The 57,671-nt window shown below is 30.0% G+C and carries 40 protein-coding genes and 2 rRNA genes (2 of these 42 running past the window's edge); 14 read left to right on the top strand and 28 right to left on the bottom strand.

Annotated features, from left to right (window positions below; all coding sequences use genetic code 11):
* The 3 genes from JOP69_RS14900 to JOP69_RS14890 form a co-directional block, all read right to left on the bottom strand.
* Positions 1-484, bottom strand: partial view of an alginate lyase family protein gene (locus JOP69_RS14900; RefSeq protein WP_203391701.1) — the 5' end (the start) only. 1,784 nt of this gene lie to the left of the window's left edge; only the first 484 of its 2,268 coding nucleotides appear in the window; the start codon lies at positions 482-484; the stop codon falls past the left edge of the window.
* 420 nt (positions 485-904) lie between these two features.
* On the bottom strand, positions 905-3,118 hold the full coding sequence (locus JOP69_RS14895) for a heparinase II/III family protein (RefSeq protein WP_252191126.1): 2,214 nt from the start codon (positions 3,116-3,118) through the stop codon (positions 905-907).
* Positions 3,119-3,203: 85 nt separating this feature from the next.
* Positions 3,204-5,516, bottom strand: a complete 2,313-nt coding sequence (locus JOP69_RS14890; protein WP_203391700.1) for a chondroitinase-B domain-containing protein — start codon at positions 5,514-5,516, stop codon at positions 3,204-3,206.
* A gap of 299 nt (positions 5,517-5,815) precedes the next feature.
* Between JOP69_RS14890 and JOP69_RS14885 the strand changes: the two genes are divergently transcribed.
* Positions 5,816-6,781: a Gfo/Idh/MocA family protein gene (locus tag JOP69_RS14885; protein WP_203391699.1), complete on the top strand. Its 966-nt coding sequence runs from the start codon at positions 5,816-5,818 to the stop codon at positions 6,779-6,781.
* A gap of 8 nt (positions 6,782-6,789) precedes the next feature.
* On the opposite strand, the gene JOP69_RS14880 is transcribed toward JOP69_RS14885, so the two are convergent.
* Positions 6,790-7,866 carry a T9SS type A sorting domain-containing protein gene (locus JOP69_RS14880; RefSeq protein WP_252191125.1) on the bottom strand — a complete coding sequence of 359 codons (1,077 nt, stop codon included), beginning with the start codon at positions 7,864-7,866 and terminating at the stop codon, positions 6,790-6,792.
* Positions 7,867-7,878: 12 nt separating this feature from the next.
* A complete protein-coding gene (locus JOP69_RS14875; RefSeq protein WP_203391698.1) occupies positions 7,879-10,257 on the bottom strand; it encodes a polysaccharide lyase 6 family protein in 2,379 nt (792 codons plus the stop codon).
* Positions 10,258-10,819: 562 nt separating this feature from the next.
* On the opposite strand from JOP69_RS14875, the gene JOP69_RS14870 reads away from it, so the two are divergent.
* Positions 10,820-13,372: a T9SS type A sorting domain-containing protein gene (locus JOP69_RS14870; protein ID WP_203391697.1), complete on the top strand. Its 2,553-nt coding sequence runs from the start codon at positions 10,820-10,822 to the stop codon at positions 13,370-13,372.
* Between the two features lie 234 nt (positions 13,373-13,606).
* Here the strand turns inward: JOP69_RS14870 and JOP69_RS14865 are convergent, their stop codons facing one another.
* The 10 genes from JOP69_RS14865 to JOP69_RS14820 form a co-directional block, all read right to left on the bottom strand.
* Positions 13,607-15,073, bottom strand: coding sequence for an aminotransferase class V-fold PLP-dependent enzyme (locus tag JOP69_RS14865; protein WP_203391696.1), 1,467 nt, complete (start codon positions 15,071-15,073; stop codon positions 13,607-13,609).
* Between the two features lie 86 nt (positions 15,074-15,159).
* On the bottom strand, positions 15,160-17,124 hold the full coding sequence (locus tag JOP69_RS14860; RefSeq protein WP_203391695.1) for a cytochrome c biogenesis protein CcdA: 1,965 nt from the start codon (positions 17,122-17,124) through the stop codon (positions 15,160-15,162).
* Between the two features lie 6 nt (positions 17,125-17,130).
* Positions 17,131-17,577, bottom strand: a complete 447-nt coding sequence (locus tag JOP69_RS14855; protein WP_203391694.1) for a protein-disulfide reductase DsbD domain-containing protein — start codon at positions 17,575-17,577, stop codon at positions 17,131-17,133.
* Positions 17,578-17,716: 139 nt separating this feature from the next.
* Complete coding sequence (locus tag JOP69_RS14850; protein ID WP_203391693.1) at positions 17,717-20,521, bottom strand: pitrilysin family protein; 2,805 nt, start codon at positions 20,519-20,521, stop codon at positions 17,717-17,719.
* A 282-nt stretch (positions 20,522-20,803) separates the two neighbouring features.
* Positions 20,804-22,009 carry a thioredoxin family protein gene (locus tag JOP69_RS14845; RefSeq protein WP_203391692.1) on the bottom strand — a complete coding sequence of 402 codons (1,206 nt, stop codon included), beginning with the start codon at positions 22,007-22,009 and terminating at the stop codon, positions 20,804-20,806.
* A gap of 136 nt (positions 22,010-22,145) precedes the next feature.
* Positions 22,146-23,555 carry a TlpA disulfide reductase family protein gene (locus JOP69_RS14840; protein ID WP_203391691.1) on the bottom strand — a complete coding sequence of 470 codons (1,410 nt, stop codon included), beginning with the start codon at positions 23,553-23,555 and terminating at the stop codon, positions 22,146-22,148.
* 8 nt (positions 23,556-23,563) lie between these two features.
* Positions 23,564-24,637, bottom strand: coding sequence for a TlpA disulfide reductase family protein (locus JOP69_RS14835; RefSeq protein ID WP_203391690.1), 1,074 nt, complete (start codon positions 24,635-24,637; stop codon positions 23,564-23,566).
* 114 nt (positions 24,638-24,751) lie between these two features.
* Positions 24,752-26,167 carry a RagB/SusD family nutrient uptake outer membrane protein gene (locus tag JOP69_RS14830; RefSeq protein ID WP_203391689.1) on the bottom strand — a complete coding sequence of 472 codons (1,416 nt, stop codon included), beginning with the start codon at positions 26,165-26,167 and terminating at the stop codon, positions 24,752-24,754.
* 10 nt (positions 26,168-26,177) lie between these two features.
* Positions 26,178-29,687: a SusC/RagA family TonB-linked outer membrane protein gene (locus JOP69_RS14825; protein ID WP_203391688.1), complete on the bottom strand. Its 3,510-nt coding sequence runs from the start codon at positions 29,685-29,687 to the stop codon at positions 26,178-26,180.
* A 113-nt stretch (positions 29,688-29,800) separates the two neighbouring features.
* The gene (locus JOP69_RS14820; RefSeq protein ID WP_203391687.1) at positions 29,801-30,943 is read right to left on the bottom strand and encodes a FecR family protein; all 1,143 of its coding nucleotides are present in this window, start codon (positions 30,941-30,943) and stop codon (positions 29,801-29,803) included.
* 119 nt (positions 30,944-31,062) lie between these two features.
* Here JOP69_RS14820 and JOP69_RS14815 point away from each other — a divergent pair, with 119 nt between their 5' ends.
* Positions 31,063-31,668 carry an RNA polymerase sigma factor gene (locus JOP69_RS14815; RefSeq protein WP_203391686.1) on the top strand — a complete coding sequence of 202 codons (606 nt, stop codon included), beginning with the start codon at positions 31,063-31,065 and terminating at the stop codon, positions 31,666-31,668.
* Positions 31,669-31,859: 191 nt separating this feature from the next.
* On the opposite strand, the gene JOP69_RS14810 is transcribed toward JOP69_RS14815, so the two are convergent.
* The 3 genes from JOP69_RS14810 to JOP69_RS14800 all read right to left on the bottom strand — a co-directional run bounded on the left by JOP69_RS14810 (position 31,860) and on the right by JOP69_RS14800 (position 33,703).
* Positions 31,860-32,861 carry a TlpA disulfide reductase family protein gene (locus tag JOP69_RS14810; RefSeq protein ID WP_203391685.1) on the bottom strand — a complete coding sequence of 334 codons (1,002 nt, stop codon included), beginning with the start codon at positions 32,859-32,861 and terminating at the stop codon, positions 31,860-31,862.
* 293 nt (positions 32,862-33,154) lie between these two features.
* Positions 33,155-33,331 carry a sigma factor-like helix-turn-helix DNA-binding protein gene (locus tag JOP69_RS18850; RefSeq protein WP_368378389.1) on the bottom strand — a complete coding sequence of 59 codons (177 nt, stop codon included), beginning with the start codon at positions 33,329-33,331 and terminating at the stop codon, positions 33,155-33,157.
* A gap of 3 nt (positions 33,332-33,334) precedes the next feature.
* Positions 33,335-33,703, bottom strand: coding sequence for an RNA polymerase sigma factor (locus JOP69_RS14800; RefSeq protein ID WP_203391683.1), 369 nt, complete (start codon positions 33,701-33,703; stop codon positions 33,335-33,337).
* Positions 33,704-34,011: 308 nt separating this feature from the next.
* Here JOP69_RS14800 and JOP69_RS14795 point away from each other — a divergent pair, with 308 nt between their 5' ends.
* The 9 genes from JOP69_RS14795 (at position 34,012) to JOP69_RS14755 (ending at position 45,638) form a co-directional block, all read left to right on the top strand.
* Positions 34,012-34,917: a FecR family protein gene (locus tag JOP69_RS14795; protein WP_203391682.1), complete on the top strand. Its 906-nt coding sequence runs from the start codon at positions 34,012-34,014 to the stop codon at positions 34,915-34,917.
* A 190-nt stretch (positions 34,918-35,107) separates the two neighbouring features.
* A complete protein-coding gene (locus JOP69_RS14790; protein WP_203391681.1) occupies positions 35,108-36,310 on the top strand; it encodes a carboxypeptidase-like regulatory domain-containing protein in 1,203 nt (400 codons plus the stop codon).
* A 28-nt stretch (positions 36,311-36,338) separates the two neighbouring features.
* Entirely contained in the window at positions 36,339-37,490 is a 1,152-nt protein-coding gene (locus JOP69_RS14785; RefSeq protein WP_203391680.1) for a hypothetical protein, read from the top strand.
* Between the two features lie 243 nt (positions 37,491-37,733).
* A complete protein-coding gene (locus JOP69_RS14780; protein ID WP_368377992.1) occupies positions 37,734-38,498 on the top strand; it encodes a hypothetical protein in 765 nt (254 codons plus the stop codon).
* Between the two features lie 152 nt (positions 38,499-38,650).
* Positions 38,651-39,991: a RagB/SusD family nutrient uptake outer membrane protein gene (locus JOP69_RS14775; protein WP_302850208.1), complete on the top strand. Its 1,341-nt coding sequence runs from the start codon at positions 38,651-38,653 to the stop codon at positions 39,989-39,991.
* A 140-nt stretch (positions 39,992-40,131) separates the two neighbouring features.
* Positions 40,132-41,349: a thioredoxin family protein gene (locus JOP69_RS14770; protein WP_203391678.1), complete on the top strand. Its 1,218-nt coding sequence runs from the start codon at positions 40,132-40,134 to the stop codon at positions 41,347-41,349.
* 575 nt (positions 41,350-41,924) lie between these two features.
* Positions 41,925-43,148 carry a thioredoxin fold domain-containing protein gene (locus JOP69_RS14765; protein WP_203391677.1) on the top strand — a complete coding sequence of 408 codons (1,224 nt, stop codon included), beginning with the start codon at positions 41,925-41,927 and terminating at the stop codon, positions 43,146-43,148.
* A 444-nt stretch (positions 43,149-43,592) separates the two neighbouring features.
* Positions 43,593-43,943, top strand: coding sequence for a transposase (locus JOP69_RS14760; RefSeq protein WP_203391676.1), 351 nt, complete (start codon positions 43,593-43,595; stop codon positions 43,941-43,943).
* A gap of 144 nt (positions 43,944-44,087) precedes the next feature.
* The gene (locus tag JOP69_RS14755; RefSeq protein WP_203393654.1) at positions 44,088-45,638 is read left to right on the top strand and encodes a hypothetical protein; all 1,551 of its coding nucleotides are present in this window, start codon (positions 44,088-44,090) and stop codon (positions 45,636-45,638) included.
* Between the two features lie 68 nt (positions 45,639-45,706).
* On the opposite strand, the gene JOP69_RS14750 is transcribed toward JOP69_RS14755, so the two are convergent.
* The 3 genes from JOP69_RS14750 to JOP69_RS14740 form a co-directional block, all read right to left on the bottom strand.
* Positions 45,707-46,840 carry a cysteine desulfurase family protein gene (locus JOP69_RS14750; protein WP_203393655.1) on the bottom strand — a complete coding sequence of 378 codons (1,134 nt, stop codon included), beginning with the start codon at positions 46,838-46,840 and terminating at the stop codon, positions 45,707-45,709.
* 15 nt (positions 46,841-46,855) lie between these two features.
* Positions 46,856-47,401 carry a Smr/MutS family protein gene (locus tag JOP69_RS14745; protein WP_203393656.1) on the bottom strand — a complete coding sequence of 182 codons (546 nt, stop codon included), beginning with the start codon at positions 47,399-47,401 and terminating at the stop codon, positions 46,856-46,858.
* A gap of 148 nt (positions 47,402-47,549) precedes the next feature.
* The gene (locus JOP69_RS14740; protein WP_203393657.1) at positions 47,550-48,206 is read right to left on the bottom strand and encodes a rhomboid family intramembrane serine protease; all 657 of its coding nucleotides are present in this window, start codon (positions 48,204-48,206) and stop codon (positions 47,550-47,552) included.
* 84 nt (positions 48,207-48,290) lie between these two features.
* On the opposite strand from JOP69_RS14740, the gene JOP69_RS14735 reads away from it, so the two are divergent.
* On the top strand, positions 48,291-49,184 hold the full coding sequence (locus JOP69_RS14735) for a lysophospholipid acyltransferase family protein (RefSeq protein ID WP_203393658.1): 894 nt from the start codon (positions 48,291-48,293) through the stop codon (positions 49,182-49,184).
* 26 nt (positions 49,185-49,210) lie between these two features.
* Here JOP69_RS14735 and JOP69_RS14730 read toward each other — a convergent pair whose 3' ends face one another.
* The 3 genes from JOP69_RS14730 to rpsA form a co-directional block, all read right to left on the bottom strand.
* Entirely contained in the window at positions 49,211-50,068 is an 858-nt protein-coding gene (locus JOP69_RS14730) for a hypothetical protein (RefSeq protein ID WP_252191123.1), read from the bottom strand.
* Between the two features lie 4 nt (positions 50,069-50,072).
* Positions 50,073-51,464, bottom strand: a complete 1,392-nt coding sequence (gene glmM / locus JOP69_RS14725) for a phosphoglucosamine mutase (RefSeq protein ID WP_215602611.1) — start codon at positions 51,462-51,464, stop codon at positions 50,073-50,075.
* Between the two features lie 512 nt (positions 51,465-51,976).
* Positions 51,977-53,788: a 30S ribosomal protein S1 gene (gene rpsA, locus JOP69_RS14720; protein ID WP_203393660.1), complete on the bottom strand. Its 1,812-nt coding sequence runs from the start codon at positions 53,786-53,788 to the stop codon at positions 51,977-51,979.
* A 244-nt stretch (positions 53,789-54,032) separates the two neighbouring features.
* Here rpsA and JOP69_RS14715 point away from each other — a divergent pair, with 244 nt between their 5' ends.
* Positions 54,033-54,662, top strand: coding sequence for a 7-carboxy-7-deazaguanine synthase QueE (locus JOP69_RS14715; protein WP_203393661.1), 630 nt, complete (start codon positions 54,033-54,035; stop codon positions 54,660-54,662).
* Between the two features lie 133 nt (positions 54,663-54,795).
* Here the strand turns inward: JOP69_RS14715 and cmk are convergent, their stop codons facing one another.
* From cmk to JOP69_RS14695, 4 genes are all read right to left on the bottom strand, one after another.
* A complete protein-coding gene (gene cmk / locus JOP69_RS14710; protein ID WP_203393662.1) occupies positions 54,796-55,488 on the bottom strand; it encodes a (d)CMP kinase in 693 nt (230 codons plus the stop codon).
* Position 55,489: 1 nt separating this feature from the next.
* A complete protein-coding gene (gene porQ, locus JOP69_RS14705) occupies positions 55,490-56,518 on the bottom strand; it encodes a type IX secretion system protein PorQ (protein ID WP_203393663.1) in 1,029 nt (342 codons plus the stop codon).
* Positions 56,519-56,663: 145 nt separating this feature from the next.
* Positions 56,664-56,773: ribosomal RNA gene (rrf, locus tag JOP69_RS14700) — 5S ribosomal RNA — on the bottom strand.
* 171 nt (positions 56,774-56,944) lie between these two features.
* Positions 56,945-57,671 (bottom strand): 23S ribosomal RNA (locus JOP69_RS14695); it runs 2,158 nt beyond the window's last position.

The raw sequence follows: 57,671 nt of genomic DNA, 5'->3' as shown, positions 1-57,671 counted from the left end.
ACCAATTAGAATCGTTTAAACATTGCCAAAATAATTTACCTCTAGCATAAGATCTGGTTTGTGGATGTACCGGTAATGTTGGGTATAATTTGGCATAAGCAAACAACATATCTTTAACATAGTTTGCATATTTTTCATCATTTAAAATCTGAAATAAAACTCCTGCTTTTTGAAGCATTATAAAGTTTTTTTTATGACGCTCATGCGTGTAACCGCCAGATAAATCTTTAGGAATAGGAACTAAAATACCTAACTCTATTTCTGCATCTACCTCTGCTTTTGTATCCGCTAAAGTTTTATCAAAAACAGGCACATTGCCTAAATTTTGTCTTATTTTATCTACACCTTTTTTTGTTAAAATTAATTTAGGGTGTGAACCTTCCGTTTTTGTGTTATTCTTTTCGCTTTCTACAGAATTGTTACAAGAGACAGCAATAAAACTAATAAAAAAAATAGCTATTAATTGAATGTAAGATTTCTTCATATTTTAAATTAAACACTGGTTAACCAGATTGGTCTACCAAATATATGGTTATTTAGGATTTTAACAAAATAATAGCATATAAAATAGTAATTTTAACACAACTACTTTATTAAAAACAGTATTTTTTATACAAATCGCATTAATTACAGTGTTTTTTTAACAAGAAAAAACCCATTTAAAAAGAAAATGGGTTTTTAAAGTAATAATTCAAAAAACTACTCAATAATTATTTTACTAGAACCTAATTGTTCTTAATTTTAAAGTTATACCATCCTTTAGATAAATCAAAAACATCTAATTTTTAAAACTAAAAAAAAATTGGTTTACCAAACTGGTAAACCAAAAATACAATAAAATTTTAATACTAAAAAATTACTAGACCTGTTTTTTAAGTATTTGGTTATTAATTTATTCAAAAAACTATTTTTCAATGTAAAACCCTAATGGTTTTATTAATATTTGTTCTGAATTACTAGAGGTATTAATGTAAAATAATTTGTAAAACAAGGATTGTATGGTAAATTTACCTTCATTTTTAGTAACTACAACATCAACTTTCTCAGAAAAATTAATTACTGTTTTGTGAAGAGTTATTTCTTTTACACCGAATAACAAATGTTTATCTTTTTTAGACAATACACTTTCTGCATCCGATTTTATTATTGTTTCCGTAGACCAACCTTTAAAACTTGGATTTTCTTTTTCTTCATCAATTCTAGCATCATATGTAGAAAAAGGGAAAAGAATAGTTATAAAATTAAAGTTTTTTTCATTTATTTTAGAAGCAACACTCCATTGTTTTCCTCTTGCCCCATCTGTGGTTATTTCATCTATATTTTTAAGTTGATAAATATCTAATCCAGATCCATTTTGAAAACTAGAACGCAATAAGTTTGGCGAATTCTCTAAACTATAATGTCCTTGCCAAACTTGTTTATAAATATGATTTTTATCTGATGAAAAATTATCTTTCACTATCCAAAAATCGTTTTCTACATTTATAACCTGACGCGCATATTTTACACCAATATTTTCGAAACCGTCATGAGAACCTATAAAAACTTCTAAATCTTTATTTAGTTGATAACCTATTACGGTAGGTTTGGCTATTTTTTTAAACTTACCAAAGCCACTACCTCCTTTATTAGAACTGTATTTTTTTCCGAGTAACTCATTATCTACTAAAGCAACATTTTTAGTCATTGAGTTTTTAAATAATTCTAAGTCTTTTAAAGAATACCTAACTTGATAATTAGGTAGTATTACATTTTCATTTGCAAAAATCTGAATTCCTAATATATCTCCATGTTGGTGGTCTGGTTTTTTTGCATCTAATCCTGCAGATATCGCCAATACTTTATCTTTACGCTCCCAACCTTCTCTCATTAAATAATATCCTGTTTCAGGAAAAAAGACAGAATTAAAAGTAGGCTGTTCTTCTTTTATGTTTTGCAACTTTTTAAGCTGGTTTTCGCTAACATACCAATACATTTTAACGCTTAATTTAGTATTTGCAAAATAACCAAAACTAGGGTTTTCAAATAATAAATACCCTAAAGTTAAAGCATCAGAAATATCATTTTTTTCTGCCCAAGGCGTATCTGTATCATCAGAAAAAACAGGAGCAGATTTGTCCGGAAAAGCCGTTTTTGTTAACGTTGTAAATAAAGATTCCAACTTATTCTTCCAAAAATCATCAACCCTTAAATTGCTATTTTTAGCTAATTGATATACATAAAAATAATTACCAATATCACTTTTATGATAATGTATTGTTCTTTCAAACTGAAAACCATCATTATTAATTTCTTTACTTAAATGTTCTGCCAACAATTTCATAGCATGCGTATACCAAACATCTGTATCTACAAAATCTCGTAACATAATAGAAACCATTGCTAAAGCGGATAAACCTCTTGTTTGATGATTACCTGATGCAAATTTTTGATTAACCTCATATAAGTAAGAAGCATGTTGCAATAATGTAGCTATTGTGTTTAACTGATCTTTATCTGAATATGCTTCTTCTCCTAAAAAAAGGTTATGAATTTGCATCCAATTTAAAATTCTATATCCAGATCTAAAAGATTCATAAACACCATTTCCATCTTCAATAGTTTCGAACTTATTTTGTTCTAAAGCAGTGTTTAATGATTGCATCTGCGCCGTAAAATAATCGATATACCTAGCGTCTTTTTCTTTATAAAAATAGTACAAAGCAATATCTACCATTTTATGCTGACGTGCCAAATGTCTTAAAGCATAGGCATTAACTGGATTTCCGTTTTGGTAATTAAAAGGAAGTTTCCATGATGGTTTTGAAGAAAACTTGGCTAAATGATCTAAACTTCTTTCAGTATGACTTTCTGCGGCTTTCGGATATAAATTAGCATATTCTATAAAGCGATTATCAACAGTTTTATAATTATAAAAATAACGTTCAGAAAATTTTTCTCTAAAATAACTAGCCAACTTTTTTACTGTTATTTTTCCATCTTTAGATAAATATTTTTTTACATCATCATTTAACAAATTGGCCAATTCAGTTATTTTAATACTCTTTTTTGAAGGTATTTTTTGTCCGTAAACGGATATTGAAAAAAACACTAAAAATAAAATTTTGAATAGTTTCATTTTAAAAATAAATTTGATTTATACAAAAAAATCCTACAAAGTTTTTAAGCCTTATAGGATTTGTCTTTTATCAGAATAAATTTGATTAATACATCAATTTCATAACTAAGTTCTCTTCAGTTTTTATTTTTCCTGAATTACTTAAAGTATTGTTAGATTCAACATTATTTTTTGCTCCCCATAAAATAGCAACAAACTGAACTTTATTGTTTTTAAATACATTTTTGGTAATGTTTACGTTTACAATACCTCTATGATTTAACAACATTCTGTTTTTTTCTTTGCTTCCACAGTTTGTAAAAGTACTATTCGCTACTAATAAGTTTCCACCAATAGTAGACTCATCATAACCACCTCTATAGTAATCTATCACATTTTGATTTACGTTTGTAAACTGACAGTTATCTACCGTTAAATATTCTGTGTTATAATCGCCTCTATCATTTGTTTCTTCAGATAATTCTATTCCATTTTCACAGTCTGTAAACGTGCTATTTTTAAAATTTATTTCTTCTGAAAAGGTTTCCTTGTAAGCTTTTAGCACATAATTAAAATTATTAATATCACAACCAGAAACGTTTAGTCCAAAATGATTAGACATGTTTTCTTTTAAACTTGCAAAAGCTTGATTTTTTCCATTACCAGAAAGAATAATGTTCTTTATGTTTAAAATACCATAAGGATTCAATTCAAAAACAGGTGTATTGTCTGATCCTGCAAAAATAATTTCTGCTTTTTCAGTGTCCTTAGATTTAATTGTAATTGTTTTATTAATTACAATAGATGTAGAAACATTGTATTTCCCAGCACTTAAAGCAATAATATCTCCTGCATTTGCCGCTGCTATTTTTGCTTCTAAATCTCCTTTAGTATTAGTAACCGTAAAAATAGTAGGCTCTTTTGCTTCTACTACATTAGAATACCAATCTGCACCATATTTGGTTTTATCTAAAATAGATGGATCTTTTAAGTTAACTCCTTGTACGGTTGCCCCAATAGAATTAGAGTTTACTCTAGAATTTCCAAAAAGATCTTCTTTTATCGTTTCGAATCCAAAACCAGGATAGACTTCAAAATTATTTGTTAATTTAGGAATAAAAATATTGTCACTTACTTTTGTTAATTCAAATGAATTTGCTGCAATTCTATCACTATTATCAAATGCGACTCCTTGGTTGTTAATAATGTTATCTTTAAACGTTACACCATCTGCTTTATCATGTTCAATAATAGGATTTTTATCTCCAACTTTATTATAAATTACATTGTTAGCTACTATAGTTCTTAAAGCTCTTGCAGAACGTATTTCTGATTTAGGCAATACAGCCGCCTGCGCAATATTTGTACCAACACCAAATTGCCATGGCGATTTACAATTTACATACGTATTAAATGCCACTACCACATCGGTTACCTGATTGTATCTATTTAATGGAGATTTAGGAATTCCGTTCATCATTGCTAAAGGACTTCTAAAATTTTCTCCTATAATATTATAGAAATAGTTATTAATAATCCAATGTCCTGTATTTACAATTCTAATTCCTCCAAATTGTTTATTTACACCATCACCAATAAAATAATTACCATCTATTGTTGCGTAGTTTCCGTGACGTGTAACTACAGATCCTTCACTTTTATAAAACACATTATTTTTAATAATATTAAAATTAGTTTTACTTGATATAATTTCTACTTCTCCATTACATTCTTCAAATAAGTTATTTGCAATGGTTGTATTACTTGGTGTCATAGAAGTAAAACTACTTCCTAACTGAATCGTTTCTCCTCTTGCACCACCTTTTCTAGGTCTTGGTCCAAAATGATTATTTATAATTTTATGATAATTTCTAATACTTTGGTTTCCTTTTAAGTCTACCCTAACGGTTGGTCCACCATTTGTTTTACCAGCAATGTAACAATTACTTAACTCATTATGTGTACCATAAAATTGCACCCAAAGATTATCTTGGTCACGTTGTAAATTATTAAAATCTAAAATTACACAATTGGTAACTTTAGAATAATTTGCAACTTCTTTTTCGCTAATTCTAAATCCTATAACATTTGTAGCTGGTGAATGTCCGTTTCTAAAAAACAAACCATTGACTTCTAAATAATTACCGCCAATTTTTAAACTAGAAACACCTTCTATAAAAACTTTACCAGGGTTTTCTGCCTTTAATGTAATTGGATTTTCTTTTGTCCCTTCACCTTTAAAAATAATTTCTACATCTTTATAAGTTCCATCTTTAATAACAATATTATCTCCTGGTTGCGCATTTTTTGCTGCATCTATTAATTCTAATGAATTTGTTACTAATATACTCTCAGAAACTTTTTCTTGGCAAGAAACTATTAGTAATAATAGGCTGATAATTAAAAGTGATTTTTTCATTTTTTTTAGTTAATATGTTTTTGATAAAGTATTATAAAATTTTTAGAGTCTGCTTACCCTAAAAAAATATGTTGTTTTTAAAATAGTACAAAGTTTATTTAGCAAAACACTAATTGGTAAACCAATTTGGTTTACCAAATATATACACTTATTTTGGATTGAAAAAATTTTAAAGCTAAAACCTTATTCCAAGGTACTTTAATAACCAATCTATTTTGCACAAAAAAACAAACATGACCCTAAACTACAAAAAAACTTCAATTAGTTCTATCTTTATATCGTAGAAATAAAACTAAAAAATGAATACAATTAACTGGGGAATTATTGGTTGCGGAGATGTTGCTGAAGTAAAAAGTGGTCCTGCATTTCAGAAAATAAAAAACTCGAAATTAATTGCCGTAATGAGAAGAAATGCTGTAAAAGCAGAAGATTTTGCTACTAGACACAACGTTCCTTTTTGGTATAATTCTGTTGATGAATTATTACAAAACCCAGAAATAAATGCCATTTATATTGCAACACCTCCTTCTACACATATAGAAATGGTTAAAAAATGTGTAAACGCAAAAAAGTTTATATATTTAGAAAAACCTATAACTCTAAACCTTTCTGAAGCCCAAGAATTGAATAAATTAATCACTAAAAATGATAAATTAGTTGTAGCACATTACAGAAGAAAACTGCCCGTTTTTCTAAAAGTAAAAGAATTAATTGAAGCAAATAGGATTGGAAAAATAATGTTTGCTGATATTCAAATTCATCAATCCAAACAAAATAATATCATCGCTAAAACGGAAGATAATTGGCGTTTACAGCCTCAAATTTCTGGTGGTGGCTATTTCCATGATATTGCTCCGCATCAATTAGATTTAATGTATTCTTTCTTTGGTGAAATAAAACACGAAAAAGGTTTTTCTACTTCCACCTTAAATAACAATGTTGATGATATTGTAAATGGTATTATTGAGTTTAAAAACGGAATTCAATTTAGAGGTATTTGGAATTTTAACACTTCAGAAAAAGAAGTAAAAGATGAATGTAAAATATATGGTGAGAATGGTAGTATTACATTTTCTTTTTATGGTGAAGAAGTAATTTTATCAACCAATACAAAAGAAGAAGTTTTCCATTTTAAAAATCCGATGCACGTTCAACAACCTATGATAGAAAGTACCGTAAATTATTTCTTAGGTAAAGAAAAAAACCCTTGCCCTATAGAAAATGGTGTAATTATTATGCAAATAATGGACTCTTTTACAAAATAAAACGCTATTTATTTTACATAACATTTTAAAACTTTAACAATTATGGCATCTTTTTTAAAGACGATGAAATACAGTCCTTTAGAAAAACCAGAAACATTTAATTTATCGTTGTGTAGTTTTTTATCAGTAGAAATTTTTCTTCCAGAATAATCATACACTTCAATAAGGTCATAAGTATCTAATTTCACATTTTTAAATTCAACATCTTCAGAAGCAGGATTGGGAAACAACAAAATAGCAGATGCCTTTTCTTTTAAAGTTTCTACAGAAAGAGAACTTGTAATTTCTTGAATACTAAAATCTGCAAATTTTACAATTTCGTCTTGTAAATCTTCTTTATTATTTAAGCTTCTATAAATACCCCATTTTGGTCTCGCAAATTCAGCTCCATCTTGCCAAGTGTCTAAAGGACTATTAGCATAATTAAAAATCACTTTATTGTTAGAAACCGTTTTTATCTCAACAGAATAACTACCTACATCATCAAATTTAACATACTCAGTTACTTCCAACCATTTTCCTTTTAAAAGATTTAAATCGACAGTTTTTAAAGTATTTTGATCCTTAGTTGCCGTATACCTTAACTCTAACTTATCTGGTTTTCCTTTTCTTAAAGTAAAAGAAATCATAGGTATAGATGCATAAGGTCCGCCAACAACCTTTAATTGATGGATATGTGTAAAACTAGATGATGGTTTAAAACTATTGCTTAATTTAAATTTCCATTTATATGCTACAGTTTCACCTTTAGTCGCTTTTAAATTTTCGGGAGAATCAGCATACGTTTTTATTTCATTACGCTGTCTGTCAAATTTTTTACAACGATCATTATCTAGAGAAACATGAATATGAAAACGGAAAACATTTTTATTTAATTCCGTATCAAAAACTTCATCAATATGATTTCCAAAATCTGTGTGACTGCAATCTGGAGTTTCCACAACACTTCTATTTGGATTAGCTAAAACAGCATTTATCAACTCATACGTATTTCCAAGACCATCGGCACTTAATAAAACCTGACTAAAAATTGTTTGTGATATTAAAATTAAGAAAGTTACTAAGCAAAGAAAATTTTTCATCATCAGAAAATATATTTATTGCTTTAAACCAATGTTACCAATATCATTATTTACTTTTAATAATGGCGATTTATCACTTGGTATAAACAGCACTTTATCTTCCCACTTAGGATTTTTATATAGTAAATTTTCCTTTTTAGCCGTACCACTTGTTTTAACAAAACCACTATTATGTATTAAACAATTAGAAATACTATTATTAGATCCTTTTAAAGAAACGGGTGTGGTTACTTTAAAACTATCTTCAATTACAGAATTTGTGATTGATACACTACCAATTCCGTCTGTTCTAATAACTTTCCCTTTTTCTTCATTATAAACATTACTAAAGACAGAATTTGTAATAATTAAATTACCACCCGGAATTTCTGGAGACAATGTTTTTCTATAATAATTAATTGCTGCTTCTTCAATATTTTTAAAAATAGTGTTGTCTATAATAATCGTATTTGCATTGTATTGCTCCATAATATCTTTATCATAAGATAAATTTAGTCCTCTATAATTGTTTTCGAATCTAGAATTCTTAAAACTTAAGGTATCTGCTTTTGTACCGTTGTAAGCCTTAAAAACACTTCCACCATCTTTATTTGTAAAATTTTGAAACGTAATATTATCAACAAATAAATTATAGATACCCGCTTCTTGCTTATCTGGAGAAACAATAGCATATTTTAAATCTGAATTTACACCATCTAAAATTGCATTACTAATATGTAGGGTTACGCCTTCATTTACTCTAAAAAGATAGTCAATAGGTTTTTCTAGATCTTTTTTAGCCATAATAATTGATGCTCCACCTTTGTCTCCTATTATAGTTATATTCTTGGCTACCTTAATTTTCTTTTCTAAAATATACGCTCCTGTTTTTAAATTTAAAACAGCTCCTGGCGACGCCTTATCAATCGCTTTTCTTAAAGTTTCTAATCCTGGTTCTACCGTAATTTCTTCGGCTTTAACAATTGGTGCGACTATATTAGGTGTCCAACCCGGACCCGCTCTTAATTTTAAAGCTTTTGGTAAAGTACTAGCATCTAGATTAAAAGCACCTGCATTAAAAGTTTCTCTTATACTATTATTAATATCTTTTTGTAGACTTGTATTATTTTTAGTCACTAATAAATCTTTATTAGTGGCTGTTGGAATTGGAAACGAACCTATTTCTTTCCAATCTATTTTTGTTGCTTTAAAACCATTAATAACCTGCGGTGTTAAAGCATCTATATAATTATTATTGAAAGAGATTCCTGACACATCATCAAGAAATAAAATATTTTTGCCAGGTTTATCATTAAAAATTAAATTGTTTGAAAAATTAGTATGTACAGCTGCTAGCGTTTTCTCATCATCTTTACCTTCTCCGAAGGAAATTGGCCCAGAATTGATAATCGTATTATTCTGAATATCTACATTCTTTACTTGCTCGTATCTATTTAAAGGAGAATTTGGTACGCCATTCATAATTACAATTGGTCCTCTAAAACCATCTCCTAACAAGCCAACAAATAAATTATTTCTAATGATATGATTAGAGTTGATAATACGAACTCCACCAGTTTTACTAACACCGTTTCCTAAAAAAACATTTCTTTCTACCAAAGCATGATCTCCATGTCTTAACGTTAAAGTCCCTTGACTCCCAACAAATAAGTTATCCCTATAAACATTATCACAAGACTTGTTAGATATAATTTCTATTTCTCCATCACAATTTGCAAAAATATTTCTTTCAACTAACGTTTTAGACGATTTTTTAGAGTTCGTACTGGTACCAATTCTAATGGTTTCACCTCCATTTTTACCTAAATCTGGTCTTGTACCAAAAAAGTTATTATCTATTCTATGATTATTTTCTACATGCTCCTCTCCTTTTAGCCAAACTACCAAGGTAGTACCTTCACTGGTTTTCCCTGTAAAATTATTATGATCTACTCTGTTATTTTTCCCCCATAAATCTACCCAATGGTCTTTTAAGTTTTCCTTAGATTTATAATAAGAAATAGTACAATTTGTAAGTCGACAATTATTTGCAAAAGTTTTAGAATCTTTTTTAAATTGAACCACAGATTTATATTCCGTATTACCATCTTTAAACCATAAACCACTCACAATTATGTAGTCACCATAAATATTTAAGGTAGAATTTCCTGTAATAATTACTTCACCTGCTGTTTCTGCTTTTACTAAAATTGGGTTTCCTTTTTCACCTTGTCCGTGCGCATTTAATTTAACATCTTCCCAAACTCCGTTTTTTAAAACGATAACATCACCTGGTTTGGCCAATTTAATTGTATTGTTATATTCTGTAATATTAGAAACTATTGTTTCCTGAGCAAAGAATTTAAAGGCTCCTAATACTAAAATTGCTATAAATGTGAAGATTATTTTTTTCATCTAGAAATAATAATTAAATGTTGTAATACTTAAAATCAAAAAGTGAACCAATTTACAAAATCATCAAAATTCGGCTCCTTTGAATTGGTTTACCAATTTGGTTAACCAAATATACGGGTTTTAGTTAAATAAAAGCACGAAAAACTTTAAGGATTAAAAATATAGAAAATAATATTTCCTTTTTAAGAATTCAATATTAAAAGTTGAGTATAAAAATCTTCTTTATCCTATTTTTAGGATTGGCACTTCACACACCAGTAATCTTAAATTTTCTAATTAATAAATACCAGATTACATTTTAATTATTTTAAGAAAACCATCTAATCACTATTAAATTATCAAGAGAAACAACCTTGTGTAATGGAGGTTTTACCTGTCCTAAAAACAAAATTAAGACATTAACTTTGAAGACATTACCAAATATTATAAAGATTACAAGACGCTAACGATAAGATAAATTAGTAACGCATTAGAGACTTAAAACAATCTTATATAACAAAATGAAATTACAGGCGGTATCCGAAAAGCCTTTTATAAGAGTAGGTACTTTAAACTAATAATCATGAAAACAACTACACAATTTATGCTTGCTGTTTTATTATTGATAACCAGCATTACAACGGGTCAAATTTACAAAGACACCATTATTGAAGTTAAGGAACGTAAATTAAATTATGAATACAGTATACGTTGGACTAAAGATAGGCTTAACAAAGAAATTGATATCTTTAAAGAAGATCAATACAAACCTATCTTTAAATCTTCTGCTCAGATTAGTACAGTTTTAAACCAAATTCCATTATCTAAAGAAGCATGTCGTAACAGTGGTTTTGAAGATGGCTATGCTGGATGGACAGGACTTAGTTTAAAACATGCCACGATGAACTTACCTATAGAAAATGGGTTAATTGTAAATCCTGGTATATCTAGTTTGCCATTTACAGGAGTTTCTTGGGGCCAAAATTATACTTCTATTGAAACGACAGGTTTAGATCCTATTATATCAGTAGCATCTCCATCATATCCTTTACAAAGAACAGCACCAGGCACATCAGGAACTCAATCTTTACGTTTAGGAAATGATCAACCAGGACGTGGTGCAGAAGGAGTTGCAAAACGTTTTGTAGTTACCGCAGAAAATGCAAAATATTACTTCCAATACGCTATTGTTATGGATCGAAGTCATTCTGATCCCAAAGGCAACGTAAACGGATCTGAAGTATTTTTTGCTGCCGAAGCCGTAGATATGTCTGGAGTTACAGTTGATAAAATAGTAGATGTGGCCAACCCAAGTAATCCATTTATAAATGCTGTAAATTCTGGAAATACATACTACAGAGATTGGCGTTGTGCTTCTTTAGATTTGTCCAGTAAAATAGGAGAAGAAGTAGTAATCATGTTTATTAATTCAGATTGTTCTGCAGGTGGTCATAAAGGGTATACCTACATAGACGATGTATGTAAAGAATGTAAAGGTACCGAAGGATTTATTGAATTAGAGTTAGAAGGAGATGGTTGTATCAATGAAAAAAATACCTATGCTGGTAATTTTGATATTCCTAAAGGAGCAGTTAATCCCTCAATCTCGTTAGACATTTACCAAAGTAACTCAGTAGTTGCAACAAATATAACACCAACCATCGTTTCAGGTACGTACACATTTGATGTACCTGCAACAACTTTTCCAAATCAAACCGCTGGTACTTGTTATGATCTAGTTGCCAAATTAACATTCCAATTACCCGATTTAAATGGAAACTTACAAACTGTAACACAATATTCTTCAAATCCAGTAGGCGGTGTACAAGATGGAGAAATATCCGGAATTAATAATGATGTTTGTTTTTGCGACAACAGCCAAGGTGCATATTGTTGTGAAGCTGAAAATTTAGTAGATAATGCAAATTTCGAAGCTGGTAACACTGGTTTTACTAGCGATTATTCACAAACTGCAACCACATTTCCCGGAGAATATAATGTTACAAATACTGCTGCTAATTTCGGCACAACTGTTACAGACCATTCTTTTTGTGCAGACCCAGTAACGTATGCAAGCAATAACAAATACTTACTTGTAAACGGAAAAACACAACAAGCCACTTCAAGTACCGTTTGGGAACAAACCTTAACCGGACTAGAAAAAGGAAAAACCTATAAAGTATGTGCTAATTTTAAAAACATGCCACAATGTACTTTTGATATCCTACCAGAAGTTACCTTAGAAGCAGGAAGTTCTAATACCATGTTTACCGTAAATATGAATCCTTTAGACGCTTGTGCTTGGCAAAATGAAACCATTAATTTTACTGCAACCAGTAATACAGAAACTATCAAAATAATTTTAAATGAAACAGCTAACGGAGATGGAAATGATCTTGCAATAGATGATATTTATGTAGGTGAATTAGCAGATCCAAACTTGGCTATTACAGTAGAACATAATGGACTTACAAAAGACATTAAAGGATCTTTAAATTCTAGCGGAACTACAGATGATACTTTACATGGAAGCTGTACAGAATACCACTGGTATGTGGCAGAAATAACATCTTACCCATCTATCGTAATAGACTGGAATACCTTTGCTCATGGTAATAATACCGGAAGTAATTTACCACCTTCTGCAAGTGTACCGTCAGCAACAAATTGGGATTTAACCACAACATTCCCCGGCTATACTTTTAGTGATAATAAAATGTATATAATAGGAATGTACACACCTGCATGTGAATGCTATGATAGTGGATTTACATATCAATTAACTTTTAACGCTAAAAGTGATAAAAAATCTGGTTTAACAGATAGCCAACAACAAGCTATTATTGATGCAATATTAAACGGATTAACACCAAATAAAGAAAGTATAAGCACAGAACAAAGAGCAAGTGTCTATCCTAATCCAATAGAGAAAAATACAGTTATTAGATTACAAAATGATAAAATTAAAAGTATAAAAGTAATGAACATAACTGGAGGTACTATTATTGATAAAAAATATGGAGAAGATAAAAATGCTGAAGATTTAAACTTCTCAAAATTCGCAAATGGAATATATATAATAACCACGCAAGGAATTAGTGGTAAAACATATACCAAAAAGATTATAAAACAATAATCAATTAAAAAATAAAATAATGAGAAGAGGCTACCAAAAAGGTAGCCTCTTTTTTTATAATTTTAATTTTGAACAAAAAGTTAAACATCACATTAAATAAAAATCAGTTCTATACGAAATACTAACAATCTAGATCAATTAAACCTTCTTCAACTTAGTTCCCATAATTTTAATCCAATTCTAATAATTAAAAAAAATAAAATAGTCTTCTAAATATTAACCTGACTTAATCAATTAATCTAAAAACCAACTCCTTACCATTTCTACCTCAATACCATCTATGGTTTTATGGATATATTCATTTTTCATAGAATCATACCTATAGTCTTTAGACCAATCCAATATATTTTTAGACAATTCTTTTAAAGAAGTACTAATAAACGCTAACTCTTCTTTTGAAACTGTAGGATGAATGGATAACCGAATCCAACCTGGTTTTTGTGTATTACATCCGTGTAAGATTTCATCTTTAATTCTATTAGATGTTTCTTGATCTACGTTTAGTAAAAAGTGTCCATACGTTCCTGCACAAGAACAGCCTCCTCTTGTTTGAATTCCGAAACGATCATTCAATAATTTTACGACTAAATTAAAGTGATATTTTTCAAAATAAAAAGAAAAAATACTTAAACGGTTTTTATGATTTGGTGCAAGAATTTGTACTTCAGGTAAACTCTCTAAAGTGGCAAACATTACTTTGTTAATTTCATCTTCTCTCCTCTTAATATTTTCAGTCCCCATTTTATCCTTTAGCTGAAATGAAAGAGCAATTTTTATGGTTTGTAAAAAACCGGGTGTTCCTCCATCTTCTCTGGTTTCTACATCATCAAAATAATCATGTTGCCCCCAAGGATTTGTGTAACTTACGGTTCCTCCTCCAGGATTATCTGGAATGGTATTTTTATATAATTTTTTATTAAAAACCAATACTCCCGAAGTTCCTGGTCCTCCTAAAAATTTGTGAGGAGAAAAAAAGATAGCATCTAAATATTCATCTTCTGCAGCTGGATGCATATCAATAGTTACATAAGGTGCACAGCAAGCAAAATCTACAAAACATAATCCGTTATATTGATGAATTAATTTTGCCACTTTATGGTACTCCGTTTTAATACCAGTTACATTTGAACATGCGGTAATAGATGCTATTTTGATAAGTCTATGTTCGTGTTTTTTTATGCTTTTTTCAAAGCTTTCTAAACAAACCAACCCTTCATTATTACAAGGCACAACCTCAACATCTGCAATGGTTTCTAACCAAGATGTTTGGTTTGAGTGATGCTCCATATGGCTTACAAAAACAATCGGTCTAATTTCTTCTGGAATGTTAGTGTATGCTTTTAAGCTTTCGGAAACTTTTAATCCTAAAATTCGTTGAAATTTATTAACAACTCCCGTCATACCAGAACCATCAGTAATTAAAACATCATTACTATTGGCATTCACATGCTTTTTTATAATGTTTCTAGCTTGATGATATGCCAATGTCATTGCTGCTCCTGATGTTGACGTTTCTGTATGTGTATTGGCTACAAAAGGTCCAAAATCGTTTACTATTTTGTCTTCTATAGATTTATAAAGTCTTCCACTAGCTGTCCAATCTGTATAGATTAGTTTTTGAGTTCCGTACGGGGACTCAAAAGTTTGATCTATACCTATAATTTGATTTCTAAACTGTGTAAAATATTGTTCTAATTCCATTATTTCTTCTGTTTTAGGTAGATAAAAATCATTTTATAAAAAGAATTACCTTGGTAATACTACCAAAGTAATTCTCTAACTAATGATTAATTATTAAAAAGCTTAAAGCTATTTACCCCTTTTGTTAACCAATTAGAATATTCATCTACATCTGGCGTATAAGCTACTGGATCTATTAAATTCTCTTCATTATGATCCATTAAAACGTACATAGGTTGCGTGTTTGCTTTGTATTTTATCGTTTGTAACTCGCTCCACTTCTGACCGATATACTTCAGTTTCTTTCCTGGTTTTAACTTTGATTCTACAATGTCATTTTCTTCCAATTTACGTTTGTCATCAACATATAAGGAAATTAAAATAACATCGTTTTTAAGCATTTTTAATACCTGTGGTTTTACCCAAACATTTTGCTCCATTTTTCTACAGTTTACGCAGGCATGCCCCGTAAAATCTAACATTACTGGTTTGCCTACCTTTTTTGCATAAGCCAAACCTTTATCATAATCATTAAAAGCTAAAATATCATGTGGCGCCATTAAATGTGCTCCATCAGGAATATCTGAATGTGATACCCCTCCTCCACTACCAAGCTGTCTAAATCCAACTCCATAAGGAGACTCACTATAATGTGGTGGTGGTGGAAATGCACTTATTAAATTTAAAGGTGCTCCCCAAAGTCCTGGAATCATATAAATTGTAAATGAAAGAACAATTAACCCTAAACTTAATCTACCTACAGAAATATGGTTTAATGGAGAATCATGAGGCAGTTGTATTTTTCCAAACAAATAAAGAGCTAAAGTTCCAAAAATGGCAATCCAAATTGCGATAAAGACTTCTCTTTCTAATAAATGTAATTGTAAAACCAAGTCTGCATTTGATAAAAATTTGAAAGCTAATGCTAGTTCCAAGAAACCTAAAACAACTTTTACTGTATTTAACCAACCACCAGATTTTGGTAAAGAGTTTAACCAACCAGGAAAAGCTGCAAATAATGCAAATGGCAATGCTATTGCCATAGAAAAACCTAACATACCTACAATTGGTCCTACTTGGCTACCTCCTGCCGCGGCTTCTACTAATAAAGTACCCACAATTGGTCCCGTACAAGAAAACGAAACAATTGCTAGTGCTAAAGCCATAAAAAAGATACCAATTAAACCACCTCTATCTGCCTGAGAATCTACTTTGTTTGCCCAAGAATTTGGCAACATAATTTCAAAGGCTCCTAAAAATGAAGCTGCAAAAACAAGTAATAAAACAAAGAATATAATATTAAACCAAACATTTGTAGAAAGTGCATTTAACGCGTCTGCTCCAAAAAGTAGACTTACTAAAACGCCTAGTAACACATAAATTACAATGATAGATAATCCGTAAATAATGGCATTTTTAATTCCGGCTGCCTTGTTTTTACTTTGTTTGGTAAAAAAACTAACCGTCATAGGAATCATTGGAAATACACAAGGCGTTAACAATGCCGCAAAACCTGAAAGAAAAGCGATAAAGAAAATTCCCCAAAGACTTTTTTCTGAAGAAGTATCCTTTTTTATGGTAGCTTCTTTTTTAGTGCTTGTTTTTACGGATGTAACTGCCTCTTTTTTGCCAATGTTAAAAGTTAAATCTACTTCTGTTGGAGGCAAACACCTTGTATCATCACAAACCATAAATTCTACAGTAGCATTTATTTCACTTACACTATCAGTTAATGTGACTTTTTGTTTAAATATGGCTGAATTCTCAAAAAACTTAATCCTCATATTAAAAATAGGATCATCAATTGTATGCCCCTCTTCTTCTAAAGTATTTCCGTTTATTTTGAAGCCACCATTGCCATCATCATACATAAAAGTGGTGGCAATTGGTCCATCTTCTGGAACCTCTTGAGAATATAAATGCCAATTTTCTTCTATACTAGCCTTAGAAATTAAAAAATATTCTGTTTCAGATAACTTTTCTACAGAGGTGGTCCATTTTACTGGATCTACAATTTGAGCATTTACTAAAATGGAACAGAGTAAAAACGCAATGAATAGTATTTTTTTCATTATAATTTATTTTATTTCAAAAATTAAATCAACTTCTGTTGGCGGTAAACATCTACTATCATCACACACCATAAACTCTACAATGGCATTTACCTTAAAAAGAGCTTTCTCTTTTAATCTAATACGCTGTTTAAACGACGCTTTAGATTCGAAAAACTTAATTTTCATATCAAAAATGGGGTCGTTAATTGTGTGTCCTACTTCTTCTTTGGTATTTCCTTTTTTTAAATAGTTTGGACTACCCTTAAATGAAAAAGTTGTTGCAATGGGTCCGTTTTCTGGCACGTTTTGAGAATACAAATGCCAATTAGCGTCAATATTAGCTGTTGCTATTAATTCATATTCTTTGTCTGAAATCTTTTTAACAGAAGTAGACCACTTTACAGGTTCTACAATTTGGGAATGACCAATTGTAAAAGCCAATAACGCACATACTAAAATAAGTTTTTTCATCTCTTTAAATATTAATTATAATTATACTATTTTAAAAGGGTTGTTCTTTTTTAAACAACCCTTTTTTAATCTCTTAAACTTGTTTTTATTGATTAATTAATTCAAGATAATTGAAAACAAAATGGAGAGAGATTAATTTCTATTTTAATGGTTTAAATACAATTTCGTATGACTGTCCTTTCTTTTGCAACTTTTTTGCCAAAGCTTGAATGTCTTTTTTTGAAATATTATTAATTACTTTTTCGAAATTTTTAGGATTATCCATATTATAACCATCCCTATAAAAAGTCTTTAACAAAGCCATATCATAACTATTATTGTTTTTTGATTGCTCTCTTACTTTTTTATAATTACTTAAGGTTTTTTGCAAGTCTTCCTCTCTAATATCTCCTTTCGCTAATTTTGTCAACTCATTATGCACAATACCTATTAATTTTTCTGCCAAATCAGGATTACAATCAAATCTAATAGACAAATAAGATAATGACTTAGGTACTTTATTTAAAAATGCAGATGCTCTAGGACTATAAACCCCTCCTTCTTCTTCTCTCAAAGTTTCTGTTAATCTTAGTTGCATAATATCTCCTAAAGCCTTAGCAATAAAATTATTTTTAACAGTATAATCATTTGAAACTTTAAAAGAAATATTCACACTTGTTTTTGGGTCTTCCATTGCCAAAAACACATCTTCATCTACTTTATCAGACTTCCATTTAACATTATTGTCTTTAAAAGATTCTCTTGATTCATCCGTTGGTAAACTTGCTACATATTTAGCTAATAATGGTTCTAATTGCTCTGCTTTCACATCACCCACAATATAAAAATCGAAATCGGCTGGATTATCAAATCGGTCTAAATAAACCGCTTTCATTTGTTCGAAAGAAGCATCATCTGCAAATTCTTTATTAAACACTCGTTTAATAGGATGGTCTTCTCCATACAATGTGGTTGTAATACCATCTTTCATTTGTTCTCCAATATCCTTACTCCTTCTTACCAAGTAATTACTAATTCCTCCTTGAAGTACTTTATATGCTTGCTCATCAAAACGTGGGTTTTCAAAATACAAATATGTTAATTGTAACATAGTTTCCACATCTTTAGTAGAAGAATTACCTGTAATACTTTCTGATGTTTCTGATAAACTAGGCGAAGCACTTGCCGTTTTACCTGCCAATACTTTAGGAAGGTCGGTTGCAGAATAATCTCCTAATCCAGACATTTGTAATAAATTGCCCATTAAATCTGCAGATGGTAAATCTTTTACTTTTAACAGAGATTTACCTCCATAACTTACAGCACTTAAACTTACCGTATTCTTTTGTTTATCAACAAATTTATAATGAACTTTTACACCATTACTTAATGTATAAGTGGTAGCACCTAAAACTTTATTATTTTCTGTTTTAAGAATTTTTCCTTCTTTAATTTCTATTCCAGATATTAAGGTTTTACCCGAAAATGCTTCTGAATATGCAATAATATTTGGATTATTTTCTACACCAGTTATAATCTGCTTTACTTGTGCTTCTGTTAAATTATTTTGACCTTTAACACCTGTTACATTTATATATCTATTGTTTTTAGAATACAATCTTTTAATAGTGTTGTGTACCTCATCTGGAGTTAATGTCGCAAATATTTGCTTTACAATACTATATTCTTTTTCAATATCTAAAATGTTAACATTGTTAAGATAGTTCTCTTTAATACTATTGATAATGCTGCCATGAGGAACATCATCTTTTTTAGCAATTTGTGTTTCATAATAATTTGAAAACTGCTTAATGGTTCTTTCAATCTCTGAATCTGTATAACCAAATTTTACAGCACGTACAACTTCTGTTAACACTGCCGCAAAAGCCTGTTGTTGCATTTCTGGTTTTGGTGATATTCTTAAGCTTAACCCATTGTTTGCTCTAGACATAGAACCATAACCTAAACTAGCGCCTAAAAATGGTGCTTCTGGGTTTTGCTTTTTCTCATTAATTCTTGCAGATACCATAGTAGTTGCCATTGCTTCTAACAAAGAAGCCTTTAAATCATTAACTGTTTGATTTTTTAATGATTTTTTATGACGAATTCCAAAATCGATACTAGGTGTTGAGATTTCTTTATCCAGACCTAAACTATACAAAAGTTGTTCGTTTTCTGGTATCTCTACGATAAAACGTTCTCTGGCATTTTTAACAGCTGGAATTTTAGAAAATAACTTTTTAATTTTTGCTTCTATTTCATCGGCATTAATATCACCAACAATAGCTATTGCCTGTAAATCTGTACGATACCAATCATGATAAAAATCTCTTAATGCTTTATATTTAAAATTTTCTACAATGCTCATTAAACCAATAGGCATACGTTCTGAATACTTAGAGTGGTTAAAACTTATAGGTAATGATGTTTGAAATAATCGCATTTGCCCATTTTGACGAGAACGCCATTCTTCTTTAATGACACCTCTTTCGGCATCTATCTCCTTATCCGTAAGTAATAAATAGTTACACCAATCATTTAACACCAATAAACCTTTATCTATTAATTCTGGTTTTGTTGGCACATTATCTATGTTGTAAACCGTTTCATCAAAACTCGTATAAGCATTAATGTCTCTTCCAAAAAGTAATCCTTCCTTCTGAAAAGTTTCAAGCATTTGTTTTTCTTCAAAATTTGCTGTCCCGTTAAAAGCCATATGTTCTAAAAAATGAGCTAGCCCTTGCTGATCATCATTTTCTAAAACAGAACCTACATTTTGAATAATATAATAACTAGCCGCGTCTTTAACAACATCCGTACTTTTAATATAGTAAGTCAACCCATTAGGCAACACCCCTTTTCTTATACTTGCATCTACAGGTAAAGGTGTGTTTAAATCTAAAGTTTGGCCATTTAACAATAAGCTAAAAGGTACTAGCAGTATTAGTAAAAAAAAGTGTTTCATAATTTAAGGTATTTATTATAGTAGACGAATAATTTAACGTCGTCCCCTATTAAAGAAATGTTAATTTTTGAATTAAAGCGTTAAAAACTTAACGCATCTGATAATAATATTAGTGGTTTTCTGATACTCTAAAGGCATTCCTCTTTAATATTTAACCAAAGAAGTCTAACTAATAAAGTAAGTATTTCTCAGAATTATATACTCACTAAATAAGTTTTAGGTATCTAAATACTATTTAATAGTTAAAAACTTTATTAGAATTTGAACAATAAATTAAAGAATTTACAAAGCGTCTATAGCATTTTTAACATTGATTACAGATGGATGATCGTTGTTACCACCAGACTTTTTATTCACCTCAAAAAATGTATTAAAGTATTTTGATGCATTACCCTTGTCCTTGTTCTTTAGATATAATTTCGCTAATAAAAAACTCCCCATTATAATACCATCTTGTGTATCTGCTATTTCATGCCCTAATTTTAAGGCTTTATCCATAGATTCTTGAGAACCTTCAAATTTAGGGTTTCTTAAAACTTCGTCTCCTATATTATGAATCGTATAAACATACCTTTGCTCTCCTTTCTGCTTATTTGCTTCTTCTAGTTTTAAGTCGAACCATTTATCATAGTTTTTTTGAGATAAATAAAAAGAATAAACTAAACCTTTTTCCATATCCTCTTGATAAGGAGAAACATTGTCTTTTTTACATTTATCGATCGCTTTTTGTAATTCTTTTAAACTGTTACTAGTGCCTGACTTATTGTTTAAATAACTCATAATAGACAAATTTAAAACATTAAAATATTGCGCAGAATCTACTTCTTTTAAAAAGCTTTCTTTGTTTTTCAATACATATTTATATGCTTTAGAATCGTAATCTATTTTTGCATTTGCTATCACTTTAAACCTGTCTTTGTTTGCAAATTTATCAATTGGTAAACTAGCTAGTAAACCTGAAGAAACCTCCTGACTTTTCTCTTTATTGTATGCTCCATCTAACAAATCGATATAATTTAAAACCAAGTCTAAATCTCTTTCTCCATTTTCATATCTTTTAGCGATAACATTTATCCCCTTATTTGGGTCTATCGCTATTTCTCCACCTGCAATAAGATCTTTAGCCTGTTTTCCGCCAACTAACTTATGTACCAGTTTTCCATCGGGAGCAATAAACAATAAAGTAGGATAAGCATTAACACTATATGTATTGTTTAATGCAATGCCTTCTCCTTTTTCCATGTCTACTTTTATAGATACAAAGTTTTCGTTATAGAAATCGCCTACTTCTTTTAGAGGAAATATCTCTTTAGTCATCCATTTACAAGGGCCGCACCATGTAGTGTAGCAATCCATAAATACTAATTTGTTTTCTTTTTTTGCTTTATCTAATGCTTCTTGAAACGTTCCGTGCTCAAATTCAATTCCTTGAGCAAAAGTTGTACAGCTAATAATAAGTGCTGCAATGATTGTTGTTATATTTTTCATGCTATGGGATGTTTTAAAATATGTTTATAAAGTAAATTACATTAAAAGCAATGTTGCCTTTATTGATGAAACAATAAAATTTCTAAATAAAAAGCAACACTGTTTTCGTTAATAATATAAGCGTGGTTTGTAGCTACTATAATAAGTTGTCTAAAAGTGCTCTCACCTCTTTACTAGATGGTCTTGGTGCATTTGCATTTACGATATTTCCTTGTGGATCTATCAAAATAAATTTAGGGATAGCGTTTATTTTATAAGCCTCTATAAAGTCTGATTTAAAATCATTATCAGCCAACAACTGTATACCACCCATATTGTCATCTTTTACCATCTTCTTCCAAGCATCGTAAGCATTTTTCTTATCTACGGATAGACTGATAAAAGTGATATTTTTACCGTGATATTCTTTCTCAATTTTTTCTAAAAAAGGAATTTCGTATTTACAAGGTCCACACCAAGTTGCCCAAACATCAATGTATAAATATTTTCCTTTAAAATCGGTAAGTGAAGTTGTGCCACCTGCATGGTTTTCGTAATTTGTAAACACTGGTGATGCCTCTCCTTTACTCAACATTTTTAATTCGTTGTATAATTTAGTGAGTTCTTGTTTTTTTGCTTCAGTTGAATAATTATCCATTAAAAGCTTATACATAGCTTCTAAATCGGTAGCTCTACTTAATCCAGAATTACCGTAAAACACAAGCATAATATCTTTAATATTATCGTTAGGTATTTTTGCTAATGATTTTAACAGCTCCAAATCTTGAGAAGTTCCTTGCGCTTGAGCTATTTTACTTGCTTTATCTCTAAAATGCCCTAATAATAAATATTGATATATTGACGAAAACATAAAATCGTCTTCCCTATCATAAGTTAAAGCATCCAATTCTTTTGTAAATTCTTTAGAAGGCACATACGTAGAATCTCCACTTACATATTGATACACTCCTTTATATCTATTGATATAGTCTAAATAATGGTAATTGATTTCTCTTTTCTCTTTCTCCCTAATATTATTAGGGATGTTTTTAGTTGCAGCTAATATCGTTTCTAAATCATTTTTAATAGCCTTTATTTTTGCCTTAAATACAGGTTCTTTTACATTATAGAAATTAGTAGCCTTATCACTATTAAAAACACGCCCCATCTCCTCTTCATTTGCCATTAAATAACTACTGGTTCCAGAACCTTCTCCACAAAACTGAATGGTGTTTTTAAAGTTCTTTGCATCATATGATATATTAATTTTTATACCATTTTCGATGTGCAACGGAATTCTATTTTTACCTTCATTAAATGAGTAATGGCCTGGTAATAATTTTAAAGTATCTAAAAATGTACCTGTTTCGGATAATTTTACTACCGTTTTAACATTTTTATTAACCTTAAAAGTATCCCTCCAATTAAGTGTTATTTCTTTTTCGGATGAATTGGTAATCTTACCAGAAATAATAGCATAATCTATTTGTTTCTCTTCTTTAGACTTACAAGATAATACACCTATAAAAATGCCAAATAAAAGTAATGCATGAGTATATGGTTTCATATAGATAATTATTTTAGAAAGTTTTTTAACTCATCAGTTAAAACATCGTGATAATCATGTTTGTAAACAATATTACCTTCTGGCGAAATTAAAACTAAATGAGGGATGCCTACTACAGCATATTTAGACCCTATATTTACTGGTAGTTTTTCATCATCAATAACCTGTGTCCAAGGTAATTTGTGTTTGTCTACAGCATTAATCCACTTGTCGTAGTTTTTATCTGTACTAATACTTAAAATTGCTAATTGATCTTCAGAATAAGCTTCTCTAATCTCTCTTAATTCTGGAAACCCTTTAATACATGGCCCACACCAATATGCCCAAAAATCGATTAATAAATACTTACCTCTATAATCTGTTACAGATACATCTTTATTATCATAACTTTTAAGAGTAAATAAAGGAGCAGGTTTACCCATAGTTACTAAATCTAAATTCTTTCTTCTTTCTACTAATGGCTCTAAAAAGTAACTTGATTGTAAACTAGCGTCAAAACTATTTAAAACTTGATCTAAAGTATTGGTGTCTGTATTCCAAAATTGAGTGTAAGCGGATTGTGCTAAAGCAATGTTTTTTGGATGCTCTTTTATTGCAGCAATTAACTTATCTGAAAAACTAGCTTTAAAATTAGCTTCTTCAGGTGTAAGATCTTTTTTATATTTTAGGCCTTCCATTTTAGCAATACCTAAAGCCTTTTTAATTTTTAGATATTCCTCGTGTCTTGGAGCTCCTTTAACAATAAGACTATCGTTAATTATAGATAATACATAAGTACCTGTACCCGTAAATAACTCTGTACTATAGTTTTTTTTATTGTAGCTTATCGATACTTTTCTTACCGCACTAACGGTATCTATTTTAACTATTGTAGTTTTTGATTTTATAGAGTCTGTTATGGTTAGCTCGTTATAAGCTTCCATACTTTCTACACGCTGGTATGGAGCTATAGTTAGTTTCCCTGTACTATTACCATCTACATTAATTTCTAATGTACAAGTGTCTACTTTTTTATTTTCCTTAGTATTACATCCGCTTAAAATAATGGCAAGTGCAACAGGTATGAATCTTAATTTTTTCATAATTTAATTTTATTTATAGGTGTAACAAGACACCAAAGTCTTTGGTTGTTATTTATAAGTAGCCAGATATTTTAGATTCTGGCTACTAAGTTTTAAAAGGATTTGATATGGAGTTTATTCCCTACTATTTTCTCCTATTTCTGGATTTTGAAAGATGTATTTTTGCGCTATAGGTAATGCCCAATTTTTACTATTTGCTGTTAAGGTAAATGTCTCTCCTTTGTATGTATGAATAATATTAGTTTTTTGCGAATCGTACACATTGTAACGTTTTAAATCGAAAAAACGGTGACCTTTCATATATAATTCAAGTCTTCTTTCCTTTTTTACTAAAGCAAAAACTTCATCTTCATCTGTAGTTGTTATTGGCTCGTATGTACCAGTATCCATTCTTTTTTCTCGTAATGTATTTAAATCATTAATAGCTAAATCTGCTCTATTTAATCTTACATTACACTCTGCTCTTGTTAAAAACATTTCGGCTGTAGATGGCCCAATAGGCTTAAAGGTTCTAACATATCCAACGGTGAATATTTTTTCTGGACCAGATAAGCCGAATATTGAAGGTGGCCCGAAAAGTCTTCTTCTTTGATCGTTAGATTCTAATAAACTAAGATAATCATCAGATGCAATAGCAGCACTATAAGCTGCACCTGATTCTTTATGCCAAATAATTTCAGGATCATTTTGTGGAATATCTCCTTGATTAGCTATGTCAGGAAAAAACCAATCTGGAAAGGTATTAAAATCTAACAATGTATTGCTTAATGCTAATGCATTGTCGGCAGCATCTCTTGCGTTTTCAAAATCTCCCATATATAAATATACACGCGCTAAAAGACCATAAACACCTGCTTTTGATGGACGATGAACTAGCTCTGGAGTATTTGGTAAGTGTTTTATAGCTTCAGTTAGATCGTCTAAAATAACAGTATAAACATCATTAACAGTTGCTCTTGGATACTCGACTCCAACAAGTTCTGTTCCTAATCTTAATGGCACACCAAGATCTGTATTTGCAGTTGCTGGATTGTAATGAGAACCATATAAATTTACCAAAGAAAAATAGGCATATGCTCTATGTGCCAATGCTTCAGCTTTTAAAGCATCCTTTTCTTTTACAGTACCATCTATAGCATTTGGAACATCATCAATTACAATATTTGTAACATATATTTGACCATATAAGTTTTGCCAATCGCCATCTTCTTCTGCATCTGTATAAATGTTGTCTTTCCAAATAAAAGTATTAGTAGACGCAGAACCTTCTGGATAAAAACTTAAAAAATTATCAGTTATCATTACATCATCACTCGCTAATTCTGTGTTGTAAAAACTGCTAACAAAACCCGGAGATATTACTTGAGCTCCCCCTACACCACCAAACACTTTGGTTTGATCTAGTAATAATCGGTAATCATTTATTTTATTAGGAATGACACGCCCTTTAGGTTCGATATCCAAATACTCCTGTCTATCACAAGAAAATATAAGTAGTATAAGTGAAAATATGTATATAGTGTTTTTCATAATTTATATTTTAAAAATTAGCATTTAAACTTAGCGTAAAAGTTGGTCTTATCTTAAAAATTAAGCTCTCTGGATCAACATTCCACTTGTTAAAATTAATTAAGGCTAAATTGGTTGCTTGAAAACTAACGTACAAACTGTTAAACCCTGCTGAACGTGTTATTTTATCATCTAATTGATACCCTAAAACAACCTCTCTTAAACGAATGTGAGAAGCATCATCTACATGCTGACTTCCATATCTGTAATACGTTTGGTAAGTATCTAAAGTAGCATCTGTTCTTGTAGTTGGTATTTTAGGAATATTTGTAGTAGTTTCATCTCCGGGGTTTTGCCATCTGCTTTCAAAATCTTTATGAATATAATGATTACCGCTAAAAGTATTTGGCAAATTGGCATAATCCATAAAGTTTGTATTTCTAAATACATGGCCCAATTTAAAGCTAGTTAATGCTCTTAAAGTAAAACCTTTGTAAGAGAATTGGTTTATCCAACCACCGTAAACTTTTGGAGTTGTAGTACCTTCGTATTTAAGTGCTTCAACTACATCTATATCTCTGTTTACTAGCTCTCCGTTTTCATTTAAAAACATAGGAGCTCCTTCCTCATTCAAGCCTTCAAATTGGTAGCTGTATAAATAACGTAATGGTTTGTTTTTTAAGGGAGAACGTAGTCTAGTATATGCAAAAGGTGTGTCTTCAGGAACTTCAACTTCTGTAACAGTATTTTTGTTATAAGAGAAATTTAAGGTTGTATTGTATTTAAAATCCTTTTTATTAACTACAAGTCCTCTTAAAGAAATGTCTACTCCTTTATTTTCCATCGCTCCAGCGTTAATTAGAGCAGAATTAAATCCTAATATTGAAGGAAAAATAACGTTAGACAGTAAATCTTCACTTTTTCTTTGATAATATTCAACAGAACCATTTAACCTGTTGTTAAACATTCCAAAATCTACACCTAAATTAGTTACATAAACTTTTTCTAGTCTTAATTCTGGGTTTTTAACATTAGAAATAAATCCATAATCATTTCCTGTATAAGGATCGTTAGAAATACCTACTTGTACAAAAGGACTTGTTGAATTGTTAACGTTACCATTACTACCGTATGTAGCTCTTAAAGATAAATTATTAATGGTATTGCTTTTAAAAAAATTCTCATTATGAATAGACCATTTAGCACCTATTGAATATAACGGAATGTTCTTGTACTTATCACTTGCTCCAAATAAATTAGCATCATCTAAACGAGTACTACCTGTAATGGTGTATTTTTTATCGTATGTATATGCAAAGTTTCCATAATAAGAAATATATCTATTCTCATTTTCTGTAATAGAAGCATAATTTGGTATTTGGTTTTGACCAAAATAGTAAACCGTAGGAAACCTATCTGCAAAGTTTATATTACTTGCAAAATTTAATGACCGATCATCATAACCATATAATCTATTTGCATTAGAGTCCGAAAGCACTTTTCTTGCTTCATAACCACCAATAACACTAACATTGTGTAAGTTATTTTTAAATGATTGATTATAATTTAATTGCAACCTACCCGATTGAGATTCAGAATTGTATATATTCAAATCTAACATACTTCCTGCAGGAATAGCACTAGCAATTGCATCATCGGTACCTGTATTTGTAGTGTATATATTAACTTGATTTCTTACTTGAAAGGTATTCTCATTATAAAGGTTTCTTGCTTGATAGGTTCCTTTTTCGTACTGATATCTACCTTCAAAAGATATATGATCGGTTATTTTATAATTTAATGCAGCTTGCAATCTAATTTGTGTATTAGTTATACTATTATTTTTGTTTTCTGCCTCTTGCTGTAAATTATAGTCCCAATTATAAGGATAACCATTATCTACACTTCGAGCATCTTTAAATTCTTGATAAAACCCTTGTGATTGCGTTAGGCGATCTCCGTTTTCATCAATAATATTTTGATACTGATCTAAACCAGATGCATTTGCAAGAGACATTCCATTGTTACCTGATCTTGTTTCAGAATAGTTTACTCTACTCGTAAATGTAAATTTTGGAGACAATTTTATATGATTGCTAATATTAGCAACTATTTGATTACTGTTGTTATTTTTAAACGATCCATTATTTTTATTTTGATTATATAACAAAGAAGCTCTATAACTGCTGTTTTCGCCACCACCACCAATACTTAGGTTGTGTTGTAACCATGTTTGGTTAGAAATAAAAAGATCTTCAAATTGCCCTCTGCTATCAATATTTTTTAAATTATTTATAATAGCATTTGCCTCATCATTATTTATTACTCCCTCATTTAATGATAAGTAAGTTTCTAATCCTTTACTAATATTCGAAGAATTAAAAGAATTTGGTAATGTTCTCCATTCGTTATCTGCCATATGCTTTTCAAACTCTAAAAAACTTTCTGTTGATGCATAAGGTTGATCATGTAGATCTAATTTATTAGTCATAGAAAAACTAGTAGAATAACTTACTGTAGGCTTAGCATTCTTTGTGCCTTTACGAGTAACAATAACAATAACACCATTGGCTGCTCTAATACCCCAAATAGATGCTGCCGCCGCATCTTTTAAAATAGTAATACTTTCCACATCGTTAGGGTTAATTGTTTCTATGCCTTGCTCTATAGGAAAACCATCTACTACAACTAATGGATCGTTTACAGAGTTAATTGTACTAACACCTCTAATTGTAGCGCCATCTCCAGCATCAAAAAGAACCCCAGCAACTTCGCCTTCTATTTTATTAAATATATTTTGAGAAGTTTTTATACCCAAAACTTTATTATCCAATTGTTCAAAAGAACCAGTTGCGCGTTCTTTAGATATTTTTTGATACCCTGTATTTAATACTATCTCGTCTAAAGTGTTTGCATTTTCTTTTAAGACTACATTAATTTCTTGTTGGTCTTTAATTTTAACAACTTGAGTTAAAAAACCAACATAAGAAAACTTAACTACATTTCCTTTTGATGCTCTTATAGTAAAATCCCCATCGAAATTAGACGATGTTCCGGTTAAAATGACCCCTTCAGAATTTGACACTATAATATGAGTACCTGCTAACGGAATGCCAGCTATATCTTTAACACTACCTTTTATGGTTTGCTGGTAAATTGCTTTGTTTATAGCAGCACCTTGTTTTAAAACAATTCTTTTATCTGCCGTTAATGCATAGGTAAAACGGCCAAAACTCAAACTTTTAGTCAATAAATTATGTGCTGTAATAATTCCTTTTTTCAAAGTAACTTTTGGCGCATTTTTAAAATCTTTAGTTTTATAAACAAACCTATAATCAGTTTCTTTTTTAATGAGCTCAAAAACATCAATCACAGATATTTCCTGATTGTTTTTAATGTTAATTTTTACATTTTGAGAAAAACTAGTTTTGCTATTAAAGCCAAATGTTAAAGCGCAACTTAAGAAGATGAAGGTTTTCATAATAAATAGTAAAGATTTTTTCCTAAAGTCTATAGGACCTCTAATAAAAATAAATTTCATAAATTTGATAGTTTTTAGTTAGTTAAACATTTTAATTAATTATTGCGACATTTAAGGGAACAGAGAATTGTACGGTCGGATGTCTAAACTCTGTTCCTCTTTTTTTTAAAATTTTATTCTATTACAATTTTTCCTTTTTCTAATTTGAATGATACATTACTTGTACTTTGTATCAAACTTAAAATTTCGGTTATTTCCTGACTTTTATCAAATACACCACCAAAAAGTTCGTTTTCAAGATCTTTATTTTTAAAGATTATTTCAATATTATACCATCTAGACAGCGTATTCATAATATCTTTTAACGTTTTATCTTTAAAACTAAAAAGGCCTTCTTTCCAAGAAATTTCATTGTAAACATCTATATTAGATACATTAATGTCTAATTTATTATTTTTAAGTATAGCCTGTTGGTTTGGTTTTAGCAAACTATTATTAGTAGAATTACTAATAGCTACGCTCCCCTCTATAAGAGTAGTGTAAACAGCATTATCTGAAGAATAAGCCTTGATATTAAATTCTGTACCTAAAACATTCACTTCTTGCTCCTTAGTGAATACTTTAAAATTAGAACCATTATGTAAAGAACTAGGAGAAACGTCAAAGTATGCCTCGCCATAAACTAGTTCGATTTGTCTCGTTTCACCTTTTTTAAAATGAACTGGATATTTTAATTGAGAATCTGAATTTAACCACACCTCTGTTCCGTCTGATAAAACCACGTGATATTGCCCACCTCTAGGCACGGTTAAATAATTATAAGCAATTTTAGAATCATTTATGTGATTATCTTCTTTATTATAGATAAGGTTTTCACCATCGTTTTTAAACTTTTCAGTTACTACATCCGTTGCTTTATTTAATACAAACTCTTCACCATCCTCTAAAGTTAAAATAGCTTTATCCTCTCCTGGTTTTATTGTACTTAAAATTAAGTTTTTGTTTCCATTAAAATAACTCGTGTTCTTTATTAAAACCGCAAATAGTACTACAATTGCCGCTGCATAACCAGAATATTTAATTAAATTAATTACGCTTCTTTTCTTATACTTAATTTTTTTAGAAATAGTATCTTTTAATAATGCATCATCAATTTGACTTGTAGCTAAATTAATTTGGAAATTAGTTTTTACATAAGAATCAAAAATTTCCTTATTGGCATCATCCTTAATCCATTCACTTAAAAACTCTAATTCTTTAACATTAGAAGATTTATTAATGTAATTTATAATTATTTTTTCCACTTTTGAATCCATCTTTCTTGACGTTCTTTTTTATTATTACTATACCAAATATAAAAACCCTTGCTTTTTTTTTAGTGTTTTTGTATTTTTTTTAGATATTTGCAAACAGATTAACCAAATAAGCACAAATAATGGATTTTAACAATAATGATATTTTAATTAAATACCTTCAGAAAGGGAATGAAAAGGCATATCTTTTTTTAATTGAAAAATATCACAAAAAATTAAATGCTTATGTTATTTCTTTAAGTGGAGATCACGCAATGGCTCAAGATATTATCCAGAATGTATTTATAAAAACTTGGGAATACAGAGAAAGACTTAATAAAGATTATTCTATTCAAAATTTCTTATATAAATCTGCTTACAATGAATTTATTACTGCTTATAATAAAAAGAAATCTATGAGCAATCTAGAAGATGTATTTGTAAAATCTTTAAACAAAGCTTTTGTCGAAACTAATGAAGACGACCTAGAAAGAATACTCAAAGTAGTGAATGATAAGATCGAAGAGTTACCTCCAAAATGTAAAAAAATTTTTACACTGAGTAAAAAAGATGGACTAACTAATTTAGAAATTTCTGAACATTTAGACATTTCAATTAAAACTGTTGAAGGTCAAATTACAAAAGCTTTTAAAATATTAAGAATTGAATTGACTACTAAAATTAAAACTTATCTTTTCTTTTTATGGGGTTTTAAATCTAAAAGAAAACTAAGTAATAAAGTTATATAAGAAGCTTAATTGCTGTTTTCCTCAACTAATTTGAAGTTTATTTTTTGCAGGAACCGACAACCTAAATATTTTTTTTTGATAAACCGATGTCCATTATTATGGAGGTACATCTATAAAAAGAAATTACCTTGAAAACTTATATTCCAAGGTAATTTGTAACCGAAAACAATTAAAAATAATTGACTTTACTTTTATATGTTTAATGCATTAAATAGTTCTGTTAATTTTTCGCTAGAAGGTCTTGGCGCATCAGCATTTACAATTTTACCCTCTGGGCTTACTAAAATAAATCTAGGAATTCCTGTTACCAAATAATCATCTGCAAAAGCATTATCTTCTTTTGCCCATAACTGAATACCTCCTAGTTCTTCATCAACTATCATTTTTTTCCAAGCATCGTATGCATTTTTTCTATCTATAGATATGCTTACAAATTCGATATTTTTACCATGATATGCTTTTTCTACCTTTTTTAAATGCGGAATTTCTGCTTTACAAGGTCCACACCAAGTAGCCCACATATCTATGTAAACATATTTTCCTTTTAAATCATCTAAAGATGTGTTTCCACCTGCATTGTTTTCGTAATCAGAAAATTCAGGAGACACTTGTCCTGTTAACGCAATTAATTTTTGTTTCTCATCAAACATAGAAGTAAACTGTTTATTTAAACCTTCAAGGTCTTTTTCTTGAGAGTCAATAAAAATAGAGTCTAAATTTTTAACACTCATTAAAAGTGTTTTAAATTCTTTTGAATTTGAAGCCATTTTATTATCAAAGTCTGTTTTAGACATGTTCATAAGCGCTTCATAATCTATAAGTTTTTCTTGTAAAGTTCTTTTTTTAGCTAAATAATTATTTGCCTCCGAACCAACACCTTCGTATTTTAAAGTCTCGTCAAACTGTTTTGCATCTAAGCTTATTTTTAAATCGTATCCGTTTTTTAAAAATATAGATGCTCTTTCTTTTCCATCAAAGAAAATATAGTTTCCTGGCTCAACTTTAAGAGTATCAGAGAATACACCATTAGCATCTACTTTAATTGTTTTAATAATATTACGTTGTGCAATAATTAAAGAATCGGAATTTTGATTTGTAATTGTTCCAGAAAAGGTTAAGTAATCTTTAGGTACTTCTTGTTTACATGAAACAATTACTAAAGCGATTGCTACTAGGTAAATTAGTTTTTTCATTTGTTTATTATTTTGAATTTATTTTTTTCTATACAACCAAACTGCTGTTTACTCTATATAGCACAAAACAAATCTAATTTCCCCTTAGTTTATAATTGTTAAATCCTTCTTAAATGTTTGTGATAAATTATATTAGAAGGATTCAATAAGGATAAATAACTTGACAATACACCTTTTTTTTAAGAGTTAGAAGGTAAAATTATAGTAACAGGTATGGTTAAAATAAAGGTACTCTATGCTTTTAATTTGAAATAGAACTTAGCATATAGGTTGTTGCTTTATAATTCAATAATTTAAAATAGATTTTTTTTTAACTTTAAACAATCTCGTAAAATAACATAGGCCTTAGTTAAATGGGCTTCAACAGTTTTAATTGAAATATCAAGATTAGTAGCAATTTCTTTGCTTTTTTCACCCTTAAATTTTTTATTATAGAACACAACTTTACATCTTTTGGGAAGTTTCTCGATACATTAATCTAGCTTAAGTAGTCTTTCTTCCGTTAAACTATCATCAACTTGTATAGCTTCATCAAGATACGTTTTATGGTATTCTAAAAGTGTCGCATTTCTCTTGCTGTTTTTTCTGTAATTATCCATTAACCTATTATAAACCATTCTATAAAGATAGGCTTTAACAGATGTTGTAATAACTATCTTTTTACGATTAGTCCATAAGTATAAAAATGAATCTTGAACAACATCATAAATAACATCTTTATCCGAGGTAAAACTTAATAAATAGACGCAAAGAATTTTAAAATAATATGAATAAAGTTCATGGAAAGAACTTTCATCAATATCTTTTATTGAATTATGAAAAGAATTAACCTTATTTCCCATATTTTATTAAGATGATAAAAAATTTAAAAAATAACATAGGGTTTTTTATATTTTTTACTACTTAACTATAAATATCGCATTTACAAAATGAAAAACTAGAATCCTTAATCATAAAATATATTGAAGGTAATTGGAGTAATGATGAAGCTGAACAACTTCTAGAATTTCTTAAAAATGATGACAATAAAAACCAATTTAAAGAATTTATTCACTTAAATCACCTCATTAACTCAAACACAAAGTTTAGTTCTGAGAAAGCACTAAAACAGTTTAATTTAAAAACTAACAAGAAATTTCAAATAAACACCTTGTTAAAATATGCTGCTACTGTTTTAATATTTATATCTGCTGGTTATTTCTTTTTAATTAAAGACAATTCAGCCTTTACAGATAAACCAATTATAGTTAACAATAATATTAAAATTGGTACAGACAAAGCTACGCTAACATTAGGTGATGGTACAGACGTTGTTTTAGAAAAAGGGAAACGCTACAAGTCTAAAAACACAGAAAGCAACGGAGAAGAAATTTTTTATAAAACAGCACCTAATGAATCAGAAATTGCATACCACTATTTAACCATTCCAAGAGGAGGTCAATATCACGTAAAACTATCAGACGGAACTGATGTTTGGTTAAATTCTGAATCTAAATTAAAGTATCCTACAAATTTCACTAGAGGTAAAACAAGAAAAGTAGAATTGGTATATGGTGAAGCTTATTTTGATGTATCTCCAAGCACAAACCATAATGGTAGTAAGTTTAAAGTACTTACAAATATACAAGAGATTGAAGTTTTAGGTACCCAATTTAATGTAAAAGCTTACAGAGATGAAGATGCCATTTATACTACATTAATAGAGGGCAAAGTAGCTGTAGTTACTCCAGAAAAAACACAAACTTTATTACCTAATCAACAATTTAATATTGATAAAACAAACAATAAAACATCAATTAGTAATATTAATGTTAAAAGTGAAATAGCATGGGTTAAAGGTGAGTTTATAGTAAAACACAACCTTAAAGATATAATGCAAGTACTATCTCGCTGGTATGATATGGATGTAACTTTTGCTAATAAAGAATTAGAAAAAGTAAGATTTGTAGGTAAAATTAGAAAAAATCAAAATATTGTAGATATCCTAAATACTATTAAAAATTTCGACATCATAAATAATTATCAAATCAACAATAAAAAAGTAATACTAGAATAAATACAATTGAGGTAATACAGTCTCATAAATATAAAAAAAGGGAACGAAGTTTAAACATTTCGACGTGCATCAAGCTTCGTCCCTCACATGCAATAATTAAACAAATGTCTAACTAAAACTAAGCAAATTTATGGAAATTAAATTAATTAACTTCCGTTCTTTCAATCGAAAGCGGATTCTATTAACAATTATGCGAACATTCATTTTTCTCTTATGTACCACTGTTTTCAGCTTCAATACTGAAATAAGTTTAGCACAAAAAAAAGTAACCATTGAGGCTGATAAAGAAGCTACTATTGATCAGATGTTTGAGTTGATCATGAACCAAACAGAATATAGTTTTCTCTATCCAGAAAAACTTTTTAATAATCTACCAAAGGTACATCTCAAAAAGGGGATAATAAGTGTAAACAAGCTACTTAACCAGAGTATACCTAGCACTAATTTTAATGTACAATTCTCAGAAGATAATACTATTCTTATTACTAAAAAAGAAATTGTACGGCAAACCGTTACTGGTAAAGTGACTGATGAACAAGGCTTTCCGTTGTCAGGAGTAACTATTATGGTTAAAGAATCTAGAAAAGGGGTTTCTTCTGATTTTGATGGAAACTACATCATTACAGTGCCTGATACCAAAAGTGTATTGGTATTTTCCTATATAGGGTACCAAACTCAAGAAATACTTCTAGAAAATCAAAAAGTAATAAACATCACTCTTAAAGAAGCTGTAAATACACTTGGAGAAATAATTGTTAGTACAGGTTATCAAAAAATTTCGAAGGAAAGAGTTACAGGTTCATTTAATAAGATTTCGGAATCACAATTAGAGAATAGAATAGCACAAAATGTATTAACAAAGTTAGAAGGACAAGCTCCAGGTTTACTTTTTGATTTAGATGAAGAAGGTAACATGGTTCCAATTATTCGTGGAATAAGCACTATAAATGCCGAAAAAGAACCATTAATAGTAGTTGATGGTTTTCCTATTACGCAAGGAATAAGTTCTATTAATCCAAATGATATTAAAGATATTACAATATTAAAAGATGCATCAGCAGCATCTATTTGGGGTATTAGAGCAGCAAATGGTGTTATTGTAATAATAACAAAAAAAGGTTCAAAAAACAAAAAAACATCAATTGAGTTTTCTACAAACTTTTCTTTAACTCCTCATCAGAATTTAAGTGATTATCCTAATGCTTCAACAGAAAGTTATTTAGAACTAGAAAAACATAAAGCTGAAAACGGTTGGGAAATATTGCCAACACCATCTAGTTATAGCCAAACTGCTTTAGGAAAAGGTTTGGAAACATATTTACTTCTAGAAAATGGTGGAATTTCTGAAAACGAAGCAAATACTATTATAAATAAATTAAAGGCGATTAATTAATAATAGTAAACAGTTTGAAAACCTTTTTATGGGTAATCCAACATGGAAACAATACAATGTGTCAATTTCAGGAGGGGGAGAAAATAACACTTACAGAAGTTCTGTTACTTACAATAAGAATGAAAATCAGAATATGTTTGTAGGAAATAATAGAGAAGAAATTATGACAAACATTAGAAATGTTTTAAACATTGGGTCAAACTTAACTTTTACTGGAGACTTAACATTTAATACCTCTAATACAAAATTAAATGGCATGTCACTTAATGATTATTCATCTTCTCATATTTACGAAAATATTATTGATGATAGTGGTAACAAGTTAGTTCAAACAAGAGGATTGTATCAGCCATTTAAAGAAAGTATGGAAGCTCAAGGTTATCCTTATAATTGGGATTATAACTTGTTGCAAGAACATGAAAATAAAAATAATAAAATACAAACAACAATGGCTCGCATCCAAACGTCATTAAAGTATGATATTACTGATCATTTATTTTTACAAGGCTCATATCAATATGAATACACCAGTAATGAGACATCTAGACTTTATAATGAGGAAACATATTTTGTTCGTAATTTAGTTAATATAAATACTACGCTTAATTCCGAATCTAATGAGCTTGAAGGTCCATACCCTAAAGGATATATTATTACTAAAGGAGATGATTATAGAAAATCATATTCAGGGAGGATACAATTAAACTTTGATAAATCATTTAACAACGGTTTTCATAAGGTTAATGTTATAGCCGGTTATGAAGCTCGTAAAGTAAAAGTTAATAGCACTGAATTAACACAGTATGGTTATGATCCACAGGCATTAACGTTTAAAAATGTGCCCTATGGTGAATCATATACACCTCTTCTTAGTTTTAGATCACAACCTTTACAAGATCCAACTAGTCTTTTTGAAGATGAAGATAGATTTATTTCCTATTATGGAAACGCAGCTTATACCTACAATAATAAATATACCTTTACTAGTAGTGTAAGGTTAGACGATGCCAATTTATTTGGTAGTAGTAAAGAATATAGAAATATACCCTTATTTTCTATTGGAGGGAAATGGAATTTAACTAAAGAGGATTTTATTAATGATGGTGTTTTTAGCAAGTTGGCATTAAGCACTACTTATGGTAGTAATGGAAATGTAGACACTAATACAAGTCCATTTTAATAAGCTAGTTTTAATAATAATTTTTTAACGGGTAATCCATATTTATACGTTTCAAATGCAAAAAATCCTTTATTAAGACTAGAAAAGACCTATATAGTTAATATAGGCGTAGATTATGGTTTTTTTAATAATAAGTTAACAGGTAGTATTGAGTATTATAACAAGAGAAGTGAAGATTTATTATCTCAAGTAGCATTTAACTCAACCTTAGGATTTAATTCGGCATTGATTAATGCAGGAGAGATGACTAATAAAGGGGTTGATTTTACTTTAAATGCAGCGGTGGTAGACTCAAACGATTTTAGTTATAATACAACGTTTAATTTTAGTTATAATAAAAATGAAGTTACTAAAGTAGATGTACCCAGTGGAAGCATAAATAATGTACTAACATTTAGATCTCCAGTAGAAGGAAATCCATTAAATTATTTATATAGCTTTAACTATGCTGGCTTAGATGAAAATGGAAACCCAACAGCATTTAATGAAAATGGAGAGTTAATTAACGTTGACGGAGAAAAATCAGTGAATGGTGTTTTAGAAAATGCAGAAATAGATACCATTGATGCATTGATTTTTGAAGGCACTACAACACCAAAATATTATGGTGCTTGGATTAACAACTTTACTTATAAAAACTTTTATCTAAAAGCGCTAACCACTTTTAAATTAGGACATGTATTTAGAAACACAGATGTAATGTCTTATTCCAGTCTTGGTAGTTCTAGTCAAATACATAAAGACTTTGAAAACAGATGGAAAAACCCAGGAGATGAAGCAAATACCATTGTACCAAGAGTACCAGATGGTAGTTTTGATATTTTTAACCCTGGTTATAGATATTATAACCAAGGAAACCAATTCGTAGACTCGGCATCTCATATTAGAATTAAAGAGTTAGTTATAGGGTATAACTTAGATAGTAAGTTATTATCTGAAATAGGTATTGATAAATTGGGGTTAAGTCTTCAAGCTCGTAACCTAGGTGTTATAACATTTAATAAATGAGGGAAAGATCCAGAGAGCCTTATATGGCCTATGAAACCAACCTATTCTTTAAATTTTACTGCAAACTTTTAAAAAAAACAATCATGAAAAAAATATTTATAATAATTTGTTTAATCATTTTTTCATCTTGTAGTAGAGAAGAATAGTTAGATATTGAGCCTAAAGGAACAGTAATCCCTAATAAAATTGAAGATTATAGATTACTATTAGATCAAGTAAATCTTGATTATGGAGGTATATCACAAGGATTTTCAGAAGGGTATTACAAGACTGATTTCATGACTGATGATTTTATAATAACAGATATTTCAGCCTCACGTATGTTACAAGAAAAACTAGAAATGTTTACTTGGAATGATAACATTTATAATAATGATCGAGAGGATCCAGACTGGCAACGTTTATATAGTCAAATTTATGTAACAAATATTGTGTTAGAAGAAATAATGGAGACAAGTGGAGATGCTGATGTGAAAGCGCAATTAGTGGGCGAAGCAAAAGTACATAGAGCCTTAGCTTATTTTGCTTTGGCTAATATGCATGGTTTACATTATAACCCAGCAACAGCAGCAAATAATTTGGCCGTTCCTTTACGATTGGGTACAGATCTTGAAAATGTTGATTTATCTAGAGCTTCTGTGCAAGAGATTTACGCTTTAATAATTGCAGATATTGAATCTGCTATAGAAGATTTGCCTGAAACACCTAAAGATAATTCTTTTAAACACAGACCATCAAAAATAAGCGCTTATACGTTGTTGGCACGTATTTATTTGTATATGACTGAATATGAAAAATCTAGAGATGCTGCTAATAGTGCATTGGCAATTAATAGTACTTTAAAAGATTATAATTTGTTTACAGAAAGATCTTTTTTTGGTAATGTGATTGTATATGACCTTAACCGCGGCTATGATGATGATGAAATTATATGGCTTAAAGCTTCAGGAAATCGTTTTACAACATTAATAGCATCTAATGAATTGTATGACTTATTTGAGCCAAATGATTTAAGAAGTTCAAGATTTGGACCAACTTTTGATTTGACTTTTATTCCTGATTTCGAAAGTTATGCTTTAGGAGCATATCTTATAAATGGATATAAAGGCTCTGGTTTTACAGTACCAGAAATATTATTAATGAGAGCTGAATGTAATGTACGTTTAGGGCAAACTTCATTGGCTGTAAATGATTTAAACACCTTAAGAGAAAAGAGGTTTGCAACGGACGCCTATACACCAATTACAAGCACAGCTCAAAATGAAGTTCTTGAATTGGTTAAGAGAGAAAGACGTATGGAATTAGCAGGTAATGGGCTACGTTTCTTTGATATAAAGCGCTATAATGAGTTTGATAATGCCAATATTACTTTAACAAGAACGTTAAATGGCAAAAACTTTACACTTGCACCAGGAAGTAATAATTGGGCTATTCCAATTGGACAAAAATATATACTACAGAATCCAGAAATGGGACAAAACATTAGAGATTAGTCTCTTCAAAATTTTACTTTTTAATAATAAGAAGCCCAATAAAAAATTTGGCTTCTTATTAAACCCAAATATTAACCTCGTTTTATTATTATAATGAAAAAAAAATATTAGTATTAATAGTCTATCTATTTTATAATTCAATGTTATCTCAAGGAATACAATTTGAGCACGGAACATTTGATGAAGCATTAACAAAATCAAAAAAAGAAAATAAATTATTATTCATTGATTTCTATACAGACTGGTTCAGACCATGTAAAGTAATGAACAAAAATGTTTTTCCATTGAAAGAAGTCGGAAAATATATGAATGAACATTTTGTTTCAATTAAAGTAAATGCAGAAAAAGGAGAAGGAGTTGAACTGGCTAAGAAATATAAAGTTTCTGCTTTTCCTACACTTTTTGTCTTAGATGAAAATGGAAATCAAAAGAAACGTGTAGATAATTCTATTTTAGAAGGAACACTATTTTTAAATTTTGCAAAGGAATTTGTAGGAGATAAATTACCATTCCTTCAACAATTTGAAGCATACGAACAAGGAAATAGAGATCTTGATTATGTACGTGACATGATTAAAAATAGTATTGTTTACAAAGCAACCTTGCCTAAAGAAGAAAAGAAAGTTTGGTATGATCAAATAAATGAAATGTGTGCATGGTACTTTTTTGTTAAACAACCTAAGGAGTTGATGAACAAGGAAGATTTTAGTTTAATTACAAAATATTACAATAGTTCAAATAATGGCCACCCCATTTTAGAGCATATATATAATAACTACAAAGCATGGAAAAAAGTGATACCTGTTGAAGACTTAACAAGGTTTATATTAATTTCAAATTCTTCATCTATTAGTAAGGCAGCCTATAGAAGCGACTTAAAATTTAGAGAATATCTTGCTGCTATTCAAGGTCGATTAGCAGAAGTTTATAAAGACGCCAATTCAGAGGATAAGTTTGAAGAGCTCACTTACTCTAGTGAAGCCACATATAGCTTGAATACTTTAAAAGATTTAGACAGATATATGGATTGGAGCGATAAGCTTCTAATTCATTTAAAAGAAAAAGATGAATTAAATGCTTTCACTTATTCAAATTGTCCTATAGGCATGTATTACCAAGCTAAAGATTTAATATCCTTAAAACAAGCCAAACGAATGCTTAAAATAATTAATTCAGGTTTAAAACAATTTCCTAGTGAATTTAAGCTTTGGGATACAAAAGGAGATTATTTGAACTTAATAGGAAATAAAAAAGCAGCTAAAGAATCCTATAATAAAGCTGTTGAATTAGTTAGGGATCTAGAATGCGGAGATGGGCATATAACCAGAATTAAAAAGAAATTAGAAACTTTAAAGTAGTCTGTTAATTCATATTTTTTTAGATAAATAAGTATTTACCAATTATTAGTTTCTATATAATTTTCAAAAAATAAATATATGAAGAACTTATTAGGAATTATACTAGCAGTAGTGCTATACCTCAATGTATTTACACAAGGCATTAAATTTTAGCATGGAACTTTTGCACAAACTTTAGAAAAAGGTAAAAAAGAAACCAAATTGGTTTTTATAGATTGTTATACAGATTAGTGTGGCCCTTGTAAAATGTTGTCAAAAGAAATTTTTTAACAATAAAAGTTGTAGATTTTTTGAATAAGAATTGCAAAATATTTAAAGAAGAAAGCAAAAAGTATTGAAACCTTATAGGAATTATATGCTTAAATTAAAAAGTGCAAACAAGATATGGAAGCCCTTCTCCACTATCAGGATTCCAAAAAAAAGAATACATGAAACTTTGTATTATTTGGCGAAGCATTAAGACATTTTAATGTCTTTTATGAAGAAAATAAGAAAGGTGAATCAATAATATGCATTCTTCGATAACCATATTAAAAGTTTATAAAACAAAGTAAATCTAAATTAAAAGAATAACAATGAAAAAAATAGTTTTAACATTATTTGTAAGCTGTGTGTTTACAACGATATTCTCTCAAGGTATTAATTTTGAGCACGGCACTTTTGCACAAGCTTTAGAAAAAGATAAAAAAGAAAATAAATTAATATTTATGGATTGCTATACAACTTGGTGTGAACCTTGTAAAAAAATGAGTAAAGAGGTATTTACGCAAAAAGACGTTGGTGACTACTTAAATGATAATTTTGTCAATATAAAAATAGACATGGAAAAAGGCAAAGGCATTGAACTTCAAAAAAAATATGGAGTTAATAGCTATCCAACCATGCTATTTATAGATGCATCAGGAAAGGTGGTACATACACAAATTGGCTATTGTGATACAAATGTTTTAATTGAGCAGGCAAAAATTGCTGTAGACCCATCAAGACAAAAAGACGCTATTGTAAAAAAATATACAAGTGGAGAACGGAATCCAAAGTTTATTATTGACTATATAATGGCTTTAAATAATGAGCGTAAGTATAAAGAAGCAACACAAATAGCTGAAGATTTCTTAGGGAGTTATAACGCTGAAGACATTTTAGATACAGATATAATTACAATTTTATCTATCTCCAATTCCCTTAAATATGGTAGTGAAAAGTACAAGTTCTTACTTGATAATAAAGATAAATTTATAAAGCTTGATGGAGCTCATGAGGAAGCTTACGATAAATTACTTCGAGTAACCATCTTCCAGTATTTATCTAGCCTTACGGTAAAATTAAGTTTAGAGGAGTTTCAGGAGGCCATTGAAAAAGCAAAAAATGAATATGAAATGAAAAGTCAGCAAGAGGCCGAAGTTCTATTACTTTCAAGTTTTTACGGAGACAATAAAGAGCATCTTAAGTTGTACAATCACAGTATGAAATATGGTAAAAAATATTTAAAAAAGGGAAACATAAGGTCTGGAACTGGATTAGTTATTAATGTCTTAATGAAAGTGGCTATAGATTCAACATTTATAAAACTTGACATTACAGAAAGAGCCATTACTGATGCAGAGGAAATAATTGCTCTTACTGAAGGAAAAGTAATAAACCCTATGTTTAGTTGGACTTTAGCAGTTTTTTATAAGAGGCAAGGTAATAAAGAAAAAGCACTAGAAAACGTGAATAAAAATATTGAAATAATGAAATCTTTAGGAATTGAAATAGACCCTAAATTATTAGAATTTAAAGAAGAAATTAAAAGTATATAAAAGCTATTTTTTTTAATTTGAAATAAATATTATCTCAACCAATTATATACGTGTAAACCATAAGCATGTTAATCTTGGTTCTAGTTCTCTGTATAAAATCCAAAGAGCAATTAGATATACCACAACAACAACCCACCGTAATAAAGTGGGTTTTTGTTGTTTTAAGAGGTTTTAGAAATGAATGCAAACTTAAAAAGTATAGTATTCAAAGATTTAGCCGAAACACTTGAGTTTCTATTCTTAAAATAAATTCGTTATATGAAGGGATAAGCGATATATTAAATAGATAGATATTTTATATCCTAAAGTAAAAATTAATTTTATAAGACTTATAATCAGCCTTAACAGAAACTAGTTCAAAATCTTTATCTAATTACGGATCAACACAAAAAGTTGTGGAGTAAAATAAAAAGGAAGAACTTTGACTTTAAAATTATTTCTATTTTGGATACTTCAATTGAACTTGCTAAATTACTATTACCAGAAATTCTTGTTGATTATTTTAAATTAACTAAACACGAGGTAAAACAAGGAGAACTACATTTCCATTTTACAGAATTAAATACAATTCCTGATGAATTCATAGGACTAAAATTAAGTTCTAAAGGCTTTTTTCCAGAAGCAACTATTCAAGATTTTCCAATCCGAGGTAAAAACGTTTTTCTACATGTTATTAGAAGGCGTTGGATTGATGATAATTCTAAAAAATTAGTGATAAGAGATTGGCAATTAGTAGCAAAAGGCACTAGAATTACTAGTGAATTTGCTGCTTTTTTAAAACAAATCAGTCTGTAATAATGCTTCAAGTACATCTGTTGTAGCAACCTTTTACGGAAGAAGCCAATGTACTCGTACCTTTAAAAAGTAAAGCAGATATTAGTAATACTCCTACTTCTAAAACAGTAATTATTACCATCAAAAAAAGATAAAAATCACTTTATGAAAAAGATTATTTTTTTATTTATAGTACTTATTTCTCAACAAATACTATTTTCTCAAACAGAAAATATTCCGAAGAAAATAACACAAAAAGGATTTGCAAAAATAGATTTCCTTTCCATAGATATGCCTATCACTAATGCAACTCCTCTTAATTTTAATGAGCCAAATATGGGATTTACAGGAATTCATTATAATCTATTTTTAAATGATGAGTTCTATACAGGTGTTGGACTTTATGGTTCTATTTCCGGCATTAGAGGAGGTTTTTTTACATTAGGTGTAAATGCAGGTCTTAAAAAATATTTTTCTAAAAAATTATATGCAGATACCGGTTTTCATTTTGGTGGTGGTGGTGGTGCGGGTGCTCCAGATGGTGGTGGTGCTTTTATCTTACCTCATTTTAATTTAGGTTATGATTTTAAAGACTTTTCAATAAATGGAGGTTGGAGTTATATTAACTTTTTTGATGGTGGAGAAATTAAAGGACATCAACTAAATGTTGCTTTAGAAATTCCTTTAGATTTTGAATATTCAAATTATAAATCGGCAGAAAAAGAAATAGATTTAAATCATTTTGAAAATACTCGTTGGAATCAAAATCCAAAAAGAAATTCTTTAATGGTTCACTTTAATAATTTAAAAGTTTTAAGCAAGGCTAGATCTACAGATAATCAAATTTTAGAAGGTAAAACCATAAAATTAGCTGGGTTTGAATATACATCTTACTTAAACAAAAACTGGTTTACATTTTTAAAAGTAGATGGCGCCTATGATGGCATTAGAGCTGGTTATATGGATGTTTTTTTAGGTGGAGGTTATCATTTATCCATGAACAATAACAGAACCAACATTTTAGCTAAACTTGGTATTGGTGCTGGTGGCGGTGGCGGAGTAGATAGTAAAGGAGGTTTTTTATTCTACCCAGACATATCACTTGAACAACAACTATTTAAAGACATTTATGTATCCGTTAACAAAGGGTATTTATTAACTCCCAATAAAGATTTTTATACCTCTACTTTTGGAGTTGGTATTAAATATTATATAGAGAGAAATGGTGTAAAAATCGAAAATAATTCTTTTACACAAGGAAAATTTAAAGGTTTTGAGGTAATTGTAAAGCAAGACATGTATTTTAATGCCAAAAGAATGGAAGATGTAACAGAACACATGCATCAAATTTCTTTACAAGTAAATTTAGATTTAAATAAAAATATATTTGTAGCTGGTCAAACTTCTTTTGCCAATTTTGGTAATGCAGGTGCTTATGCAGAAGGTTTGGTTGGTTTAGGTTTAAAAACGAATCCGATGTTAAATAATTCTACTTCCTTTTTTACACAAGTTTTAGGAGGTGCCGCAGGTGGAGGAAACATTAGTACAGGGCAAGGTTTAATTATAAAACCTAGTTTAGGATTTAATTATGAGCTTTCTAAAACGTTAAATTTAAGAGCAGCTGCAGGTTATGTAAAAGCAAAAGGAGGCGAATTAAGTAGCCCTTTTATCAACCTTGGTTTAAAGTATAACATATCTTTTTTGAAGTTGAAATAATGAAAAACATCGCTAGTATTAAAAATATTTTTTAATACTAGCGATGTTTTTATATTTAACACCTTATTTTAAATATTTTCTCTTAAATAATTTACTACAAAGTCTATTTCTTGTTTTGTAGTATATTTTGAAAAAGAAAAACGAACTGAAGTTTTATCGGCATCAGCATCATTTAAAATTTCTCTTAAAACATGTGAACCTTTATTGCTTCCACTTTGGCATGCACTTCCACCAGAAACAGCAATTTCAGCCATATCTAAACTAAATAAAAGCATCTCATTTGTAAAAGGAAAACGCACATTTAAAATGGTATAACTACTTTTTTCTAAGTCTGAAGAAAGTCCGTTAAACTGAATATTTTTAGAAAGACTCTTTAATTCAGTCATAAAATATCCTTTTAAATTTTCTATATCTTTTTTGTCCTTATCTAAATTTTTAATTGCAATTTCTAATGCTTTTTCCATGCCTAAAATTGCATGTACATTTTCTGTACTAGACCTAGCTCCCATTTCTTGATCGCCACCATGAAGCATCGGTAAAATTCCAAATCCTTTTCTAAAAAAGGCAAACCCTACACCTTTTGGTCCATGAAACTTATGTGCACTTGCTACAATAAAATCTACAGGTATTTTTTGTAAATCAATTGGATAATGAGTAATAGCTTGTACAGTATCTGAATGAAATAATGCATTGTTATTTTTACAAATTACAGCAATAGTATCAATATCTAAAATGTTACCAATTTCATTATTTATCAACATTAAACTTACTAATGTTTTTTCTTTTGAAGCTGATAAAAGTTCTTCTAAATGTTTAGTATTAACTGTTCCAAATTCATCAACATCAACATAATCTACAATAATGTGATGTGTTTTTTCTAAATGATTACACGTATGTAAAACGGCATGATGCTCTATTTTAGATGTAATAATTCTTTTAACTCCAAGATTAAAAACAGCATTGTGTAAAATTAAATTATCTGCTTCTGTACCTCCTGCAGTAAAAATAATTTCACTTGCAGTTACATTAAAATGTTTCGCAATTTTTTTCCTTGCAGTTTCTACCGCAGTTTTTGCTTTTCTTCCAAAATGATGAATTGATGAAGGATTACCATAATTACTTTTCATAGAAGTATATATTACATCTATAACTTCATCATCTATTTGTGTGGTTGCTGCGCTATCTAAATAAACAGTATTCATAACTTAAAATTACAATTAATTAGGGTTTTGAAAAATGTAAACCTCTGTTGCTCCTAATCCATATTTCTTATAGGAAGCATCATAAAATTTAACAGGGTATTTACTTAACAATCTTTGAAGTTCTGATCTTAATACTCCTTCTCCTACTCCATGAATAAAGACTACTTTAGAAATTCTTTTAGAAATAGCAAACTCTACTTTGTTTTTTGCGGTATCTAGCTGAAGATTTAACATATCATAATTATCCATATATTTTGTAGATTTTGCAAGTTTATTTATATGTAAATCGACTTCTAAAATCACTTCCTTTTTTTCCTTTTTGAATAAACTTTTCTTCGGTGGATTTTGGGCTATCTTATCTTTTAATAAAGCATTATTTATATCGCTATATTTAGATAATTCATGTTGCTCTACATCAATTCTAACTAACTCAGACGAATGAAACTTAAACACCATACCATCCGTAGTTTCTACAAAAATCTCATCACCATTAATATTGATGACTTTTCCTTTTAGAACATCATCTAAAACGGCTACCTTATTTCCAATTTCTAAATTCATTCTAAATTTTAAATTAATTCTACTAAAACTTTACAAAGATATGTTCGCTACAAAAATAACAAGATGAAATAGGTTTCTCCTAAAAACAGTATAAATTCTCAGAATAAAATTATGCGCAAAAAGATGTCTTTAAAACAGCTATCTTTTTTTATAAATTTTTTAATTTATCACCAAAAAGTAATAACAAAATAATTGGGATACCCAATGAGATAACTAAAATCTTATTTGTATTAAATAATGAAGGGTTTAATAAAAGTGATATTACAAAACCTCCTATAGCTCCCCCTAAATGTGCAGAATGACCGACATTACCCAATTGCTTTTTCATTCCGTAAATTGAATATAGTAAATACCCAACTCCAAAAATATAACCAGGAATTGGTATTGGAATAAAAAATAAATACAGTTCCATTCCCGGATATAAAAGTATAGATGCATATACAATACCAGAAACTGCACCAGAGGCACCTATGGCACTATAATAAGGATCATTTTTGTGGTATCTAAGTGAATATAAACTGCCTGCTAATAGACTACCAAAATAAATAATTAAAAAATTTACAACTCCTAAAATATGTACTACAATATCTCCAAAAAGATATAAAGCATACATATTAAAACCAAGATGCATCCAATCAACATGCAGAAAACCAGAGGTAATTGTTCTTATTTTTTCGCCAGATAAAACTTTACCTACTTGAAATTTATATTTGTCTAGAAAAGCATAATCCTTAAACCCTTTCATAGAAACCAAAACATTGGCTATAATTAGTAATAAAACTGCTTGATTTATATTATTCATCATACAACAAACTTACTAAAATCTGATTTACTAATACTATATCAATTTAAATTTATATCCGATATTTGCAATCTAAAATAATACTCCATGCATTTAATAGTCTTTAGTCTTATATATCCTTTCATCTGGTTATTTTCTAAACTTCCTATGAGGATATTATACCTAATTTCCGATGGACTTTACTACTTAAACTACTATATTATTGGTTATAGAAAAAAAGTTGTACTAGAAAATTTACGTTTAGCTTTTCCTGAAAAAAGTGAGAAAGAAATTATAAAAATAAGTAAAGGTTTTCTTAGACATCTTTCCGATTTTATTGTAGAAACGATAAAAACCTTTACAATTTCCGAAAAAGAAATTTCCAAAAGAATAAAATATAAAAATATTGATTTACTTAAAGAAGTTGCAAAAAACGGAAAAAGTATTTCGTTAGTTGGAATTCATCAAGCAAATTGGGAATGGCTTACGGGTTTACCTTTACAAATTAAAAAACCAGATTTTTATGCTGCTTATACTAAGGTCGAAAATAAGTATTTTGAAAAGGTTGTTAAAATGTCTCGCTCTAAATTTGGCGGAACACTGTATAGAACAACAGATACAATAAGAAATATTCACAGGAATTTTGTAAATAAAAAACAAGGAATTTATATTTTGTTAAGCGATCAATCTCCAATAATAAATAAAACTCATTATTGGTCTGAATTTATGGGAATAAAAGTTCCTATTCATACGGGTGCCGAAGCATTAGCTAAAAGGTACGATATGTCTTTTGTATATTGGACGACAAGAAAAATTAAAAGAGGTTATTATGAAGTAGAATTTGAATTGATTACTGAAAACCCAAAAGAATATAAAGATTACCAACTTACCGATAAGTTTTTAGAAATAACGGAAAGGAATATTAGAAACCAACCAGAGGTTTATTTATGGTCTCACAAACGTTTTAAACATAGAAATAAAGTACCAAAAGAGTTTTTATAATTCTTTTAGTACTTTATTTATAATTTTTATATGCGAAATCTTCCTCCTATAAGTATGTTTCTCTGAAAAAAAGTAAAACTTTGAGATGCTCCATCATTTGGATTATAGGTAGTTTGAACATCTGGCATATTTATATAACCAAACTTTAAATCTGATTGAATATAGAAATATTTAAAGAAAGTTAAATCTATACCAACTACAGCAGAAGCTCCCCAACCGGCAATATGAAACTCATCATGTCTTTCTTGATTAAATAAAGTTACATCTGTTCTTGGATATAAAATACCAGCTCCTAAACCTTCACTAAGGTTTATTTGAAAGTTTTTATGGTTTATACCTATCAAATGACCAATTTCATCAAATCGTCTAAACTCAACATTTACATAGTTTAAACCATCTGTATGCTCTAGTTGTAAAAAATTCTTGGTTAATTCTATATCTTTATTGTTATAAACGTCATCAAAATCAGGATTACCAGAATTTGTAATAACGCCATCAATTTTTACTGTTTGGTCTGCAACCATTACATACTTCATGTGATCTACACCAATAGAAATTGTATAATTTTCCTTTAAAAAATAACCTATTCTATAATTATTCTGAGGAATCGTAATATTTCCAGGGTTAAAGTAATCATTAAAACTAAACGGAGTCTGCCTGTCTTTTGCTTTTACATTATGTAAGGTAAAATCGTAGCTACCATTATCTCCTTTAAAATGAATATCAGAATTAGAATAATTAGCCCTATTCCATCCCCAATAAAAAAAGAACTTTCCTTTATTTGTTATTTTATCTACTTTTTTAAAATCTTCTGTCTTTTTTTCTTGTGAAAAAGCACAGATACTCATTAATAAAAATGAACCTATAATTAATTTATTTTTCAAAATATTATGCTATAATTGCTTTAATTTCATTGATAAATCTTACTGCTAAGTCATCTGCAGCTTGCTGTGATTTTGCTTCTGTATAAATTCTAATAATTGGTTCTGTATTCGATTTTCTTAAATGAATCCATTCGTCTGCAAAATCAATTTTTACACCATCTATTGTATTAACATCTTCGTTAGAATAGGTAGACGCCATTGTTTCTAAAATCTTGTCAACATCTATTTCTGGTGTTAACTGAATTTTATTTTTACTCATAAAATAACTTGGGTAAGAATCTCTTAATTCTTTACAAGATATTTTTTTATTTGCTAAATGCGATAAAAACAAAGCAACACCTACTAGAGAATCTCTACCATAATGAGAAGCAGGATAAATGATTCCGCCATTTCCTTCTCCACCAATTACTGTATTGGTTTCTTTCATTTTGATAACCACATTTACTTCACCAACTGCAGAAGCAGTGTATGTTCCGCCATGTTTTTGGGTAACATCTCTTAAGGCTCTAGAAGATGATAAATTAGAAACCGTATTTCCTCCTCCTAATTTCCCTAAAACATAATCTGCACAAGCAACTAATGTATATTCTTCTCCGAACATAGAACCGTCTTCAGAAATTAAAGCCAAACGATCTACATCTGGATCCACTACAATTCCGAAATCTGCTTTTTTCTTAACTACTAATTCAGATATATCTGTTAAGTGCTCTTTTAATGGTTCTGGATTGTGAGGAAACTGTCCGTTTGGTGTACAGTATAATTCAATACATTTTACACCTAATTCTTTTAATAAAGCAGGAATAAAAATTCCTCCTGTAGAATTTACTCCATCTACAACTACCTTACATTTTGCTTTTTTAATGGCTTTTACATCTACTAAATCTAACTTTAAGACTTCTTTAATGTGCTTTTTTAAGTATTTTTTGTTCTTTTTGTAAGAACCTAAATCGTCTACTTCTGCAAAAGAGAAATCTTCACTTTCTGCTAAAGCTAAAATTTGTTCTCCTTCTGCTCCGTTTAAGAATTCTCCTTTTTCGTTTAATAATTTTAAAGCATTCCATTGTTTTGGATTGTGAGAAGCGGTTAAGATGATTCCTCCATCTGCTTTTTCTAAAGGTACAGCAACTTCTACGGTTGGTGTTGTAGATAAACCTAAATCGATTACATCTATTCCTAAACCAACTAACGTATTCGCTACTAAACTAGATATCATTTTACCAGAAATACGAGCATCTCTACCAATAACCACTTTTATTTTTTTCTTACCTGCATTTCTTGCTTTAATAAATGCACCGTAAGCAGAAGCAAACTTTACTGCATCTATTGGTGTTAAATTATCAGCAGTTTTTCCACCAATGGTTCCTCTAATTCCTGATATTGATTTTATTAATGTCATATTTTATGGTTGTCTTTTTAAGCGGAACAAATATAATTCTATTAAGTGATAAAATAAATTAGTGAGCTGTTAATTTTGTGCACGCTATATGTTAGCAAAAGTGTGCGTTAGGGATTGTAACGGCATCCTTTTTATAGCCCTTATTAAAAAGCGTCATTGCGAGGAACGAAGCAATCTGTTAATTAATGATGAGATTGCCACAGTTTACTAAAAAGTAAACTTCGCAATGACAGCTATAAAAAGATACAGTGAAAAGCCCGACCTTTTTAGGGAACGCCCAGAGAAAGTGTTGGCTGTATTCTGTATTTAGTATTCAGTATTCAGTATTCAGTATTCAGTATTCAGTATTCAGTATTCAGTATTCAGTATTCAGTATTCAGTATTCAGTATTCAGTATTCAAAAAATAAATTTTTTGAATATGGGAAACCTCAAAGTTGTTAGAAGTTTTAAGGCACAAAAAAAGCCGATACAAGTTGTATCGGCTTTTAAAATATATTAGAAATGTAAATGATTATTTACCTTCTTCCATTTTTTTCTTTAATGCTGCAAGACCACCAATATCTCCTAAGGTAGTTTTTTCTGCTTCTGCTGCTTTCTTAACGGCAACTTTCACATTTCTTTTCTCTTGCTCTTTAAATAAAGATGTATGAGAAACAACAACTCTTCTGTATTCTTTAGAGAATTCTAAAACTACAAATTCTATTGTGTCTCCTTTTTCTAATTTAGAACCATCTTCTTTTTCTAAGAATCTTGTAGGTGCAAATCCTTCTACGCCATCAGCGAAAGTTACAACTGCTCCTTTATCATTCTTTTCTTTGATTGTTCCTGTGTGCTTAGAACCGATTGCATACGTAGCTTCATGTGCATCCCAAGGGTTATCTTGAGTTTGCTTATGACCTAAGTTTAACTTTCTGTTCTCTACATCTAATTCTAATACTTGTACTTCAAGCTTATCACCAACAGTTACAAAATCTGAAGGATGTTTCACTTTCTTAGTCCAAGATAAGTCTGAGATATAAACTAAACCATCAATACCTTCTTCTAATTCTACGAATACACCAAAGTTAGTATAGTTACGAACTGTACCAGTGTGAGTAGAACCTACAGGATATTTAGTAGTAATATCTGTCCAAGGATCTGGGTGTAATTGTTTAATACCTAAAGACATTTTACGGTCTTCACGGTCTAAAGTTAAAATTTGAGCTTCAACTTTATCTCCAACTTTTACGAAATCTTGTGCAGAACGTAAGTGAGTTGACCAAGACATTTCAGAAACGTGAATTAACCCTTCTACTCCTTGTTCTACTTCTACAAACGCACCATAATCAGCTAAAACAACAACTTCACCAGTTACTTTATCTCCAACTTTTAAGTCAGTGTTTAAAGCTTCCCAAGGATGAGCAGATAATTGTTTTAAACCTAATTGAATTCTAGATTTGTTATCATCAAAGTCTAAAATTACAACGTTTAATTTTTGATCTAATTCTACAACCTCATTAGGATGATTGATTCTTGACCAAGATAAATCAGTAATATGTACTAATCCGTCTACACCACCTAAATCAACAAAGACACCATAAGAAGTAATGTTTTTAACAATACCTTCTAATACTTGTCCTTTTTCTAATTGACCAATAATTTCTTTTTTCTGTAATTCAATATCAGCTTCAATAAGAGCTTTATGAGATACAACAACGTTTTTAAATTCGTGGTTGATTTTAACAACTTTGAATTCCATTGTTTTCTCAACATATTGATCGTAATCTCTAATTGGCTTAACGTCAATTTGAGATCCTGGTAAGAATGCTTCGATTCCGAAAACATCTACAATCATACCACCTCTAGTTCTACATTTAACGAAACCGTTAACTACTTCACCAGTTTCATGAGCATTGTTAACACGTTCCCATGCTTTAATAACTCTTGCTTTTTTGTGAGATAATACTAACTGACCAGAAGAATCTTCTCTTTTGTCAACTAATACTTCTACTTTATCTCCAACAGCTAAACCTTGGTTGTAACGGAATTCGTTTAAAGAAATAACTCCTTCAGATTTAGAGTTGATATCGATGATTGCATCTCTATCAGTAATTCTGATTACAGTTCCTTCAATTACGTCACGCTCGTTTACAAAACCTACAGTTCCTTCTAACGCTTTTTCAAATGCTTGTAATTTTTCCTCATCAACAGCTTCAATACCTTGTTCGTATTTGTGCCAGTTAAAATCAGCTAAAAATTGTTGTGGATCTACAGCTGGAGTCGCTGTTTCTTGTACTTCAGTAGCAACTAATTGCTCTTCAGTGTTTTTTGTTTCTTCAGACATTTCTGAATAATAATTTTGTATCTTATTGTTTATCAGATTTTAACGATATAAACGCAAAGAGTTGTTTTTATAAATTGTTTTAAATATCCTTCTTATAAATCTGTTCTCGTAAAAAGGAGTGCAAATTTACAAAATTGTTTTGATTATTAAGCAATTAGAATTAATTTATTATTCCTTTTATTCTTGATACACAAAAAACTACCTTTGCACTTTTAAAACCTTTTTAGGGTTGATATTAATGAAGATGGATAAAAAGACAAAAGATTTAGTAAACAAAGGTATTATGCTTCCGTTAATGGAAGAGTTTTATACAATACAAGGTGAAGGTTCTCATACAGGCACTGCAGCTTATTTTATTAGAGTTGGTGGTTGCGATGTGGGTTGCCATTGGTGTGATGTTAAAGAAAGTTGGAATGCAGAATTGCACCCACCAACCCTAGCAGATACAATTGTAAAGAATGTAACAAAACACGCTAAAACGGTTGTTATTACGGGTGGAGAACCTTTAATGTGGCCAATGAATTATATTACAGAATTACTTCAGCAGAATAATATAAAAACACATATAGAAACTTCTGGAGCCTATTCTTTTTCCGGAAAATGGGATTGGTTTTGTCTTTCACCAAAGAAAACAAAAATGCCTTTAGACGAATGTTATCCAGAAGCAGACGAACTTAAAATGATTATTCATAACAAGTCAGATTTTGATTTTGCTGAACAAGAAGCTGCCAAAGTTGGCGAAAAATGCCAGTTATTTTTACAACCAGAATGGAGTAAAAAAGAAAAAATGACACCAGAAATTGTAGATTATGTGATGAAAAATCCGAAATGGAAAATTTCTTTACAAACGCATAAATACCTGAATATTCCATAATATTCAGGTATTAACTATTTTTATTAGAAGCTGTTTCCTGCTTTCACTACTCGCTTTTTTTATCCTAAAAAGGAATAAAAAAGAGCTCAAACAAACCGTTCAATCAGGGCTAAGCGCATTTATAAATTTAATGTTATTCAGAAAGTTTTCTATCTACTAACGTACAAATACGTTCAAATTGCTCTGTAATTCCCATATCAGAATTATCAAAACCAATTGCATCAATTGCTTTCATTAAAGGAGAGTCTTCTCTCGTAGAATCAATTCTATCTCTTTCTTCAACATTAAAAAGAATATCTTTAAAATCCACTTTATCACCTCTATCAACCAACTCTTTATAACGTCTGGTTGCCCTTTTATCCGCAGATGCGGTCATAAATAATTTCAGTTCTGCACCCGGAAAAACAACAGTACCAATATCTCTACCGTCCATAACAATTCCACTATTTTCTCCCATTATTTGTTGTTCAGCCACCAACTTTTTTCTTACTGCAGAAATAGTAGCTACTTTACTAACCAATTGAGATACCTCTAAAGTCCTAATTTCTTTCTCAACATTTTCACCATTCAAAAACATTTCCGCAAAACCCAATTCCTTGTTAAACTGAAAAGTAAGAGAAATATCTTTTAAACTAGAAACAAGTGCTTCTTTATCTAAAAAATCTTTACCTACAAAACTATTTTGTTTTGCAAACAAAGTAACAGCTCTGTACATTGCACCAGTATCTACATAAATATAATTATACTTTTTTGCTAGTAATTTAGCAATGGTACTTTTACCGGTAGATGAAAATCCATCAATTGCAATAATAATTTTTTTACTCATATTATCTTCTACTATCTAAATCTATTAATAAACTAAAAGTACTTGCATTTGCTGCAGAGTGATACTTAGAATACGCATAATTAAACTTTAACCTATTCATTTGAATTCCAAATCCATAAGAAAAACCACTAAAAGTTCTCGCATTTTGTAATTTTAATTCCGCTGCTCTTCTAAAATTATAGCCCAACCTTAAATTAATCAAACTCTCAGGAAACAACTCTCCCCCAATTACAAAATGTCTAAAAGTATTACCAATAAAACCAACTTTCTCATTAGTAACATTCCCTTCTAAATCCGTTGTTTGATCAGATGGGTTTCGCACTGAGATATCCCATTTCTGTAAATTATCAATAGTAGCATACCATTTTAAAGGAACATGTTCTAATTTATAAGAACCACCTAAAGCAACTTTAAAAGGTAATTTTTCGTTTACTCCATTATAAGTCTCTAATTGAACACCTATATTTCTAGAAACCAAAGTAAACGTAAAAGGCTTATAAGGACTGTAGTACAAAATAGCTAAATCTGTTGCCACACCAATAGAAGAAAAATTAGCTATATTAGAATTTATAAAACGAATATTAGAACCTACAAAAAAATTTGATCCTGGAATATTTAAAGCATAACCCACCGATACCGCTATATCACTAGCATTAAAATCTCCAGTTTCATTGCCTTCTTCATCTGCTCCAATTAAAGAACCATAATCAATATATTTAATACTTCCATGAATGGTACCAAACCGTCTAGAAATTGTTTTAGCATAAGCTAAAGAACCAATATTTATTCCCGCTAAAAAACTAGTATAATTGGCAGACAATTTATTGTCAATCTCAACACTAATTACAGAAGGGTTCCATATAGGTTGATTCACATCATCTAAAAGTGTTAAAACTTCTCCACCTAATGCAACTTGACGAGCAGAAGTAGATACATTTAAAAACTGATATACTTTTTCTCCTCCAACTTGTCCTCTCAGAGAGCAAATAGAAAAAATAAAGATAGAGAATACGATGTTTTTATAATTCATTAAGAAATAAATAAACTGCTGATAAATTAATAACGAAAATAAGCTATAATATTATAAATAGAATAAACAAATATGATAAAATTCCAACAAAACATTTCATTTTAAACCAAAAAAAAACCTCAATTCGTAAGAATTGAGGTTTAAAGAAAGGCGGCGACCTACTCTCCCACATAAATGCAGTACCATCGGCGCGATTGGGCTTAACTTCTCTGTTCGAGATGGGAAGAGGTGAGCCCCAATGCTATAACCACCCTAAGATTTTCAGTATGCAGTGTTTTAGTATTCAGTTTTTAGTCTCAGTATAAATACTGCTACTGCCAACTGCTGACTGTTTCACTGCCAACTGTATAAGTTGACATATGGTAAAATAATATCTAAATTGTCAAATAAGTAAAGAGTCTGTGCTCCCGCCTTTCGGCGGGAAGCGTACATAAGTCTATGGGTTATTAGTATCACTTGGCTATGACATTACTGCCTTTACACCTATGACCTATCAACGTTGTAATCTCCAACGACCCTTTAAAGAAATCTCATCTTGTGGTGGGTTTCGCGCTTATATGCTTTCAGCGCTTATCCCTTCCCGACGTAGCTACCCTGCTATGCTTCTGGCGAAACAACAGGTACACTAGAGGTCAGTCCAACTCGGTCCTCTCGTACTAGAGTCAGATCCACGCAAATTTCTAACGCCCACAGCAGATAGAGACCGAACTGTCTCACGACGTTCTGAACCCAGCTCGCGTGCCACTTTAATGGGCGAACAGCCCAACCCTTGGGACCTTCTCCCGCCCCAGGATGTGACGAGCCGACATCGAGGTGCCAAACCCCCCCGTCGATATGAGCTCTTGGGGGAGATCAGCCTGTTATCCCCGGAGTACCTTTTATCCTTTGAGCGATGGCCCTTCCATGCGGAACCACCGGATCACTATGCTCTTGTTTCCAACCTGATCGACCTGTATGTCTCTCAGTCAAGCACCCTTATGCCATTGCACTCTACGTACGGTTACCAAGCGTACTGAGGGTACCTTTAGAAGCCTCCGTTACTCTTTTGGAGGCGACCACCCCAGTCAAACTACCCACCAAGCACTGTCCTCATCTCTGAGTTAGACTCTAGATAAGCAAAGGGTGGTATTTCAAGGACGACTCCACAACGCCT

Source organism: Polaribacter sp. Q13 (assembly GCF_016858305.2).
GTDB lineage: Bacteria > Bacteroidota > Bacteroidia > Flavobacteriales > Flavobacteriaceae > Polaribacter.
Note: the sequence above shows the minus strand (reverse complement) of the source record. Positions and strands in the feature narration are given on the sequence as shown.

What these genes read in the sequence shown, in the direction of transcription:
- JOP69_RS14895 (WP_252191126.1), bottom strand. Translation starts at nt 3,118, where the DNA reads ATGAAACTATTCAAAATTTTATTTTTAGTGTTTTTTTCAATATCCGTT.
- JOP69_RS14890 (WP_203391700.1), bottom strand. Translation starts at nt 5,516, where the DNA reads ATGAAAAAATCACTTTTAATTATCAGCCTATTATTACTAATAGTTTCT.
- JOP69_RS14885 (WP_203391699.1), top strand. Translation starts at nt 5,816, where the DNA reads ATGAATACAATTAACTGGGGAATTATTGGTTGCGGAGATGTTGCTGAA.
- JOP69_RS14880 (WP_252191125.1), bottom strand. Translation starts at nt 7,866, where the DNA reads ATGATGAAAAATTTTCTTTGCTTAGTAACTTTCTTAATTTTAATATCA.
- JOP69_RS14875 (WP_203391698.1), bottom strand. Translation starts at nt 10,257, where the DNA reads ATGAAAAAAATAATCTTCACATTTATAGCAATTTTAGTATTAGGAGCC.
- JOP69_RS14870 (WP_203391697.1), top strand. Translation starts at nt 10,820, where the DNA reads ATGAAAACAACTACACAATTTATGCTTGCTGTTTTATTATTGATAACC.
- JOP69_RS14865 (WP_203391696.1), bottom strand. Translation starts at nt 15,073, where the DNA reads ATGGAATTAGAACAATATTTTACACAGTTTAGAAATCAAATTATAGGT.
- JOP69_RS14860 (WP_203391695.1), bottom strand. Translation starts at nt 17,124, where the DNA reads ATGAAAAAAATACTATTCATTGCGTTTTTACTCTGTTCCATTTTAGTA.
- JOP69_RS14855 (WP_203391694.1), bottom strand. Translation starts at nt 17,577, where the DNA reads ATGAAAAAACTTATTTTAGTATGTGCGTTATTGGCTTTTACAATTGGT.
- JOP69_RS14850 (WP_203391693.1), bottom strand. Translation starts at nt 20,521, where the DNA reads ATGAAACACTTTTTTTTACTAATACTGCTAGTACCTTTTAGCTTATTG.
- JOP69_RS14845 (WP_203391692.1), bottom strand. Translation starts at nt 22,009, where the DNA reads ATGAAAAATATAACAACAATCATTGCAGCACTTATTATTAGCTGTACA.
- JOP69_RS14840 (WP_203391691.1), bottom strand. Translation starts at nt 23,555, where the DNA reads ATGAAACCATATACTCATGCATTACTTTTATTTGGCATTTTTATAGGT.
- JOP69_RS14835 (WP_203391690.1), bottom strand. Translation starts at nt 24,637, where the DNA reads ATGAAAAAATTAAGATTCATACCTGTTGCACTTGCCATTATTTTAAGC.
- JOP69_RS14830 (WP_203391689.1), bottom strand. Translation starts at nt 26,167, where the DNA reads ATGAAAAACACTATATACATATTTTCACTTATACTACTTATATTTTCT.
- JOP69_RS14825 (WP_203391688.1), bottom strand. Translation starts at nt 29,687, where the DNA reads ATGAAATTTATTTTTATTAGAGGTCCTATAGACTTTAGGAAAAAATCT.
- JOP69_RS14820 (WP_203391687.1), bottom strand. Translation starts at nt 30,943, where the DNA reads ATGGATTCAAAAGTGGAAAAAATAATTATAAATTACATTAATAAATCT.
- JOP69_RS14815 (WP_203391686.1), top strand. Translation starts at nt 31,063, where the DNA reads ATGGATTTTAACAATAATGATATTTTAATTAAATACCTTCAGAAAGGG.
- JOP69_RS14810 (WP_203391685.1), bottom strand. Translation starts at nt 32,861, where the DNA reads ATGAAAAAACTAATTTACCTAGTAGCAATCGCTTTAGTAATTGTTTCA.
- JOP69_RS14800 (WP_203391683.1), bottom strand. Translation starts at nt 33,703, where the DNA reads ATGGGAAATAAGGTTAATTCTTTTCATAATTCAATAAAAGATATTGAT.
- JOP69_RS14790 (WP_203391681.1), top strand. Translation starts at nt 35,108, where the DNA reads ATGCGAACATTCATTTTTCTCTTATGTACCACTGTTTTCAGCTTCAAT.
- JOP69_RS14785 (WP_203391680.1), top strand. Translation starts at nt 36,339, where the DNA reads ATGGGTAATCCAACATGGAAACAATACAATGTGTCAATTTCAGGAGGG.
- JOP69_RS14780 (WP_368377992.1), top strand. Translation starts at nt 37,734, where the DNA reads ATGACTAATAAAGGGGTTGATTTTACTTTAAATGCAGCGGTGGTAGAC.
- JOP69_RS14770 (WP_203391678.1), top strand. Translation starts at nt 40,132, where the DNA reads ATGTTATCTCAAGGAATACAATTTGAGCACGGAACATTTGATGAAGCA.
- JOP69_RS14765 (WP_203391677.1), top strand. Translation starts at nt 41,925, where the DNA reads ATGAAAAAAATAGTTTTAACATTATTTGTAAGCTGTGTGTTTACAACG.
- JOP69_RS14755 (WP_203393654.1), top strand. Translation starts at nt 44,088, where the DNA reads ATGAAAAAGATTATTTTTTTATTTATAGTACTTATTTCTCAACAAATA.
- JOP69_RS14750 (WP_203393655.1), bottom strand. Translation starts at nt 46,840, where the DNA reads ATGAATACTGTTTATTTAGATAGCGCAGCAACCACACAAATAGATGAT.
- JOP69_RS14745 (WP_203393656.1), bottom strand. Translation starts at nt 47,401, where the DNA reads ATGAATTTAGAAATTGGAAATAAGGTAGCCGTTTTAGATGATGTTCTA.
- JOP69_RS14740 (WP_203393657.1), bottom strand. Translation starts at nt 48,206, where the DNA reads ATGATGAATAATATAAATCAAGCAGTTTTATTACTAATTATAGCCAAT.
- JOP69_RS14735 (WP_203393658.1), top strand. Translation starts at nt 48,291, where the DNA reads ATGCATTTAATAGTCTTTAGTCTTATATATCCTTTCATCTGGTTATTT.
- glmM (WP_215602611.1), bottom strand. Translation starts at nt 51,464, where the DNA reads ATGACATTAATAAAATCAATATCAGGAATTAGAGGAACCATTGGTGGA.
- rpsA (WP_203393660.1), bottom strand. Translation starts at nt 53,788, where the DNA reads ATGTCTGAAGAAACAAAAAACACTGAAGAGCAATTAGTTGCTACTGAA.
- JOP69_RS14715 (WP_203393661.1), top strand. Translation starts at nt 54,033, where the DNA reads ATGGATAAAAAGACAAAAGATTTAGTAAACAAAGGTATTATGCTTCCG.
- cmk (WP_203393662.1), bottom strand. Translation starts at nt 55,488, where the DNA reads ATGAGTAAAAAAATTATTATTGCAATTGATGGATTTTCATCTACCGGT.
- porQ (WP_203393663.1), bottom strand. Translation starts at nt 56,518, where the DNA reads ATGAATTATAAAAACATCGTATTCTCTATCTTTATTTTTTCTATTTGC.